The sequence below is a fragment of the Micromonospora sp. WMMB482 genome (assembly GCF_019038635.1).
In the GTDB taxonomy this organism is placed as follows: Bacteria; Actinomycetota; Actinomycetes; order Mycobacteriales; family Micromonosporaceae; genus Micromonospora; species Micromonospora marina.
In genome coordinates this window covers 920,838-974,139 of the sequence record NZ_JAHOPD010000020.1, presented here as the reverse complement: position 1 = coordinate 974,139, position 53,302 = coordinate 920,838, and the positions used below count along the sequence as shown (strand labels likewise).

Annotated in this window: 62 protein-coding genes, 1 tRNA gene and 1 pseudogene (2 of these 64 only partly in view); 37 read left to right on the top strand and 27 right to left on the bottom strand. The window is 73.5% G+C overall.

Features of this window, described 5'->3' with window-relative positions:
* The 3 genes from KSK32_RS05460 to KSK32_RS05450 form a co-directional block, all read left to right on the top strand.
* A protein-coding gene (locus KSK32_RS05460; RefSeq protein WP_216929104.1) for a MurR/RpiR family transcriptional regulator crosses the window boundary here: on the top strand, positions 1–715 show its 3' portion. The gene continues 200 nt to the left of window position 1, outside the view; the window shows 715 of its 915 coding nt (coding positions 201–915); its start codon lies beyond the left edge, outside the window; the stop codon is at positions 713–715.
* Positions 712–1,659, top strand: coding sequence for an N-acetylmuramic acid 6-phosphate etherase (murQ, locus tag KSK32_RS05455; protein WP_216929102.1), 948 nt, complete (start codon positions 712–714; stop codon positions 1,657–1,659). Before KSK32_RS05460 ends, murQ begins: the two co-directional genes overlap by 4 nt.
* A gap of 487 nt (positions 1,660–2,146) precedes the next feature.
* Complete coding sequence (locus tag KSK32_RS05450; RefSeq protein WP_030271317.1) at positions 2,147–3,136, top strand: RNA polymerase sigma factor RpoD/SigA; 990 nt, start codon at positions 2,147–2,149, stop codon at positions 3,134–3,136.
* 72 nt (positions 3,137–3,208) lie between these two features.
* On the opposite strand, the gene KSK32_RS05445 is transcribed toward KSK32_RS05450, so the two are convergent.
* Positions 3,209–4,174, bottom strand: a complete 966-nt coding sequence (locus tag KSK32_RS05445) for an NlpC/P60 family protein (RefSeq protein ID WP_216929100.1) — start codon at positions 4,172–4,174, stop codon at positions 3,209–3,211.
* Between the two features lie 415 nt (positions 4,175–4,589).
* On the opposite strand from KSK32_RS05445, the gene KSK32_RS05440 reads away from it, so the two are divergent.
* Positions 4,590–5,108, top strand: a complete 519-nt coding sequence (locus KSK32_RS05440) for a DUF6232 family protein (protein WP_216929098.1) — start codon at positions 4,590–4,592, stop codon at positions 5,106–5,108.
* A 7-nt stretch (positions 5,109–5,115) separates the two neighbouring features.
* Here the strand turns inward: KSK32_RS05440 and KSK32_RS05435 are convergent, their stop codons facing one another.
* Together KSK32_RS05435 and KSK32_RS05430 are read right to left on the bottom strand one after the other, a co-directional pair.
* Positions 5,116–5,445: a DUF3817 domain-containing protein gene (locus KSK32_RS05435; protein ID WP_216929090.1), complete on the bottom strand. Its 330-nt coding sequence runs from the start codon at positions 5,443–5,445 to the stop codon at positions 5,116–5,118.
* 25 nt (positions 5,446–5,470) lie between these two features.
* The gene (locus KSK32_RS05430) at positions 5,471–5,893 is read right to left on the bottom strand and encodes a hypothetical protein (RefSeq protein ID WP_216929088.1); all 423 of its coding nucleotides are present in this window, start codon (positions 5,891–5,893) and stop codon (positions 5,471–5,473) included.
* A gap of 122 nt (positions 5,894–6,015) precedes the next feature.
* Between KSK32_RS05430 and KSK32_RS05425 the strand changes: the two genes are divergently transcribed.
* Genes KSK32_RS05425 through KSK32_RS05415 form a run of 3 tightly spaced genes read left to right on the top strand, consistent with a single transcriptional unit; the run spans position 6,016 to position 7,206 of the window.
* Positions 6,016–6,315, top strand: coding sequence for a DUF6158 family protein (locus KSK32_RS05425; RefSeq protein WP_216929086.1), 300 nt, complete (start codon positions 6,016–6,018; stop codon positions 6,313–6,315).
* A complete protein-coding gene (locus tag KSK32_RS05420; protein WP_216929084.1) occupies positions 6,315–6,632 on the top strand; it encodes a hypothetical protein in 318 nt (105 codons plus the stop codon). Before KSK32_RS05425 ends, KSK32_RS05420 begins: the two co-directional genes overlap by 1 nt.
* Before the next feature lie 34 nt (positions 6,633–6,666).
* Positions 6,667–7,206 (top strand): DUF1360 domain-containing protein, encoded by a 540-nt coding sequence (locus KSK32_RS05415; protein ID WP_216929083.1) that lies wholly within the window; start codon positions 6,667–6,669, stop codon positions 7,204–7,206.
* A gap of 55 nt (positions 7,207–7,261) precedes the next feature.
* Here KSK32_RS05415 and KSK32_RS05410 read toward each other — a convergent pair whose 3' ends face one another.
* Genes KSK32_RS05410 through KSK32_RS05400 form a run of 3 tightly spaced genes read right to left on the bottom strand, consistent with a single transcriptional unit; the run spans position 7,262 to position 8,870 of the window.
* Complete coding sequence (locus KSK32_RS05410; RefSeq protein ID WP_216929081.1) at positions 7,262–7,471, bottom strand: hypothetical protein; 210 nt, start codon at positions 7,469–7,471, stop codon at positions 7,262–7,264.
* 27 nt (positions 7,472–7,498) lie between these two features.
* Entirely contained in the window at positions 7,499–7,732 is a 234-nt protein-coding gene (locus KSK32_RS05405; protein WP_018786980.1) for a hypothetical protein, read from the bottom strand.
* A 40-nt stretch (positions 7,733–7,772) separates the two neighbouring features.
* Complete coding sequence (locus KSK32_RS05400) at positions 7,773–8,870, bottom strand: 3-deoxy-7-phosphoheptulonate synthase (protein WP_216935827.1); 1,098 nt, start codon at positions 8,868–8,870, stop codon at positions 7,773–7,775.
* Positions 8,871–9,125: 255 nt separating this feature from the next.
* Here KSK32_RS05400 and KSK32_RS05395 point away from each other — a divergent pair, with 255 nt between their 5' ends.
* On the top strand, positions 9,126–9,341 hold the full coding sequence (locus tag KSK32_RS05395) for a hypothetical protein (protein WP_216929079.1): 216 nt from the start codon (positions 9,126–9,128) through the stop codon (positions 9,339–9,341).
* Here KSK32_RS05395 and KSK32_RS05390 read toward each other — a convergent pair.
* Positions 9,316–10,029, bottom strand: a complete 714-nt coding sequence (locus KSK32_RS05390; protein WP_216929077.1) for a phosphodiesterase — start codon at positions 10,027–10,029, stop codon at positions 9,316–9,318. The two genes, KSK32_RS05395 and KSK32_RS05390, sit on opposite strands and share 26 nt — an antisense overlap.
* Positions 10,030–10,114: 85 nt before the next feature.
* On the opposite strand from KSK32_RS05390, the gene KSK32_RS05385 reads away from it, so the two are divergent.
* From KSK32_RS05385 to KSK32_RS05355, 7 genes are all read left to right on the top strand, one after another.
* A complete protein-coding gene (locus KSK32_RS05385; protein ID WP_216929075.1) occupies positions 10,115–11,404 on the top strand; it encodes a pitrilysin family protein in 1,290 nt (429 codons plus the stop codon).
* Positions 11,404–12,747, top strand: a complete 1,344-nt coding sequence (locus KSK32_RS05380) for a pitrilysin family protein (RefSeq protein ID WP_216929073.1) — start codon at positions 11,404–11,406, stop codon at positions 12,745–12,747. Before KSK32_RS05385 ends, KSK32_RS05380 begins: the two co-directional genes overlap by 1 nt.
* 97 nt (positions 12,748–12,844) lie before the next feature.
* Entirely contained in the window at positions 12,845–13,867 is a 1,023-nt protein-coding gene (locus tag KSK32_RS05375; protein ID WP_216929071.1) for an aspartate-semialdehyde dehydrogenase, read from the top strand.
* Between the two features lie 99 nt (positions 13,868–13,966).
* Positions 13,967–14,635: a TMEM175 family protein gene (locus KSK32_RS05370; protein ID WP_216927948.1), complete on the top strand. Its 669-nt coding sequence runs from the start codon at positions 13,967–13,969 to the stop codon at positions 14,633–14,635.
* A gap of 64 nt (positions 14,636–14,699) precedes the next feature.
* A complete protein-coding gene (locus KSK32_RS05365) occupies positions 14,700–15,116 on the top strand; it encodes a CBS domain-containing protein (RefSeq protein WP_216927949.1) in 417 nt (138 codons plus the stop codon).
* Between the two features lie 157 nt (positions 15,117–15,273).
* Positions 15,274–15,645 carry an SCP2 sterol-binding domain-containing protein gene (locus tag KSK32_RS05360; protein ID WP_216929064.1) on the top strand — a complete coding sequence of 124 codons (372 nt, stop codon included), beginning with the start codon at positions 15,274–15,276 and terminating at the stop codon, positions 15,643–15,645.
* On the top strand, positions 15,645–17,705 hold the full coding sequence (locus tag KSK32_RS05355) for a glycogen debranching N-terminal domain-containing protein (protein ID WP_216929062.1): 2,061 nt from the start codon (positions 15,645–15,647) through the stop codon (positions 17,703–17,705). Before KSK32_RS05360 ends, KSK32_RS05355 begins: the two co-directional genes overlap by 1 nt.
* A 6-nt stretch (positions 17,706–17,711) precedes the next feature.
* Here the strand turns inward: KSK32_RS05355 and KSK32_RS05350 are convergent, their stop codons facing one another.
* Positions 17,712–18,101 (bottom strand): VOC family protein, encoded by a 390-nt coding sequence (locus KSK32_RS05350; protein ID WP_216929060.1) that lies wholly within the window; start codon positions 18,099–18,101, stop codon positions 17,712–17,714.
* 9 nt (positions 18,102–18,110) lie between these two features.
* On the bottom strand, positions 18,111–18,770 hold the full coding sequence (locus KSK32_RS05345) for an alpha/beta hydrolase (protein WP_216929058.1): 660 nt from the start codon (positions 18,768–18,770) through the stop codon (positions 18,111–18,113).
* 99 nt (positions 18,771–18,869) lie between these two features.
* Here KSK32_RS05345 and KSK32_RS05340 point away from each other — a divergent pair, with 99 nt between their 5' ends.
* Positions 18,870–19,622 carry a 1-acyl-sn-glycerol-3-phosphate acyltransferase gene (locus KSK32_RS05340; protein WP_216929055.1) on the top strand — a complete coding sequence of 251 codons (753 nt, stop codon included), beginning with the start codon at positions 18,870–18,872 and terminating at the stop codon, positions 19,620–19,622.
* Positions 19,623–19,984: 362 nt separating this feature from the next.
* Here the strand turns inward: KSK32_RS05340 and KSK32_RS05335 are convergent, their stop codons facing one another.
* The 5 genes from KSK32_RS05335 to KSK32_RS05315 form a co-directional block, all read right to left on the bottom strand.
* On the bottom strand, positions 19,985–20,728 hold the full coding sequence (locus tag KSK32_RS05335; protein WP_216929054.1) for a hypothetical protein: 744 nt from the start codon (positions 20,726–20,728) through the stop codon (positions 19,985–19,987).
* A 74-nt stretch (positions 20,729–20,802) separates the two neighbouring features.
* Positions 20,803–21,519: a response regulator transcription factor gene (locus KSK32_RS05330; protein WP_216929052.1), complete on the bottom strand. Its 717-nt coding sequence runs from the start codon at positions 21,517–21,519 to the stop codon at positions 20,803–20,805.
* The gene (locus tag KSK32_RS05325) at positions 21,489–22,685 is read right to left on the bottom strand and encodes a hypothetical protein (protein ID WP_216929050.1); all 1,197 of its coding nucleotides are present in this window, start codon (positions 22,683–22,685) and stop codon (positions 21,489–21,491) included. The genes KSK32_RS05330 and KSK32_RS05325 overlap by 31 nt, the downstream gene beginning before the upstream one ends.
* Positions 22,675–23,850: an ATP-binding protein gene (locus KSK32_RS05320; protein WP_216929049.1), complete on the bottom strand. Its 1,176-nt coding sequence runs from the start codon at positions 23,848–23,850 to the stop codon at positions 22,675–22,677. Before KSK32_RS05320 ends, KSK32_RS05325 begins: the two co-directional genes overlap by 11 nt.
* A gap of 140 nt (positions 23,851–23,990) precedes the next feature.
* A complete protein-coding gene (locus KSK32_RS05315) occupies positions 23,991–24,791 on the bottom strand; it encodes a class I SAM-dependent methyltransferase (RefSeq protein WP_216929047.1) in 801 nt (266 codons plus the stop codon).
* 74 nt (positions 24,792–24,865) lie between these two features.
* Between KSK32_RS05315 and KSK32_RS05310 the strand changes: the two genes are divergently transcribed.
* Both KSK32_RS05310 and KSK32_RS05305 read left to right on the top strand, forming a co-directional pair.
* Positions 24,866–25,306: a hypothetical protein gene (locus tag KSK32_RS05310; protein ID WP_216929044.1), complete on the top strand. Its 441-nt coding sequence runs from the start codon at positions 24,866–24,868 to the stop codon at positions 25,304–25,306.
* A gap of 41 nt (positions 25,307–25,347) precedes the next feature.
* Positions 25,348–25,758 carry a TIGR03618 family F420-dependent PPOX class oxidoreductase gene (locus tag KSK32_RS05305; RefSeq protein WP_216929042.1) on the top strand — a complete coding sequence of 137 codons (411 nt, stop codon included), beginning with the start codon at positions 25,348–25,350 and terminating at the stop codon, positions 25,756–25,758.
* Between the two features lie 2 nt (positions 25,759–25,760).
* On the opposite strand, the gene KSK32_RS05300 is transcribed toward KSK32_RS05305, so the two are convergent.
* Positions 25,761–26,204 carry a hypothetical protein gene (locus tag KSK32_RS05300; RefSeq protein WP_216929040.1) on the bottom strand — a complete coding sequence of 148 codons (444 nt, stop codon included), beginning with the start codon at positions 26,202–26,204 and terminating at the stop codon, positions 25,761–25,763.
* A gap of 123 nt (positions 26,205–26,327) precedes the next feature.
* Positions 26,328–26,687 carry a MerR family transcriptional regulator gene (locus tag KSK32_RS05295; protein WP_216929038.1) on the bottom strand — a complete coding sequence of 120 codons (360 nt, stop codon included), beginning with the start codon at positions 26,685–26,687 and terminating at the stop codon, positions 26,328–26,330.
* A 107-nt stretch (positions 26,688–26,794) separates the two neighbouring features.
* On the opposite strand from KSK32_RS05295, the gene KSK32_RS05290 reads away from it, so the two are divergent.
* Complete coding sequence (locus KSK32_RS05290; RefSeq protein ID WP_254186947.1) at positions 26,795–26,989, top strand: hypothetical protein; 195 nt, start codon at positions 26,795–26,797, stop codon at positions 26,987–26,989.
* A 205-nt stretch (positions 26,990–27,194) separates the two neighbouring features.
* Here KSK32_RS05290 and KSK32_RS05285 read toward each other — a convergent pair whose 3' ends face one another.
* Positions 27,195–27,662: an NUDIX domain-containing protein gene (locus KSK32_RS05285; protein ID WP_216929036.1), complete on the bottom strand. Its 468-nt coding sequence runs from the start codon at positions 27,660–27,662 to the stop codon at positions 27,195–27,197.
* Positions 27,663–27,749: 87 nt separating this feature from the next.
* On the opposite strand from KSK32_RS05285, the gene KSK32_RS05280 reads away from it, so the two are divergent.
* From KSK32_RS05280 to KSK32_RS05270, 3 genes are all read left to right on the top strand, one after another.
* On the top strand, positions 27,750–28,391 hold the full coding sequence (locus KSK32_RS05280) for a hypothetical protein (protein WP_216929028.1): 642 nt from the start codon (positions 27,750–27,752) through the stop codon (positions 28,389–28,391).
* Positions 28,392–28,466: 75 nt separating this feature from the next.
* A complete protein-coding gene (locus KSK32_RS05275) occupies positions 28,467–28,913 on the top strand; it encodes a hypothetical protein (RefSeq protein WP_216929026.1) in 447 nt (148 codons plus the stop codon).
* A gap of 158 nt (positions 28,914–29,071) precedes the next feature.
* The gene (locus tag KSK32_RS05270) at positions 29,072–29,377 is read left to right on the top strand and encodes a hypothetical protein (RefSeq protein WP_216929024.1); all 306 of its coding nucleotides are present in this window, start codon (positions 29,072–29,074) and stop codon (positions 29,375–29,377) included.
* A gap of 119 nt (positions 29,378–29,496) precedes the next feature.
* Here KSK32_RS05270 and KSK32_RS05265 read toward each other — a convergent pair whose 3' ends face one another.
* Complete coding sequence (locus KSK32_RS05265) at positions 29,497–29,949, bottom strand: hypothetical protein (protein ID WP_216929022.1); 453 nt, start codon at positions 29,947–29,949, stop codon at positions 29,497–29,499.
* Between the two features lie 269 nt (positions 29,950–30,218).
* Between KSK32_RS05265 and KSK32_RS05260 the strand changes: the two genes are divergently transcribed.
* A complete protein-coding gene (locus KSK32_RS05260; protein WP_216929013.1) occupies positions 30,219–30,857 on the top strand; it encodes a class I SAM-dependent methyltransferase family protein in 639 nt (212 codons plus the stop codon).
* 191 nt (positions 30,858–31,048) lie between these two features.
* On the opposite strand, the gene KSK32_RS05255 is transcribed toward KSK32_RS05260, so the two are convergent.
* Positions 31,049–31,189 (bottom strand): hypothetical protein, encoded by a 141-nt coding sequence (locus KSK32_RS05255; RefSeq protein ID WP_216929011.1) that lies wholly within the window; start codon positions 31,187–31,189, stop codon positions 31,049–31,051.
* A gap of 146 nt (positions 31,190–31,335) precedes the next feature.
* Between KSK32_RS05255 and KSK32_RS05250 the strand changes: the two genes are divergently transcribed.
* Positions 31,336–31,746 carry a tyrosine-type recombinase/integrase gene (locus tag KSK32_RS05250; protein ID WP_289256636.1) on the top strand — a complete coding sequence of 137 codons (411 nt, stop codon included), beginning with the start codon at positions 31,336–31,338 and terminating at the stop codon, positions 31,744–31,746.
* Positions 31,747–31,828: 82 nt separating this feature from the next.
* On the opposite strand, the gene KSK32_RS05245 is transcribed toward KSK32_RS05250, so the two are convergent.
* A tRNA-Arg gene (locus tag KSK32_RS05245) sits at positions 31,829–31,901 on the bottom strand.
* Positions 31,902–32,069: 168 nt separating this feature from the next.
* Here KSK32_RS05245 and KSK32_RS05240 point away from each other — a divergent pair.
* On the top strand, positions 32,070–32,804 hold the full coding sequence (locus tag KSK32_RS05240; protein WP_216929007.1) for a hypothetical protein: 735 nt from the start codon (positions 32,070–32,072) through the stop codon (positions 32,802–32,804).
* A gap of 64 nt (positions 32,805–32,868) precedes the next feature.
* Here KSK32_RS05240 and KSK32_RS05235 read toward each other — a convergent pair whose 3' ends face one another.
* Together KSK32_RS05235 and KSK32_RS05230 are read right to left on the bottom strand one after the other, a co-directional pair.
* Complete coding sequence (locus KSK32_RS05235; protein ID WP_216929005.1) at positions 32,869–33,885, bottom strand: alpha/beta hydrolase; 1,017 nt, start codon at positions 33,883–33,885, stop codon at positions 32,869–32,871.
* Positions 33,886–34,034: 149 nt separating this feature from the next.
* Positions 34,035–34,445, bottom strand: coding sequence for an HPF/RaiA family ribosome-associated protein (locus KSK32_RS05230; RefSeq protein ID WP_216929003.1), 411 nt, complete (start codon positions 34,443–34,445; stop codon positions 34,035–34,037).
* 285 nt (positions 34,446–34,730) lie between these two features.
* Between KSK32_RS05230 and ssb the strand changes: the two genes are divergently transcribed.
* The 3 genes and pseudogenes from ssb (at position 34,731) to KSK32_RS05215 (ending at position 38,377) form a co-directional block, all read left to right on the top strand.
* Positions 34,731–35,615 carry a single-stranded DNA-binding protein gene (gene ssb, locus KSK32_RS05225; protein WP_216929001.1) on the top strand — a complete coding sequence of 295 codons (885 nt, stop codon included), beginning with the start codon at positions 34,731–34,733 and terminating at the stop codon, positions 35,613–35,615.
* An 87-nt stretch (positions 35,616–35,702) separates the two neighbouring features.
* Positions 35,703–36,713 (top strand): annotated as a pseudogene (locus KSK32_RS05220) (cobalamin biosynthesis protein); the annotation flags it as partial.
* 122 nt (positions 36,714–36,835) lie between these two features.
* Positions 36,836–38,377: a cobyric acid synthase gene (locus KSK32_RS05215; RefSeq protein ID WP_216929000.1), complete on the top strand. Its 1,542-nt coding sequence runs from the start codon at positions 36,836–36,838 to the stop codon at positions 38,375–38,377.
* A 71-nt stretch (positions 38,378–38,448) separates the two neighbouring features.
* Here KSK32_RS05215 and KSK32_RS05210 read toward each other — a convergent pair whose 3' ends face one another.
* Positions 38,449–38,850 carry a rhodanese-like domain-containing protein gene (locus KSK32_RS05210; protein ID WP_216927899.1) on the bottom strand — a complete coding sequence of 134 codons (402 nt, stop codon included), beginning with the start codon at positions 38,848–38,850 and terminating at the stop codon, positions 38,449–38,451.
* A gap of 111 nt (positions 38,851–38,961) precedes the next feature.
* Between KSK32_RS05210 and KSK32_RS05205 the strand changes: the two genes are divergently transcribed.
* The 4 genes from KSK32_RS05205 to KSK32_RS05190 all read left to right on the top strand — a co-directional run bounded on the left by KSK32_RS05205 (position 38,962) and on the right by KSK32_RS05190 (position 42,950).
* Positions 38,962–39,615, top strand: coding sequence for a uridine kinase (locus tag KSK32_RS05205; protein WP_289256500.1), 654 nt, complete (start codon positions 38,962–38,964; stop codon positions 39,613–39,615).
* Positions 39,616–39,636: 21 nt separating this feature from the next.
* Complete coding sequence (locus KSK32_RS05200; protein WP_216928999.1) at positions 39,637–41,001, top strand: dipeptidase; 1,365 nt, start codon at positions 39,637–39,639, stop codon at positions 40,999–41,001.
* 78 nt (positions 41,002–41,079) lie between these two features.
* Entirely contained in the window at positions 41,080–41,286 is a 207-nt protein-coding gene (locus tag KSK32_RS05195) for a hypothetical protein (RefSeq protein WP_030273275.1), read from the top strand.
* Positions 41,287–41,366: 80 nt separating this feature from the next.
* A complete protein-coding gene (locus KSK32_RS05190; RefSeq protein WP_216928997.1) occupies positions 41,367–42,950 on the top strand; it encodes an ATP-dependent DNA ligase in 1,584 nt (527 codons plus the stop codon).
* 4 nt (positions 42,951–42,954) lie between these two features.
* Here KSK32_RS05190 and KSK32_RS05185 read toward each other — a convergent pair whose 3' ends face one another.
* Together KSK32_RS05185 and KSK32_RS05180 are read right to left on the bottom strand one after the other, a co-directional pair.
* Positions 42,955–43,449, bottom strand: coding sequence for a hypothetical protein (locus tag KSK32_RS05185; RefSeq protein ID WP_216928995.1), 495 nt, complete (start codon positions 43,447–43,449; stop codon positions 42,955–42,957).
* A 245-nt stretch (positions 43,450–43,694) separates the two neighbouring features.
* Positions 43,695–44,513 carry an SURF1 family protein gene (locus tag KSK32_RS05180; protein WP_216928993.1) on the bottom strand — a complete coding sequence of 273 codons (819 nt, stop codon included), beginning with the start codon at positions 44,511–44,513 and terminating at the stop codon, positions 43,695–43,697.
* Between the two features lie 135 nt (positions 44,514–44,648).
* Between KSK32_RS05180 and KSK32_RS05175 the strand changes: the two genes are divergently transcribed.
* Both KSK32_RS05175 and KSK32_RS05170 read left to right on the top strand, forming a co-directional pair.
* The gene (locus KSK32_RS05175) at positions 44,649–46,019 is read left to right on the top strand and encodes a cobyrinate a,c-diamide synthase (RefSeq protein WP_216928991.1); all 1,371 of its coding nucleotides are present in this window, start codon (positions 44,649–44,651) and stop codon (positions 46,017–46,019) included.
* Positions 46,016–46,378 (top strand): GNAT family N-acetyltransferase, encoded by a 363-nt coding sequence (locus KSK32_RS05170; RefSeq protein WP_216928983.1) that lies wholly within the window; start codon positions 46,016–46,018, stop codon positions 46,376–46,378. The genes KSK32_RS05175 and KSK32_RS05170 overlap by 4 nt, the downstream gene beginning before the upstream one ends.
* A gap of 111 nt (positions 46,379–46,489) precedes the next feature.
* Here the strand turns inward: KSK32_RS05170 and KSK32_RS05165 are convergent, their stop codons facing one another.
* Positions 46,490–48,622: a transglycosylase domain-containing protein gene (locus KSK32_RS05165; protein WP_216928981.1), complete on the bottom strand. Its 2,133-nt coding sequence runs from the start codon at positions 48,620–48,622 to the stop codon at positions 46,490–46,492.
* Positions 48,623–48,743: 121 nt separating this feature from the next.
* On the opposite strand from KSK32_RS05165, the gene cobC reads away from it, so the two are divergent.
* Genes cobC through cobA form a run of 3 tightly spaced genes read left to right on the top strand, consistent with a single transcriptional unit; the run spans position 48,744 to position 52,155 of the window.
* Positions 48,744–49,826 carry an Rv2231c family pyridoxal phosphate-dependent protein CobC gene (gene cobC / locus KSK32_RS05160; RefSeq protein ID WP_216928979.1) on the top strand — a complete coding sequence of 361 codons (1,083 nt, stop codon included), beginning with the start codon at positions 48,744–48,746 and terminating at the stop codon, positions 49,824–49,826.
* Positions 49,826–50,899 (top strand): nicotinate-nucleotide--dimethylbenzimidazole phosphoribosyltransferase, encoded by a 1,074-nt coding sequence (gene cobT / locus KSK32_RS05155; protein WP_216935825.1) that lies wholly within the window; start codon positions 49,826–49,828, stop codon positions 50,897–50,899. Before cobC ends, cobT begins: the two co-directional genes overlap by 1 nt.
* Entirely contained in the window at positions 50,896–52,155 is a 1,260-nt protein-coding gene (gene cobA / locus KSK32_RS05150) for a uroporphyrinogen-III C-methyltransferase (RefSeq protein WP_216928977.1), read from the top strand. Before cobT ends, cobA begins: the two co-directional genes overlap by 4 nt.
* Before the next feature lie 208 nt (positions 52,156–52,363).
* Here cobA and otsB read toward each other — a convergent pair whose 3' ends face one another.
* Positions 52,364–53,302: the final stretch of a trehalose-phosphatase gene (gene otsB / locus KSK32_RS05145; RefSeq protein WP_216928975.1), read on the bottom strand. It continues 1,659 nt past the right edge of the window; the window shows 939 of its 2,598 coding nt (coding positions 1,660–2,598); its start codon lies off the right edge, out of view — the gene reads right to left on this strand; it ends in the stop codon at positions 52,364–52,366.

Sequence of the window (53,302 nt, the reverse complement as noted above, 5' to 3'; positions counted from 1 at the left end):
CTGCCGCTCCGTCGGCATGGACGGCTACCCCCAGCTGCGGATCCGGCTCGCCGCCGAGGCCGCCCGCCGGGTCGAGCCGCCGGACGCGCGGGTGGTCGGCGGCGACATCCCGCCGGGCGCGGACCTCGCCCAGATCATCGCCACGATCGCGTTCAACGACGCCCGGGCCGTGGAGCAGACCGCCGAGCAGCTCGACCCGGCGGTCTGCGAGCAGGTGGTCGAGGCGATCGGCACGGCCGGCCGGATCGACGTCTACGGCGCGGGCGCCAGCGGCTTCGTCGCCTCCGACTTCCAGCAGAAGCTGCACCGCATCGGCCGCATCGCGTTCTACTTCCCGGACGTGCACACCGCGCTCACCTCCGCCGCCCTGCTGGGCCGCGGCGACGTGGCGGTCGGCATCTCGCACACCGGCACCACGTCCGACGTCATCGAGGTGCTGGAGCAGGCCCGGGCGCGCGGCGCCACCACCGTGGCGCTGACCAACTTCCCGCGTTCGCCGATCACCGAGGTCGCGGACCACGTGCTCACCACCGCAGCCCGGGAGACGACGTACCGCTCCGGCGCGACCGCCAGCCGGCTGGCCCAGCTCACAGTGGTCGACTGCCTCTTCGTCGGGGTGGCCGCCCGCAGCCGGGCCCGGACGAAGAAGGCCCTGGAGGCCACCGCCGAGGCGGTCCAGTCGCACCGGGTCGGCCCCGGGCGGAGGCGGGGATGACGGCGGGCCGGGTGGAGCGGGACGGCGTGGCGGCGGTGCGACCTGCGGTGCGCGTGGGCGCGCCGACCGAGCGGCGCAACCCGCACAGCGTCGACCTCGACCTGATGTCCACCCGGGACGTGCTCACCGTCATCAACGAGGCCGACCGGCGGGTTCCGGCAGCGGTCGCCGCCGTGCTGGACGAGATCGCCGAGACTGTCGACCTGGCCGTGGCCGCGCTGCGCGACGGGCACCGTGTGCACTACTTCGGGGCCGGCACCTCCGGTCGCCTCGGCGTGCTGGACGCGGCCGAGTTGGCGCCCACGTTCAACTCGCCCCGGCACTGGTTCTGCTCGCACCTGGCGGGTGGCCCGGACGCGATGTGGCGTGCCGTCGAGGACGCCGAGGACGACGAGCGCGGTGGCGCCGCCGAGGCCGTCGAGTGCGTACGCCCCGGCGACCTCGTGGTGGGCCTGGCGGCCAGCGGGCGCACCCCGTACGTCCTCGGGGCGCTCGCCGCGTCCCGGGCGCAGGGGGCCGGTACGGTGCTGCTCTGCGCGAATCCGGAGGCCGAGGCCGCCGCGTCGGTGGACGTCTTCATCGGGGTGGACACCGGACCGGAGGTGGTCACCGGGTCGACCCGGATGAAGGCCGGCACCGCGCAGAAGCTGGTGCTCAACACGTTCTCCACGGCCGTGATGGTGCGTCTGGGCCGGGTCTACTCGAACTTGATGATCGACATGGTGGCCACCAACGCGAAACTGCGCGGCCGCATGATCTCGATTCTCATGGAGGCCACCGGCTGCGCCGAGGAGGTGTGCCGGGTCGCCCTGCGGGAGGCCGACGGCGACCTCAAGACGGCGCTCGTCGCGCTCGTCTCCGGCGCGGAGGTGCCCGCCGCCCGGGCCGCGCTGGCCCGCTCCGCCCACCAGGTGCGCGGCGCGCTCGAACTGCTCGCCTCCTGACCGTTCCGCCCCGCCCGCGGCGGGCCTGGCCCGTCCCGCCCGATCCACCCGCCCGGCGCATCCGCCAGGCGGGTGCGACGCGTATCACGTGCAGGGAGGGGACGACTCCTCCCGCACGGATTGTTCAACGAGGCGGAGGGTAATCCTTGAGCACGGCTGAACCGACCGGTCCGCAGGCGCGTATCTCGCAGTGACCAGGATCGCAACGACTCGGTGACGCGGCTCGCTGTGTTCATGGAACAGGCAATGGTGCCATTCCATGGGCGAACGGCGATTTCGCAGCTCCGGTGTGCGCCGAAAACGGCGCCCGCGAGCCGCCCGAACCGGGCCGGTAACAGGAAACATGGACCGGGCTCTCAGCTACTACTCAGGCATTCGTGACAGTTTCGACTCACGACATGGAATCCCCGACGCGTCACATCTGTTGTGTAGGTGTCAGCACCTACGGGCACAGCGGAGGTTACGGGGAGGGCTGATGAACGTGGGGATGGCAAGGAACCGGGCAACCGGCGCGAGCGAGGGGACCGTGGCAATCGTGGACAAGAACATCGGCATGCGTACCGACGAGGTCGCCGAGGAGCGGGACCTGGTCGGCGTCTACCTGCACGAGATCTCCCGGACGCCGCTGCTCGACGCCGCCCGGGAGGTCGACCTCTCCAAGGCGATCGAGGCGGGCCTCTACGCCGAGCACCTGCTCGACGAGGATCGGATTCCCGACGGCGTCGACCGGGAGGACCTGGAGCGGCTGGTCGTCGAGGGTGAGCGCGCGAAGGACCTGTTCATCCGCGCGAACCTGCGACTGGTCGTGTCGATCGCCCGGCGCTACGTGCGCTCCGGCATGCCCATGCTGGACCTGATCCAGGAGGGCAACACCGGCCTGGTCCGGGCGGTCGAGAAGTTCGACTACGAGCGCGGCTTCAAGTTCTCCACCTACGCGACCTGGTGGATCCGCCAGGCCATCAGCCGGGCGATCGCCCAGCAGGAGCGGACCGTACGGCTGCCCGTGCACCTGGTCGAGGACGTCAACCGGATGCGCAACGTGGCCCGGCAGCTCACCCGTGAGCTGGGCGGCGACCCGGAGCCGGAGCAGATCGCGACCGCGCTCGGCGTGACCGTCGAGCGGGTCAACGAGCTGGTCCGCTGGTCGCAGGACACCGTCTCGCTGGACACCCCGGTGGGCGACGACGGCGACACCAACCTCGGTGACCTGGTCGCCGACAGCGACGCGCCGTCGCCGGAGGAGATCGTGCTCACCGGCCTGGAGCGGCAGCGGATCGAGGGTCTGCTCAACCACCTCGACGACCGTTCCGCCGGCATCATGCGGGCGCGGTACGGCCTGGAGGACGGGCGCGAGCACTCGCTGACCGAGGTCGCGTCGCGGTTCTCGCTGTCCCGCGAGCGCATCCGCCAGCTGGAGATCCAGGCCCTCGGCCGGCTGCGTGAGCTGGCTCGCGCGGAAGGTCTCCAGGCGGCCTGACCTGGTGACAACGAACGGCGAACGGCCGGCGTCCGACAGGGGGACGCCGGCCGTTCTCCGTTCTCGTGGTGCTCAGACCCGGCCGTAGCCGGCGATCGACATGATGTTCATGCCGCGCTTGCTGACGTTGCGTCCGGCGCTCGGCGCGTCGATGATCTGGCCGTTGCCGACGTAGAGCGCCACGTGCCCGAGCCCGGAGTAGAACACCAGGTCACCCGGTTGGAGCTGGCTGCGGCTGATCCGCGTGGTGGCGCCCCACTGCCGCGCCGCGCTGTGCGGCAGCGACTTCCCGGCGGCCCGCCACGCCGCGAGCGTCAGGCCGGAGCAGTCGTAGCTGCCGGGGCCGTCCTGGCCGTAGCCGTAGGGCTTGCCGACCGCGCCGTAGGCGAACCGCACGGCCGTGCCGGCGTCGCCGGAGACGGCCGGGGGCTTGCCCGCCGAGCTGGGGTTGCCGGGCGCCTCGTTGGCCCGCCCGTACGCCCTGCGCCGCATCTCGTAGAGGTCGGACAGGTCCGCCTCGATCCGCGTCTTCGCGGACTTGAGCTGCTTGGCCTGCGCCGCCTCCCGGGCGAGCGTGACGTCCAGCCGGGTCTTCTGGTCGATCAGCCGCTGCTGGTCGGCGGTGAAGCTGGTGATGGTGCGCTGCCGCTGGCGGGTGAGCTGGTCGAGCGTGCCCAGCCGCTCCGGCAGCGTGGCCTGGCCGCCCGGGTCCAGCAGGGCCGCCGCGGTGCGCATGCCACCGGTCTTGTACGCCGTCGCAGCCAGCACGCCCACGTCGGCGCGGCTGCGTTCGGCCTGTTCCTGCAACGGCCCGATCCGGGCCTCCAACGCGACCGCGGTGGCCTTGTTGGCCTTGATGTCCTCGTTGAGCTTGTTGTAGGACTCGACGATTCGCTCCAGCTCAGTCGAGGACTTCTCGATCTGCTTCGTCAGTTCGGCGGGGGTCGGCTCGGCCCGGGCCACCTGCGCCGGGGCGAGCAGCGCGGCCGAGAGGCCGGCCACCGCGAGTGAGCGGAGCAGCATCCGTAAGGACGACAAGAGCGGAAAGCTCCTCTCCCACCGGTCGCCGGGCGCGTTCGCGACCCGGCGACACCGGCCCGGGGCCGTCCGGGTGGACGGCTGTCGACCGGGCCGACCTGGACAACCTAACCCGTGATCGCAGAAGCCGGGAGTTCAAGCAGGGGCGAAAGTTGGCAAAGTGGCGGAAAGTGATGAGCGGGAGCCGGTGGGTGGATGAGGCGACTCGCCCGATTCGTCGTTCTGGGCGGATGTCGCCAGGCACCGCCAGGCAAAGTCATGACAAAGACGGAAATCGTTCTCTGTTTCGGGCGGACAGGTTCCGGGCCGTGACCCCCGCGACCACCGAAAGCTCGAAGTCAGGTGGCGCGAGGCCAACACAATGGAGCCCGGACGGGAAATCCCACCACGGGATCCCTGCTCCCGGGAGGCCGCCGTGCAGACCGACCGCTCCGCCACCCAGCCGCCCCGCTCGCCGCGACCGGCCGCACCCAGGCTGCTCTACGCCCGGCCCGGGATCGTCGTCACCGCCGAACGCTTCACCGTCGGCCGCAACAGCTGGCCGGTGGCCGAGATCACCCAGCTCCGGACCGACCGCGGGCCGCACGACCGGCTCGCGATCCGGGCCGTCGCCGTGTCCGCCGCGATGATCGCCGCGGTCGGCCTGCTGCTCGGCTTCACCGGCGGCCTGCACCGGCTCACCGCCGGGGCGTACCTCCTGCTCGGGTCGGTCGGGCTGGTGCCACTGTCGCTCGTGCTGATCGGCGACCGTGTGCGGCCCCCGGCGCACGAGCTGTGGGGACGGGTGCGGGGCACCGAGGTGCTGCTGTTCAGCAGCGACGACGAGCGGCAGTTCGGCCAGGTCGCCCGCGCACTGGGGCGGGCCAGAGAGGCGGCGCGGCTGGGCGGCTGGGCCGACCCGCCGGCGGCCGAGCCGTGGCGGCCCGCCCGGTGAGCGGCGGTCAGCCCGCGACCGGCTCCGGCGTACGCGGCCGGGCCTCGGCGGCCACCCATCGGCTCACCCGCCGCTCGGCGTAGAACGAGACGAACGGCACGGTGCCGGCGAGCATCACCAGCAGCATCCGCTTCAGCGGCCAGTTCGCCCGGCGGGACAGGTCGAAGGTGAGCGCCAGATAGAGCATGTACAGCCAGCCGTGCGCCACGCCGACCACGCCCACCACGCTCGGGTTGTCGAAGCCGTACTTCAGCGGCATGCCGATCAGGACCAGCACCACGAGCGCCACGCCCACGATCCAGGCGATCACGCGGTACCGGGTCAAGGCTCCGCTCACCGTCGTCCGTCCTTCCGCACCGGCCTCAGCCGGGATAGTCGCCGGGCCGGGCGCCCGGATTCGCGTTCAACCAGGATAGGTAGCGGTTGTACGCGGCCAGCTCGGCGTCGTCCGCCCCGTCGGCCGGTACGGCAGGCGCCCGCACCACGCGCACCGGCCGGCGTACCGCCGGGGTGGCGGGGACCGGCTCGGCGTCGGCGGTCACCGACGGTGTGGGACCGGCCGGCGGCGCCGGATCGGCGGCGCGCAGCGCCTGGCGGACCTCACGCCACCAGACGAAGAACACGAAACCGGCGAAGACCGGCCACTCGATCGCGTAACCGAAGCTGATCGCGTTGCCACCGGCGGCTCGGGTGACCTGCCACCAGCCCATTCCCAGGCAACCCGCCACCAGCACGACCATGGCCACGTGGCGGACGATCCACGCCGGTGTCCAGAGCCGCTCCATGCCCACGAGAGTACCGGGACCGCCGGGCGTCTCCGACGCGGCGTCGTAGTCCGGGCGGGTTTGGTGACACGCCCGGTGGGCATCCGAACAGTTGCCAACCCGAACGAGACGAGGGGGCGACGATGACCGAATCGGTACGCCGGGACGCGAGCCCGGAACAGCGGGTCGCGGAGTGGGACGGCGATCACGCCCGCACCGTCGACGTCGACGGCGAGCAGGTCGGGGTGGACCCCGCGGAGCTGGACGACGAGGACCTGGTCCGGGAGATGCAGAGCCTGCACCGCACCCGGCTGGACACGTTGCGGCACGCCACCGACTCGGCGCTCGCCAACCACCTGCGGCGCACCGCCGAACTGGAGACCGAGTACCTGGCCCGGCACCCCGGCCGGGAGGTCGACCCGAGCCGGTTGCGGGACGCCTGATGGCCAGCCACGCCGAGCGCGGCATGTCCGCGCCGCCGGAGGTGGTGTTCAACACCGCGACCGATCCGGACCGCTCCTCGGCCTGGCTGCCCGAGCGGCTGCGCAACTCCGGCGCCTGCCGGGTGGAGGTCGTCGACGCCGACGACATGCGGGCCCGGTGGAGCGCCGCCGACTGGTCCGCCGAGATCGACGTGGAGCCGGCCGACGCGGGCGGCGCCCGGGTGCGGCTGGACCTGGCCGGGCCGGACCACGACCTGGCCGACGAGATCCTGGCCAACCTCGACCGCGAGGTGGCCGAGAACCTGACCGCCGGTTGAGGCCGGCCCGCACGACGAGCACGAGGAGGCCGGGTTGACCGGGAGTGGCCTGAAGCAGAAGGTGGCGCGCCTGCGCCAGGCGTACGCGCCGCAAGAGCACCGGCCGCTGGAGGGCTACCTGAAGGCGATGGGCACGTACGCCGGTGTGACCGCCGCGCTCGTCGGCCTGGTCCGCGCCACCGGCCGGCCGGTGCCCGAGCGGCCCACGCCCGCGGACGTGGTGCTGCTGTCGATCGCCACGCACAAGCTCAGCCGGCTGCTGTCCAAGGACGCGATCACCAGTCCGCTGCGGGCGCCGTTCACCCGCTACGACCACCCGATCGGCAGCGGCGAGGTGATGGAGCAGGTCCGCGACGAGGGCAGCCCGACCCGGCACGCGCTCGGCGAGCTGGTCAGCTGCCCGTTCTGCCTGGCGGTCTGGGTGGCCACCGGGCTCACCGGCGGCCTGGTGCTGGCGCCCCGGCTGACCCGGCTGGTCGCCACCGCGCTGACCGCGGTGGCCGCCTCCGACTTCCTGCAGATGGGGTACGCGGTCGCCCAGCAGGCCGCCGAGGGCGGTCGCCACGAGGCGTGACCGTGGACACGAAAGGGGGCCGGCGCGTGCCGGCCCCCTTCGCATGCGTCCACCGTCAGGTGGGGGTGGTGCCGTGGTCCTCGCCGGCCCAGCCGCGCGACGCCTCCGGTTCCCGCTCGTCCTCGTCCTCGCCGGTGATGATCTCGCGGTCCACGGCGGTGCGGTCGTGCTCGTTGGCGAAGTCCGGCTCCGGCAGCGTGTCGACGCCCTCCGGGGGCTGGCCGAGGGCCGCCAGGTGCTCGTGGTCGGGGTTGCGGTCGGTCATGTCGCGTCCTCTCGGTCTTCCGGGGGCTCAGGCGACCGTGCCGCCCAGCAGATCCGCCGCCTCGTCCGCCGCGTACTCGCCCTGCGGGAGCGCGGCGATCCGGGTGAGCAGCTCCGCCGGGAGTTCGGCGGCCACCGCCCGGCGGTAGATGTCCGCCTGGGTGATCCGCTCCTGGCCGTGGTAGATGTCGTCGAGCAGGTCGTCGAGCGGCCTGGTGTCGGGCTGCTCCGTCACGGGCGCGTCATCGGTCACGCCGACCACCTACCCGGCACCGAACCGGTCAAACGCTGCCCAACCCCGCTCAGGCCGGTGCCGGGAGCGTGGCCCGGCGGGCCCGGACGGCCTGGGCCAGGTGGTCCAGGACCTCGGCGGTGGTGTCCCAGCCGATGCAGGCGTCGGTGACCGACTGGCCGTACGCCAGCTCCCGGGTCGGGTCCAGGTCCTGCCGGCCGGGCACGAGGAAGCTCTCCAGCATGATCCCGACGATCCCGCGCTGGCCGGCGGCGAGCTGCGCGGCCACGTCGGCGGCGACGAGCGGCTGGTTGCGGTGGTCCTTGCCGCTGTTGGCGTGGCTGGCGTCGACCACCACCCGCTCCGGCAGTCCCGCCGCCCGCAGCAGCTCCAGCGCCCCGGCCACCGACTCCGCGTCGTAGTTCGGCCGGCCGCCACCGCCGCGCAGCACCAGGTGCCCGTCCGCGTTGCCCCGGGTGTGCATGATCGCCGGGGTGCCGGAGACGTCGATGCCGGGGAAGACGTGCGGCACACCGGCGGCCCGGATCGCGTCCACGGCGGTGGCGATGCTGCCGTCCGGGCGGTTCTTCATGCCGATCGGCATGGACAATCCGGAGGCGAGCTGCCGGTGCACCTGGCTCTCCACCGTCCGCGCGCCGATCGCGCCCCAGGCCACCGTGTCCGCGATGTACTGCGGGGTGATCGGGTCGAGGAACTCGCAGCCCACCGGCAGGCCCAGCCGCAGCACGTCGAGCAGGAGCGCCCGCGCGGTACGCAGGCCCGTGTTCACGTCGCCGGAGCCGTCCAGCGCCGGGTCGTTGATCAGGCCCTTCCAGCCCACCGTCGAGCGCGGCTTCTCGAAGTAGACACGCATCACCACGAGCAGGTCGTCGGCGACCCGGGCGGCGGTCTCGCGCAGCCGGCCCGTGTACTCCAGGGCGGCGGCCGGGTCGTGCACGGAGCAGGGGCCGACGACGACGAGCAGCCGGTCGTCGGCGCGGTCCAGCACCCGGCCGACGGCCCGCCGGCCCGCCACGACGGCCTCGGCCAGCGGGGTGTCGAGCGGCAGGTGGTGGTGCAGCAGGGCCGGGGTGGTCAGCGGCACCACACGGTCGATGCGCTGGTCGATGACCCGATGGGCGTCCTGGGACGTGGTCACGGTGGGGATTCCTTCCGCCGACCGTGCCCCCCGTGCCGGGTCCGGGGGATCGAGCCGGCTGCTCGCATACGAAAGGGCAGGGAAAAGATCCCTGCCCGGCCGGCTCGAAGAGGTGGTGACGTCAGCTCATGGTCGAGTCACCGGCTCCTCCAGCCGGCTGCCTAAACCATCGATACGACCGCGTCACGTCGGCCAGCGTACCCGACGCGCGCCGGAAGTCCCGCTGTCGTTCCGAACACTGGAACGCGGGGTATGGGAACAGTCATGAGTCACCATCAGAGCGACCAGGAACGGATCGAGTCCCGAGCGCATCTGCTGCCGGAGGAGGCGGCGGCGGGCAGCGACGACGCCCAGGCGCAGGCCGACGCCATCCTCACCGAGTCCGACATCCGCGAGGCGGACCAGAACGCCGCCCCCGACACGGTGCTTGAGCACCGCACCTCCGAGCAGACCGTCACCCCCGTCGAGCCGCCCGACTGAGCGCCGCGCCCCGGCCCCGGCGGGAACCCCGGTAACTGTCGTCCCGCAGCCGGGCCAGCGGGCCGGTCAGGCGCAACCCCGGCGGCACGTTGCCGATCGGGTCGAACGCGAGCGCGGCGTCCTCGGCGGCGCCGCGCTCGTCGTCGAGGCGTACCTCGCCGAACGGCCGCCACCGGCCCACCGCCGACGCCACCGCCAGCACCAGCCGCGGCTCGTCGGCCGCGACCGCCGCGCCCGCCTCGGCCAGGCCGCGACCCAGGTCGGGTGACTCCGGGTCGGCCAGCACGGCCAGGAACAGCCGCCGTCCGTCGGCCCGGAACGGCATGATCGACGTGTACGTCCCGGTGAAGCGACGCCGGGGTACCGGTAGGTTCCGCAGCACCGGCGCGGCGCCGCTGGAACTCCACAGCAGGTCCACCGGCGGCTCCGGGTCGCGGTGCAGCCGGACCGCCACGCCCAGCACGTCCGGCCAGCGGCCCGGCGTCGGCACGCCCTTGGACAGGCGGATCGTGGCCGGCCACCGGCCCGGCAGGTCGAGCATCGGCACCCCGGTCGGCGGTCCCGGCGTACCCCAGATCCGGGCCTGGCCGGCGAACGTGCGCCCGGCGGGGTGCAGCAGCCGGGAATGCCGGAGCCGGGCCAGCGCGGCGGCGGCGCGCTCGACGGCGGAGGGTGTGGTGGCGGCCATGCCCGCACGGGTACCCCGGCGGGCACCGACGATGCTCCGGCGCGCGTGTCACCTTTCCGCCTCCGAGATCGGATAGCGTCGTCTCATGCCCGACAGCGGTTTCCCCTGGCCGATCGAGACGACCCGACTGGACAACGGCCTGCGTGTGGTGGTGAGCGAGGACCGCACCGCCCCGGCCGTGGCGGTCAACCTCTGGTACGACGTGGGCTCACGCCACGAGCCGGCGGGACAGACCGGCTTCGCCCACCTCTTCGAGCACCTCATGTTCGAGGGCTCGGTGAACGTGGCGAAGACCGAGCACATGAAGCTGATCCAGGGCGCGGGCGGCTCGCTCAACGCGACCACCAACCCGGATCGGACCAACTACTTCGAGACGGTCCCGGCCGAGCACCTGGAACTGGCGCTCTGGCTGGAGGCCGACCGGATGGGCGGGCTCGTTCCGGCGCTGACCCAGGAGACGCTGGACAACCAGCGCGACGTGGTGAAGAACGAGCGCCGGCAGCGCTACGAGAACGTGCCGTACGGCGACGCGTGGCTGCGCCTGCTGCCGCTGCTCTACCCGCCCGGCCACCCGTACCACCACGCGACGATCGGGTCGATGGCCGACCTGAACGCCGCCGACCTGGCCACCTTCCAGGAGTTCCACAGCACCTACTACGCGCCGAACAACGCCGTCCTCACAGTGGTCGGCGACACGGAGGCGGCGGAGGTGTTCGCGCTCGCCGACAAGTACTTCGGCGGCCTCGCCGCGCGCGCCGACATCCCGGCCGCGCCGGACGGCCGGACCGTGCCGGCCACCGGCCGCCCGGCGGTGGAGACGGTCACCGCCGACGTGCCCGCCCCCCGCGTCTACGTCGCGCACCGCACCCACCCGTTCGGCACCCAGGGGTACGACGTGACCACTGTGCTGGGCACCGTGCTCGGCAGCGGCCGGGGCAGCCGCCTCTACCAGCGGCTCGCCGACGGGGAGCGGATCGCCCAGCCGGACCTGGTCGGCGCGTACGGGGTGGACCTGGCGCACGCGCCCGCCCCGCTGATCGCCACCGCCACGGCTCGTCCCGGGGTGAGCGCCGAGCGGCTGCGCGACGGGCTGGCCGCCGTGGTCGACGAGTTGGCCACCGTGCCGGTGACCGCCGCCGAGCTGGACCGCGCCAAGGCGCTGCTGAGCACGATGTGGTGGCGGCAGATGTCCACTGTCGACGGCCGGGCCGACACGCTCGGCCGGTACGCCACCCAGTTCGGCGACCCGGCCCGTGCGGCCGACCGGCTGCCGGCCTGGCTCGCGGTGACCGCGGAGCAGATCGCCGAGCAGGCCGCCGAACTGCTCGGCGCCGCCGACCGGGTGATCCTGACCTACCTGCCCGAGGAGAACTGATGTCGCTGATCACCACCCGTCCCGGCCCCGGCGCCGCCCGCGCCTACCGGTTCCCGCAGGTGGTCCGGCGGTCGGCGGCCGGCGGCCAGGTGGTCGCCGCGCACCTGCCCGGGCAGAACCTCGCCGTCGCGTTGCTGCTGCTCGACGGCGGCGCGGGCCGGGAGCCGGTCGGCAAGGAGGGCCTCGGGGCGGTGCTGGCCAAGGCGCTGGAGGAGGGCACCGCGCAGCGGGACGCCACCGCGTACGCGCTGGCCATCGAGGCGCTCGGCACCGAGCTGGCGACCGGGCTGGACTGGGACTCGTTCCAGGTGAGCGTGCAGGTGCCGGTGGACCGGCTGACCGCCGCCGTGGAGCTGCTGGCCGAGGCGGTCCGTACGCCCCGGCTCGACCCGGCCGACGTGCTGCGCGTACGCGACGACGAGGCCACCGCGCTGCGGATGGACTGGGCCAACCCGGGCCCGCGTGCCGACGCGGTGTTGCGGGCCGAGCTGTTCGGCGCGCAGCACCGGTGGGGCCGCCCGCTCTACGGCGACCCGGACAGCGTCGCCGCGCTGGAGGTGGACGACGTCACCGTCTTCCACTCGGAGTGGTTCATCCGCCCCGGCACGCTCGTCGTCGCCGGTGACCTGGAGCGGATCGACCTGGACGCGCTCGCCGCGACGGCGTTCGCCGGCGCCGGCGGCGGTCCGGTGGAACGCGGCGGCCCGATCGACGTGCCGCTGGCCGGGCAGCGGCGGATCATCCTGGTGGACCGGCCCGGCTCGGTGCAGTCGACGCTGCGGCTGGGCCACCCGTCCCCGCACCGCGCCCACCCCGACCACGTGCCGATGACGCTCGCCGGCACCGTGCTCGGCGGCGCGTTCACGTCCCGGCTCAACCACCTGATCCGCGAGGTACGCGGCTACACGTACGGGATCCGGGGGGACTTCGCCTCGTCCCGACGGTTCGGCCGGTTCGCGGTCAGCTCCGGCGTGCAGACCGCGGTGACCGCGCCGGCGCTCGTCGAGTCGGTGGGCGAGATCTCACGCACCCAGCTGACCGGCGTCACCGAGGACGAGCTGGAGGTGGCGCGTTCCTGGCGGGCCGGGCAGCTCTCGGTCGAGTTGCAGAGCCCGCGGGCCATCGCCGCGGCCCTGAGCACGCTGGTCGTGCACGACCTGCCGGACGACTACCACGCGCGGCTGCGGGAGCAACTGCTCGCGGCGACCGTCGAGGACGTCTCCGCGGCGGCCGCGACCTACCTGCACCCCGAGTCGCTGACGTTGGTGATCGAGGGGGACGCGGCGGTCATCCGGGACGAGCTGGTCGCCAGCGGTCTCGGCGAGGTGGTCGACCACACGTGACCGGGCGGGGCGGCGGGCCTGTGATTCCCGTCGCCCCGCATCCGCGCGGTGGGAAACGTTTCCCACCCGCACCGCCCGGCTGGGTAGCCTCGCGGGCATGAGGATCGGCATTGTGGGAGCCACCGGTCAGGTCGGTGGCGTCATGCGGCAGGTGCTGGCGGAGCGCGAGTTCCCGGCGGAGCAGGTGCGCCTGTTCGCCTCGGTCCGGTCGGCCGGGCGCACGCTGCCCTGGCGCGACGGCGAGGTCACCGTGGAGGACGCGGCCACCGCGGACTACCGCGGCCTGGACATCGTGCTCTTCTCGGCGGGCAAGGGCACTGCGAAGGAGCTGGCTCCCCGGGTCGCCGAGGCCGGCGCCGTGGTGATCGACAACTCCTCGGCGTTCCGGATGGATCCGCAGGTGCCGCTGGTGGTGGCCGAGGTCAACCCGCACGCGATCGCGGACCGCCCGAAGGGCATCGTGGCCAACCCGAACTGCACCACGATGGCCGCCATGCCGGTGCTGCGCCCGCTGCACGACGAGGCCGGGCTGGTCAGCCTGGTCGTCGCCACCTACCAGGCGGTCTCCGGCGCCGGCCTGGCCGGTGTGGCGGAACTGGACGAGCAGGTCCGCAAGGTGGCCGGGGACGCCGCTTCGCTCGCCTTCGACGGCCGGGCGGTGGAGTTCCCGGCGCCGCGCTCGTTCGCCCGTCCGATCGCCTTCAACGTGCTCCCGCTGGCCGGTTCGATCGTCGACGACGGCTCCTTCGAGACGGACGAGGAGCAGAAGCTGCGCAACGAGAGCCGCAAGATCCTGGAGATCCCCGGGCTGAAGGTCTCCGGCACGTGCGTGCGGGTGCCGGTCTTCACCGGCCACTCGTTGCAGATCAACGCCCGGTTCGCCCGGCCGATCGACCCGGCCCGGGCCCGTGAGCTGCTCGACGGCGCGCCCGGCGTGGCGCTGCGGGACGTGCCGACGCCGCTGGAGGCGGCCGGCCAGGACCCGACGTACGTCGGCCGGATCCGGGCCGACGAGACCGTCGAGTACGGGCTCGCGCTGTTCTGCGCCAACGACAACCTGCGCAAGGGCGCGGCGCTGAACGCCGTGCAGCTCGCCGAGCTGGTCGCCGCCGAGCGCTGACCCGCCGGGCGTCCGTGCCCGGGCCACCCGGCACGGACGCCCGCACAGCGGGTATGCCGGGTCGCCGGCCGTTCCGCGCCGGCGAGGGCGGAGGTGCCGATGGCGGCCGAAGGAGACACCGGTGACGCCGGGATCCTCCCGGACACCGGCCGGGCGATCGGGTTCAGCGACGGGGTCTTCGCCATCGTCATCACGCTGCTGGTGCTGGACCTGCGGGTGCCCGAGACGGCACCGGGCGGGATGCTGCGCGCGCTGCTCGACCAGTGGCCGGTCTACCTCGCCTACGTCACGTCCTACCTGTACGTGGCGGTCAACTGGCTGAACCACAAGGGGACGTTCCACCGGGTCCGCTGCGCCGACCGGGGACTGCACTGGGCGAACCTCGGCGTGCTGTTCAGCGTGGCGCTGCTGCCGTTCGTCACTGCGCTCGTCTCCCGGGCCGTGGAAGAGGGCGACGTCTTCGACGAGCGGGTCGCGGTGTCCGCGTACGCGCTCGTCGGCGTGATCCTGTCCATCACCTGGCTGTGGCTCTACCACTACCTGAGCCGGCACCGGGAACTGCTGGAGCCGCACGTTCCCGCCCGGTTCTTCGCGGCCGAACGCGTCCGGGCGCTGCTCGGCGTGTTCGCGTACGCGATCGCCGGTCTGGTGGGCGTGCTGCTGAGCATCCCGGCGGCGCTCGTGGTGCTCCTGCTCCTGCCGGTCTTCTACGGGCTGTCCAGCAACGGCTTCTACGACCTGCGCCGGCGCCTGCGCCGCCGCCGGTGACACACGCGTTACCCCGCCCGCGGCGGCGGGTAGACCGCGGTGCCGACACCGAGAGGGGAGCACCATGACAACGGTCGGAGAGTTCATGACGACCCGGTTGGTGACGATGGACGGCAACGACACGCTCATGGCCGCCGCGCAGGAGATGCGCGACAGTGCCATCGGCGACGTGGTGGTGACCGACGGCGACGACGTGGTCGGCATCGTGACGGACCGGGACATCACGGTACGGGGCGTGGCCGAGAACATGGACCCCACCGCCACCCGGCTCAACCAGATCACCACCAAGGACGTGGTGACGGTCAGCCAGTACGACGACGCCGTGGCCGCCGCCGACCTGATGCGCACGTACGCGGTCCGCCGCCTCCCGGTGGTCGACGACGGGCGTCTGGTCGGCCTGATATCCATGGGTGACCTGGCGGTGGAGCGGGAACCCCAGTCGGTGCTCGCGGACATCAGCGCCGACGACCCCAACAACTAGGCCTGTTCGCCGCGATGACGCCGGCTCCCGGTTCGGGGGCCGGCGTCGCGCGTCGCGACGGTGCCGCGCTCACCCGATTCGGGCGAGGTTGGCCCCGGATCCGGTGGGGACACGGGCCTCGGACAGGTGGACCGCGGACGCGGGAGGAGTCGCTCGGATGGTGGACATGACCACGAGATTCTTCGAGGACCTGGATCGGCGGGGGTTCGAGCCCCTGCTGGCCAAGACATCCGGAACGCTCCGCTTCGACCTGCACGAGGGCCCGCACACCACGCACTGGGTGCTGGAGATCGATCACGGCAGGCTGCGGGTCCGGCAGGCGGACGGCGAGGCGGACACGGTGGTCGGCACCGAGCCGCGCCTGTTCGCCGAGCTGATCGGCGGTGAGGAGAACGCCATCGCGGCGCTGCTGCGCGGTGACATGACAGTCGTCGGTGACCTGCGGCTCGTGTTGCAGGTCGAGCGGGTCTTCCCCGGTCCGCCGGACTCCCGCGGACCGCACCACACGTTCAGCGGGAGGGGTGCCTGATGCCCGGGAACAACACCGTCCGGATCCTGGACGGCAACACGTTCGTGGTCAGCGAGGACACCGGCGACATCGAGGCCACACCGAACGAGCCGACCGGCCTGTTCTCGCTCGACACGCGGTACCTGTCGAAGTGGGTGCTCACCGTCAACGGCGAGCGGCTCAACGCGTTGTCCTACGACGACCTCCAGTACTACGAGGCCCGGTTCTTCCTGGTGCCCGGCATGGCCACGCACTACGTCGACGCGAAGCTGTCGATCATCCGGGAGCGGGCGGTCGGCGGCAGCTTCCGCGAGACGCTGACCATCCTCAACCACGACGAGAAGGCGGTCGACCTGCAGATCCGGATGGACGCGGGGTCCGACTTCGCCGACCTGTTCCAGGTCAAGGACGAGATTCTGAACAAGAAGGGCGAACAGTACGCCGAGGCCGAGTCGGACCGGCTGCGCCTGGGCTACCGGCGCGGCAACTTCCGGCGGGAGACGATCGTCTCCGCCGACCAGCCGGCCCGCTACGACCAGCGGGGCTTCGCCTGGAGCATCCGGCTGGAACCCAACGAGCAGTGGGACGCCGTCATCGACGTGCAGACGTTCGCGATCGGCCCCGCCGGCCGGGACCTGCGATTGGGACTGCGCGCGCACGGCACCGAGCGGCTCGCGCTCCAGCACGACCTGGAGGAGTGGATCAGCCGGGCCCCGAAGGTGAACAGCGAGCACGAGGAACTCGCCGCGACGTACCGGCGGAGCCTGGTCGACCTCGCGGCGCTGCGGTTCTCACCGCTGTCGCTCGGCGGGCAGACGCTGCCCGCAGCCGGCCTGCCCTGGTTCATGACCATGTTCGGCCGGGACAGCATCCTCACCTGCCTCCAGGTGCTGCCGTTCGCGCCGGACATGTCGAAGACCACGCTGCGCATCCTCGCCGCACTTCAGGGCACCCGGTTCGACGACTTCCGGGACGAGGATCCGGGCCGGATCCTGCACGAGATGCGGTACGGCGAGACCGCCGCGTTCGAGGAGCAGCCGCACTCGCCGTACTACGGCTCGGTGGACGCGACCCCGCTGTTCGTGGTGCTGCTCGACGAGTACGAGCGGTGGAGCGGCGACGGTGCGCTGGTCAAGGAGATGGAACAGGAGTGCCGGGCCGCGCTGAAGTGGATCGACGACTACGCCGACCTGCTCGGCAACGGCTACATCTGGTACGAGCGGCGCAACACCGACACCGGCCTGGAGAACCAGTGCTGGAAGGACTCGTGGGACTCCATCTCGTACGCCGACGGCACGCTGCCGCCGTTCCCGCGGGCCACCTGCGAGGTGCAGGGGTACGCGTACGACGCGAAGATGCGGGCCGCCCGGATGGCCCGGGAGTTCTGGGGCGACCCCGTGTACGCCGATCAACTGGAACGCGAGGCGGCGGAGCTGAAGCGGCGCTTCAACGCCGACTGGTGGGTCGCCGACCGCGGCTTCTACGCGCTGGCGCTGGACCCGGACGGACGCCAGTGCGACGTGCTCAGCTCCAACATCGGCCACCTCCTGTGGAGCGGGATCGTGGACGACGAGCGGGCGCCGAAGATCGCCGAGCATCTGGTCGGCCCCCGGCTCTGGTCCGGCTGGGGGGTGCGGACGCTGGCCGAGGGCGAGGTCCGCTACAACCCGATCGGCTACCACAACGGCACGATCTGGCCGTTCGACAACTCGTTCGTCGCCTGGGGCCTGCGCCGGTACGGCTTCGCCGAGGAGGCCGCCACCGTGGCCAACGGCATCCTCGACGCGGCCACCTACTTCGACGGCCGGCTGCCGGAGGCGTTCGGCGGCTACCAGCGCGAGCTGACCAAGTTCCCGGTGGAGTACCCGACCGCGTGCAGCCCGCAGGCCTGGTCCACGGGTGCGCCGTTGCTGCTCTTGCGCACGATGCTGGGTCTGGAGCCGCACGAACAGCACCTGGCGGTCGACCCGCGGCTGCCGGTGGGCATGGGACGGATCGAGGTGCTGGACATCCCGGGCCGCTGGGGCCGGGTGGACGCGTTCGCCCGTGGGCGCCTCGACCTCGACGAGCTGGCCGACTGAGCCGGGTCAGTGCCCGGGTGGCGACGCGGTGTGGGCCTCGTTCGGCGGGAGCAGGCAGAACTCGTTGCCCTCCGGGTCGGCCAGCACGGTCCAGCGCGGCAGCTCGCGGACGACCGTCGCGCCCGCCTCCAGGACCGCGGCCCGCTCCTCGGCGTCGCCGACCAGGTCGAGGTGGATCCGGCCGGGCGCGGGCAGCATGTCGGCGGGGCTGATCCACAGGTCCGGGCGCCGCCCGTGCGGATCGCGCAGCAGCACCGCCTCGGCCGGGGCGAGCGTGCCCTCGGTGAGCCTCACCCGGTCCGCCTCGACCACCGGCATCCCGGTGACCGCACTCCAGAACGGAGCCAGCAGGTAGGGATCACGGCAGTGGATGACGATCGCGGCGAGGTCGGGCATGCCTCGAACCTAGTCGCCGGCGGCGGTGGGCAGGACGTTGTCCAGGAACGCGGCGGCAGTCGCGCGCAGGTCGGGCCGGGCCAGGTCGAGCGCGTGACCGCCGTGCGTGAGCCACAGATGCGCCGGGTGCCCGGCGGCGAGCAGCCGGCCGGTCAACTCGACCGGCTGGGCGGCCGGCACCGCCTCGTCGTCGCGCCCCTGGACCAGCAGCACCGGCACGCCGGAGCCGCTGTGGGTGGCGACTGTCGCGTCGACGGTGGCCGGATCGCCCGCGGCCGGCGGATGACCCAGCAGGTCGGTCCACGGGTCGTCGCCAGGCGCGCGCCGGCGCCGCTGTTCCGGGTCGAGCGGGTCGACGGGGGCCCAGTACGCGAGTACGCCCGCCACGTCGCCGGGCCGGTCCACCCCGCGCAGGCCGAGATGGAGGGCCAGCATCCCGCCGGCCGAGTCGCCGCCCACCAGCAGCGGCAGGCCGCGCGCCCCGGCCCGGGCGGCCCGGGCCGCGGCGCGCACGTCGTCGAGCTGGGCCGGCCAGCGTGCCTGGTGGGAGAACCGGTACGCGGCCCCGACCACGCGCAGCCCGAGGGACGCGAGCGCGGCCCCGTCCTCCTCGGCGCGGGCGCGCCAGCCTCCGCCGTGGATCCAGAGCAGCACCGCGCGTTCGGTCATGGCGTCATCGTCGCCGCGCCCGGGCCGGCGCGCGACCCGGGTCTGCCGAGGGCAGATCGGCCCTACGGTCGCGTAACCTACCCGGGGTAAAGTTTCTACATGTCGGAACTCGTGTACCCCCCTGTGATCACCGCCGCGAAGACGATGTTCCGGCTCCTCGACCTGCGCCTGGACGTGTCCGGCAGCGAGCACGTGCCGCACACCGGCGGCGCCGTCCTCGCGTCCAACCACGTGAGCTACCTCGACTTCATCTTCTGCGGCTACGGCGCGCACCCGGCCAGGCGGCTGGTCCGGTTCATGGCCAAGGACAGCGTCTTCCGGCACCGCGTCTCCGGTCCGCTGATGCGCGGCATGAAGCACATCCCGGTCAACCGTGCCGCCGGCGCCGGCTCGTACGCCGCCGCGGTCGCCGCGCTGCGCCGGGGCGAGGTGGTCGGCGTCTTCCCGGAGGCGACGATCAGCCGCTCCTTCACGGTGAAGGACCTGAAGAACGGCGCGGCCCGGATGGCGCAGGAGGCGAACGTGCCGCTGCTGCCGGTAGCGCTCTGGGGCACCCAGCGGCTGTGGACCAAGGGCCGCCCGCGCACGCTGACCCGCCGGCACACGCCGATCACCATCGTCGTCGGCGAGCCGATGGACCCGGCCGCCTACCCGGACGCCTCGGTCATGACCGCCGACCTGCGTACCCGGCTGTCGGCGCTCGTCGACCGGGCCCAGCGGGAGTACCCGGACAAGCCGTCCGGCCCGGACGACGCCTGGTGGCAGCCGGCCCACCTGGGCGGCAGCGCGCCGACCCCGGAGGAGGCGGCCGAGCTGGACCGGTCCGAGCGCCGCACCCGCAGCGCCTCCTGACCGCGCCGCCCCCGGCGGGCGCGGGCTTGCCCTGCGCCCTCGGGAGATCTTGGTACGAAAGGGCCCCCATAGGGCCGTTTCCTACCAAGATCTACGGCGATCTCATAATTCAGGACGTTTGTCCCATCTAGTGGTGCACGATCGGTGCGCCATGGGCGCTGGAGCAGGAGTGCGGTCGAGTCAGCGACGTCGGCCGGCATCGGCTGGCCGGCGGGGGTGGCAGCGCCCGGACCGTGTGGGCCTGCCAGCTCGGTAGCAGGGTGGGCGGGCGGGCCGCCTCGTGTCGCGGTCGGCTTCAGCCGGCTCGAACAATCGTCGGGCGTCTCGCCCGCCGCCGTTCGCGCGACCGCGTACGGGGAGCTTCAGCAGGCGGAACCGGGCTGGTCGTGGGCGGGGAAGCCGGACCACGCCCACGGCGACGCCTCGGCCTCCGGCGGACGGTAGTAGTCGTCGCGGGACAGGAACTCCACCGGCAGCGAGCCCGGAAGCGTCACGGTGCCCAGCGTCGGGCCGGGGGAGGCGGCCACCCGGACGGCGAGGACGTCCCGTTCCGGCGGGGACAGATCCACAAGTTCGGCGTTGGCAAGCCGGAAATCGGCCACCGCGCGGCGTACCTGCCGGGCCAGCGCGGCGACCGGACCGACCGGGCCGGTCAGCGCCAGCGCCGGCTGCCGGATGGTGCGCAGCGCGTCGCACACGATGCGCAGCTCGCCGATGCCGTCGCCCACCTCGGCCAGCTCCAGCCGGGACGGCCACTGCCAGCGGATCTGGCCGCTGACCAGGCGGGACAGCCGGACCGGACGCCGGTGCCGGGCACCCGTCCGGCCGTCCCGCCCGGAGACCACAGACAGTTCGGATCCGGTGCAGACGTACGCCAGCCGGCGCTCGGTCACGGTGACAGTCGCCGGGGCGGGCAGCGACCAGCAGCGGACGTCCTCGCTCGGGCCGAGCAGGTGACCGGTGACACGCAGGCAGTGCTGCCCGAGCATGCGTTCGCCCGGCTCGGGCACCAACTCGTAGCGCCGGTCGAGCACGGGACGGGTGGGGTCGTCGTCGGCGTCGAACCGATGCGGTCCGACGAAGAAGGGTGTGGCGTCCTCCGGCACGGTACGACCTCCCGGTGACGGTTGGCGGTACCGGTGAGCCTGCCCGGTTCCCGGGGTGACTGTCATGACACCTGTTAGGGGGTCGGCCGGTCGGCCGACGCCTGCGACCGGTAGATGCCGATATCTTCCGGTCGGACGAGCCCGTCCTCGATCGCCCGGGCGAGCAGTGCCGCCTTCGTGGCGGCCGGACGCCCCGCTCGGGTGTACTTGATCCGCGCACGGTCGACGTACTGCTTCACCGTGTGCTCGCTGATCTGCATCCGGCGCGCCACCGACGCCTTCGACATCGACTGGAACCACAGCAGCAGCGCCTCGCGCTCCTTGTCCGACAGGGACGGACGATCCGGGCGGGCGTCACCGACCATCGCGCCGGCCAGCGCCGGCGGCACGTACGGCCGGTCGCTCGCCGCCGCCAGCACCGTGGCCACGCAGTGCTCGCGTCCCTCGTGCTTGGCCAGGAAGGCGACCGCCCCGGCGTCGAGCGCGGCGAGCATCGTCTGCGGGTCGCTGTGTTCGGAGTAGACCACCACCCGGCGCCCGTCCGCGCTCAGCTCGGCCAGCTTGTCCAGCACCATCCGGCCGTGCAGGCGAAGGTCGAGCAGCACCACCTCGGCGTCCGGTGCGGCCCGCAGCACCTCGTCCGGGTCGTCGCCGGTGGCCAGCACCCGCAACCGGGGTTCGCCGGCCAGCCAGGCGCGCACCCCGTCGATCACCACCGGATGGTCGTCCACGATCGCCACCCCGATCGGGGTTCCGGCGTTCACGTTCGCCGCCAGCGGGTCTGCGTCCATCTGATCTCCCCGTCCCGCTCGTGCAGGTGTTCCACCGGCCCGTCCGCGCCGGTCGTCGGCTCGTCCGGGCCGACGTGATCCGGTGTCACCAGGCTGACCACCACCTCGTCCGGGCCCGCGACCACGGTGAGCCGGGCCCAGCCCTCGGCGGCGGCGAGCGACCCGGTGAGCGGGTCGGCCAGCCCGCGCCGGATCTCCACCGGCAGTTCCGGTGGCGTGCCTACCGACACCAGGTCGATCGGCAGCCCGTTCCGCTCCGCCAGGTCGGCCGCCGCGCGCAGTTCGTGCAGCAGCGCGTCCGGCACGTCGTCCGACTCGGCGATGAGCCGGCGCAGCCGGGCCGCCGCCAGCACCGCGCGCCGCCGTACCGCCGGGTCGGCCGGGTCGGCGTCGCCCGCCGCGAGTTCGGCCAGCACCTCCTCGGCGGCGCCGCTGACCAGCGCCAGCCGTGCCTGCCGCTCGGTGCGGGCCCGCTCGGCCGCCGCCTGCTCCGCCGCCACGGCGAGCGTCGCCGCCGCGGTGGCCGCCCGGTCCCGGGCCTGCGCGGTGAGCGCCGCGGCGCCGACGAACACGGCCACCGGCAGGGTGGAGGTCCCGTAGAGGTACATCGCGGCCCGGCTCAGGTCGGCCGGGTCGGTCGCCCCGTACAGCACCACCGCCGCCAGCGCGATCGTGCCGTGCGCGGCGAGCATGACCAGCAGCCAGCGCACCGGCCGCCGCCAGAGCACCAGCAGGAAGAACCAGGCCAGGCCGCCCCACACCCAGTTGGCGGTGCTGAACAGGAACCGCTCGCCGGCCCCGGCGACCACCGCGGCGTCGATCACCAGCAGCGCCACGGCCAGCGGCCCGGCCGCCGGCAGTCCGCCGCGCAGCAGCCGTACACCGGCCCCGACCCCGACCAGAGCGGTCACCAGCCAGCCCGCCGCCACCACGGCCGGGACGGCCATCCCCGGTCCCGCCCGCAACACGGCCGGCAGCGTGACCGCCAGGTGCCAGGCCGCCGCGATGACGATCGCGGCGATCCGCGCGCCACCGTCTGACGCGTCGGCCACCGCGTGCGCCTCCGGCGGGGCGGTGGCCGCTCCGAAGCGCGTCGCCGCCCGCGGCCGGGGCAGCGGGCGCAGCGCGGGGCCGGCCGTCACCGCCGTACCCGACTCACTCGCCATCGGACCACTCCAGTCGAATCCGGGTGCCGGCGCCAGGGGCGGAAGTCACCAGCGCCCGGCCGCCCACAGTGCTCATCCGCCCGTGGATCGACTCGCGCAGCCCGTACCGGTGGGCCGGGACCGCGGACGGGTCGAAACCGGGACCGTCGTCGACCACCTCGACCACGACGGTGCCGCCCTCGCGGGCCAGGCGCAGCGACGCGGCCGCGCCCGGCGCGTGCCGCGCCACGTTCGCCAGCGCGGCGGCGGCACTGTCGGCGAGCGCCGTGGCGACCTCCACCGGCAGCCGGCACGGCGCAAGCGTCGCGGTCACCGCCGGCCCGGGCGTCCCGGCGAGCACCTCGCGCAGCCGTTCGTCCAGGTTGGTCTCGCCGGCCGTGGACGCGGTCCGCGCGCCCGCCAGGGCGGAGAGGGTACGCAGATCGTCCGCGCACCGCTCGCGCAACGTCGCCGAGTCGGGTACCGCGCCGAGGCCGACCATGGTGAGCGTGCCCAGCATGGTGTCGTGCAGGTCGCGGTTCTGCCGCCGTTCGGCCTCGCGGGCGGCGCGCGCCACCACCGCCTCGTGGGACAGACGCTGGTAGTCGGCGAACGCGGCGTCGGCGCGGGCGATCCGGCGGCGCATCACCGCTGTCATCACCGCCGCACTGCCGGTCTGCACCAGCAGCGTCCCGGCGTGCGCCCGTGCCTCGACCGGGTCACCGGCCAGCGTGGTGCCGGTGACGTACGCGGCGGTGACCAGCAGGGCGGCCGGCACGGACCAGCGGGCCGGGGCAGTGGCCTGCGCGTTGATGACGGTCGAGCTGGCCAGCACCGCGATCCAGCTCGCCTCGCCCGGCAGCACCTCCGGCGCGACGAGCCACGGGACGGCGAGCGCGGCGGCGGTGGTCAGCGCCACGTCACCGGCGACCAGCGCGCCGCCGATGCCGTGCCGGAACGCGCGGAACGCGTACCAGACCGACCAGGCGGTCAGCACGACGATCGCGGGGACCAGCAGCGCCACCCGCACCGGCGGCGTACGCACCGACAGCGCGACCACCGCGCCGACCAGGCCGCAGGTGAGCCGCAGCAGCGCCGGCAGGGTGGTGAAGATCAGGCTGAACGCGTCACCCGCCGGGCGGGCCAGCGGGGCCCGTGACAGGGGCATGGCGGCAGCGACCGGCATCGGGGAGATGTCCTTCCGGCAGCGACCCGGCCGGGTCCGCGCGGCAAAGATTGACGCTGGAGAATAACACGCTTTGTCGCAACTGGTCACCCTTGGTGCTTGACGAGTCTCGCTCCGGCGTCAAGCAGCCTGCGGTCCGGTCAGCGGCGCGCGGCGGCGAGCAGGTGGGCGCTGGCGCCGAGGATCGCGGCATCCCGCTCGAACGTCTCGGCGCAGGCCAGCGCGTCGGCGAACAACCGCTCGTGCGACCCGGTGCGGAGCGCGTTCAGCAACGGCCACAGTGGACCCTCCACCCCGTACACCTCGGGGGTGGGCAGCCCGGCCGCGACGAAGTCGGCGGCCAGTTCCTCCGGCCGATGGAAGAACGCGGTGGTGAAGCCGGTGCGCGGATCGTTCACGCCGGTCTCGTACTCGGCGCGCAGCAACCGCCGGTTGTGCTCGTCCACGCGGCCCTGCGCGCTCAGGTCGATCAGCGCGGCGTGGCGGCTGATCGCCGCCGCCACGATCGTCCCGCCCGGCCGGGTAACCCGCGCCGCCTCGCGTAGCGCCGCCACCCGGTCGGCCTGCCGCGGCAGGTGGTAGAGCGGGCCGAGCAGCAGCGTCGCGTCCGCCGCCGCGTCGGGCGACGGCAACGCGCGGGCGTCACCCACCGACGCGGTCACCAGCGGGTACGCGGACCGCGCCGCCGCCACGTGCGCGGGCACCAGGTCGACCAGGTGCACCCGGTAACCGGCCGCCGCGAGCGGGCCCGCGTACGCCCCGGGACCGCCGCCGACGTCCAGCACGTTCGCCGGTGCGGCGGGCAGCAGCCGGGCGAGCAGACCCCGGGTACGCCGTGCCTCCAACCGGCCCTGCGGCGACCCGTCCAGCCGGTCGGCCTCGGCGTAGACCTCGGTGTAGTAGCGACTGATGTCCGGTTCGGCCGGGCGGTGTGCGGGCATCGACCGATGGTCGCCGAGAATCGGAGGACGGGCATCCGGTTTTGCTGTTGCCGGGCCCGCATACCCTGCCGGGCATGGCATACCAGCCGGCCATGGTGCCGCCGAAGAAGTCCAAGCGGACCCTGTTCGTCGTGCTCGGCGTGGTGCTGGCGATCTGCTGCTCAGGCGGTGTGCTCGGCGGCTTCCTTCTGTTCCGGGCCGTGCAGGACGCCACCGGCCCGGCACGGTCCGCTGTCGAGACCTTCTCCGGGGCGATCGTCGACCGCGACTATCCGGCCGCGTACCGGCAGCTCTGCTCCCGCGTGCGCGACCGGGTCAGCGAGGCGGACTTCACCCGGCAGCAGTCCTCCCAGCCGGACTTCACCGGCTACGACATCGTCGGACTGAACGTGTCGAACAACAACGGCCGGGTCAGCGGGTCGGCGACCGTACGCTTCACCCCGGCGGTCGGCACCAACGTGACGCAGGCGTTCCCGCTGGTCAAGGAGGACGGGGATTGGCGCATCTGCGAGTGAGCCGGTAGCGCGCGTCCGCGCGTACCTGATCCACTTGTCGCATGGCCTCGTCTCCCACCCCACCGCTTCCGCCGGCCGTCGCGGACCGGCTGGCCCGCGAGCACAACGTCTGGCTCTGCACGCTGCGCCGGGACGGCTCCCCGCACGTCACGCCGGTGTGGTTCGTCTACGCCGACGACGTCTGGTGGATCGGCTGCGAGGGGCGCAGCGTCAAGGCCCGCAACGTGGCGGCCGACCCGCGCGTCTCACTCGCCCTGGAGGACGGCGTGCACCCGGTCGTGGCGGAGGGCGTCGCCCGCCTGCACCGTGCCGGCTTCCCGCCCGCCGTCGTCGCGGCGTTCGCGGAGAAGTACGGCGGATGGGACATCCGGCAGCCGGTCACGCCGGACGGTGAGCGGGTGCTGCTGGAGGTGTCCGTCCGGCGGTGGCTGCTCGCCGGAACGGCGCGCTGACCCTAGTCGCCGGAGAACCCCCAGAAGTAGATCTCAGTCGGGGCGCCAGTGTCGTCGTGCAGTACGGCGTACCTGCCGAACCAGCGCTGCTCGGCCAGCGGCGCGAGCGCCTCGACGTGCGCGCGGGTCGGCCTGGCGACGCCCGCTCGGGTCAGCGCCTCCGCCTCGGTCACCCGCTGGAACGTCCCGAAGCCGGGCTCCTCGCCGTCGGTCAGCACCCGCGTCATGTCCAGGACGGAGTGCGTGCCGGACTCCTGGACCCGCTCGTCCGCCCACAGTTCCTCCTCGCTGCGGGGGCGGTCCGGGAAGTCGGCGGCGGACGTGAACTCGCCCGGCACCGCCCACCAGTAGTCGCCGGCCGCGAAGACCTGTCGGCGCAGGTCGTTCAACGCGGCCTGCGGATCGGGCCGATACGCCACGAAGTAGTTCCAGCCCGATGCGCCCACGCTGCCTCCCGGTGATCCCGCTCGTCGCCGCCACCGTCCGGCGGCGCACACGATCATGCCCGGGACCACCGACGAAACCGGCGGGTCACGGGTCGTCGCGGCTCGCCGGTGGCCGGGCCGCGCCTACGGGTGGGTGTCGGTGATCGCGATGACCTCGTCGAGGCGGTCCAGCGCGGCCCGGAGGTCGTCGACCTTGGCCTGGATGCGCTCGCGCTCGGCGCGCAGCATGGCCCGCTGTGCGGGGTCGGTGTGCCCGGCGTCCCAGCACGGCAGGAGTTCCGCGATCCGGCTGCTGGTCAGGCCCGCCGCGTACATCTGCTGGATGAACCGCACCAGCGTGACCGTGTCCGGCCGGTAGAGGCGCTGGCCGGACGCGCTTCGCCGAGGGAAGAGAAGACCCTGCTGCTCGTAGTAGCGCACGGCGCGCACCGACACACCGGCGTCGCGCGCCACCTCGCCGATGCGGATCAGCGGCTCGGTCACGGTGACCCCTCTCACCCCGGTCTCGGCGTTCAACACTTGCCTCTGACGTCAACGTCAGGTTTTAGCGTACCGGGCATGGACATCAACGACTCGATCGCCCTCGTCACATGTCAGCCGGCTGGCCCGTGGACAAGATCGCGCCGGCGGACCTGGCCGACGCGGCGCTCGACGGCGTCGAGGCGGGTGCCGCCGAGGTCCTCGCCGACCAGTGGAGCCGCGACGTCAAGTCCCGGCTGACGCTGACGCCGGAGGAGTTCAACGCCGCGATGGACCGGGCCCTGGCGGCGCTGGCGGCGGCCTGAGATGTTTCAGCCGGCCCGTCCGTCGCGTCATGCTCGCGGACGGGCCGGCGGTACTGTCCCGGCCGTGGCCGCGTTCGACGCGCAGCCGTCGGCCGCCCTTCGACGCGCAGCCGTCGGCCGCCCTTCGACGCGCAGCCGTCGGCCGCCCTTCGGCGCGGAGCCGCTGGCCGTCGTCGGCCGGAGTCGCTGCGCGAAGCGGTCGCCGTCACCCGGCGAGGTGGCCGGTGGCCCGCAGCAGGGCCCGTGAGAAGCGGTTGAGATCGGCACCGGCTAGCTGCGGTGGGGTGAACCAGTCCAGCTCGCTGATCTCCTCGTGGTCGGGGATCGGCTCTCCGTCGGCGATGGTCGCCTGGTAGACCGCGGTGACGTAGGCGACCCGGTCGCCGTTGGGGTAGGTCACCTCGTAATCGGGGCCACCGAGCACATCCAGCAGCTGCGGCCGGCTGATCCGCACGCCGACCTCCTCTCGGATCTCACGCACAGCCGCCTGGGCCGGGGACTCTCCGATGTCGACAGCGCCGCCGGGTACCGCCCACCCGTTCCCGTCCTCGGCATGACGTACGAGCAGGATCCGTGCGCGATCGTCGACGACGACGACCGAGACCGACGGCATCTGGATCAACTCGTGGCCGATCATCGTCCGGAGCCGGGCCAGGTGCGGGGAGATGACCATCAAGGCACGGTACGGTCCGCCGGGGCCGGCTGCAGCTGTCAATTCGGCGACCCTGAGATTCGGTGCTCGCGTGCTTCACTGTCGAGCATGAGGTGGCGGACGGGCCGGAGTGTCGCGACTGCCCTGGCGGCCATCGTGGCGATCGTCTCGGTCATCGCCTGGCAGCGGTGGCAGAACCAGCCGCCGTACGGCCCGGAGGCGCTGGCTCTCCGGTCCTCGCTCAGTTTCGTGACGAACGAGGAGGCCCAGGCCGCACTCGGTGAGAACGGATCCGCTCCGTTCGCCTCCGGACGTGACCAGTTGGTGCTCGGCCGGCTCTCCTGGCAGACCCCGCCCCGGCCTCTCGACGGCGGCTACCTCGCGGTCTTCCTCATCGACAAGCGCACCGACTCCAAGCCGGCGGTCTTCGGCGTGGCCGCTCCACAAGCGGCCGTCGGCATCGGCAGCGCGGGCATCGAGCACCGGATCGCCGAGCGCTACTCCTGGCTCCGTGGCGCTGGTGACGCCACCTTCGGGGATGACGAGTGGCGGAGCAACGGCAGCAGGCTGCATGTGGCAGACGAGAAGGCATCCCCGGTCACCTTCGTCGCGCTCTTCCCGTACGCCGAGGAGCGTGATCCGGGGACGTCGACGGCGACCGCTCCGGTCCAGATGTCCGACCTGCTGCTGGCCCTCGTCTACATGGGTTCGGACGGGCAGGTGTACTGGGCGCAGCGGCTCCAAGGCTAGGCCGATGGCCCGGGGGCGTGTCGAACCTGTGGCCTCGGGACGGAGGGAGATCGCGGAGCGTTTAGAGTCCGGGCTGTGGATCTCGTCGGCTGCGTGGAGCGGGTGCTCGACCTTCGGACGCTTGATCTCGCAACGCAACCCCTACCCGGTCCCGACACCGCCGCTTCGCGGGTCGTGGGACACGGCTACCTGGTCCTGTACTTGAGTGCCAGCGAAGAGTTCGATGACAACGGACACGTGGTCGAGGTCCTGGAGCGCTTCGAGCAGGACTGCGCCGGCCTCGAAGCGGCGGTGAGCGAGTTGTGGGGACCGGCAGTGGGCGTCGACCTCCGGCCGTTCATGGACAGCATGGTGCGCGGCGAGTCGGTGCCGGAACTTTCCGGGTTCCTCGCCGGAATCGTGTCGGAGGTGTCCGCCTGGCACCTTCTTGATCGGAGCATCTGTGTCGGCGTCGGCCTGTGCGACACCCACGGTCCGGTGGTTCTGATAGCCGCAGTGGGCGATCTGCGGCGGCATCTCTGAGGGCTGCCTTGTCTGCTGTCGCGTCACTGACCTTGATCCCCAGGAGCAGCGTCCCCGAGCTGGCTCGGTCGGCCCGCACCTCGTCCTCGTCACTTCGCTCGTACCTGGCCGAACACGGCCGCGAACTCCACGAAACGTACGACTGGTCGGGGCACTGCATGCTGCACGTCCTGAGCTATTTGGAGGACCGCGACGTAGACCTGGAGCAGTCGGAATTCGACGCCGAGTCAGCGGCCGTCAACAACGTCCATGACCTGACGGTGTTCATCACGCCGGCCCACAAGCGGTTCCTGGACCAGCTCGACCCCGCGGCGCACCGTGCGGAGGAGTTGGCCGCCCACTTCGACGAGATGGGGCTGAGTTTCGAGGAGAGCGGCACGGCCGGGTCGGACGGGCTGAGGCTGTTGCACGACAGCATCTCCGAACTCGGCGACGATCAGGTGTTGCTCCTGCACATCGGCTGACACCGAAGGAGTGCTGCTGGGCCGCGACCTGCCAGCATGAGCGGTGACGTAGGACGGCGGGTGAACTCCGCGGAGCCCGGAGCTGGCGGAGGAGTTCGATCTGAGCCGCGAGCGTCTGTCTAGAACAGGGGCTGATCGAGGTCGTCGTCGCTGTCCTGCTCGGCAGGGTCAGGCTCCACCGCCGAGGGGACCTCAACGAGGTCAATCCCTCGCGGGTCGTACAGCCAGTACAGCCGCCCCTCCTTCTCCTGCCGGCCAGACAGGCGCATCGCAAGCCCTTCTCGGAAAGCCTGGATTGCCTGGTCGTACAACTCTTCAGGTAGCCGGACCCGGAGCTTCTTGGCTTGCGAGCCCTCGATGACGTTCAGGCGAATCACGCCCGCAGTGCCCGGCCGGTCCAGCAGTGTCACCGTCCCGAGCGCCGTGACGCCGACGGAAGGCTCGGTCCGGGCGAACCTGGTACTGGCGTTCTCAAGAGCAACGACGTCCGATGGCTCAAACTGGACGTAGGTCGGCCCGGGTGCATCTTCCCGCCAGTCCCGCCACTCCGGCTGCTGCACGATCTGCGGCACGCCTGCGCGACGGGCCGCGCCGCTGACCTGCGGTGGTGAGGTGAGGTGCGCCCGGCAGGATTCGAACCTGCGGCCGTGGGACTAGAAGGAGATCGGGGATGGCAGGGCAGGCGACTCCACACCTGGTCAGCCTGTCGGCTGCTGTCGGGCAGCGTCGGCGTCGGCGGGTCGGCGTGGCTGTACGGATGGCTGTACAGCCACGCACTTCACGACCCCGCTGATATCGCGACGGGCGTCGGTGTCGACCTTGCTGTGGCAAGGTGAGCCAGATGACCACCCAGACTCACTGGCAGGCGTGGCATGAACCCTACGCCGACGAAAACTCCCCGCTGTCGCGTCGACTGCGGCTGGTACAGCAGCACATCGCCTCGTGGCTCGACCAGCGTCCCGACGAGCGGTTGAACGTGGTGAGCGCATGCGCGGGCCAGGGCCATGACCTCATCGGTGTCCTCGCCTCACGGCCTGACGTCCATCGGGTCCATGGGACTCTGCTTGAGTACGACGCGGGCAACGTGGCAGCCGCCCAAGCCGCCGTCCGCCAGGCTGGACTCTCAAACCTCGTGGTCAGGCAGGCAGACGCTGGGCGACTCTCGTCGTACGTCGGCGCGGTTCCGGCTGATCTCGTGCTCATGGTCGGGGTCTTCGGCAACATCTCCGACGCCGACGTACAGCGAACGATTGTCGCGCTTCCTCAGCTGTGCGCTGATGGCGCTACGGTGATCTGGACCAGGGCGCGGCGAGAACCGGACCTGACGCCAGCCATACGGGCGTGGCTCCGCGATGCCGGCTTCGCGGAGGAGGCATTCCACGCTCCGGACGACGTGCGATTCTCTGTAGGCGTTCATCGGTTCGACGGCGGCTCACGTCCACTGGACGCCACGGAAACGGTCTTCAAGTTCGTCCGCTGATGGAGTGGTAATCGCGGGTGATCCGCCCGGCATCTCTGAGGAGGGTCGGAGTCCGGGGCAGAGCTCCGAGGTCTTTAGCTCCTGGCGCCCCGAAAGTGTGGCCGGCCGGCTCGGCCGATTTGCTGGCCGAGAAGACGGACGCTGGTCTCTCGGCAACGACGGTTCGGCACATCCACGGGCTGATCCGGAACTCACTCGGTGACGCCGAGCGGGAAGAACTGGTGCACCGCAACGCCGCCAAGTCTGTCCGTCCGCCCGCCATGAGGCAGGTCGAGCGTCGCGCCCTGGGCGTGAACGAGGCCAAGCGGTTGCTCGACGTACTTCGGGGACACCGCCTGGAAGCCTTGTACGTCTGCGCCCTGACGGTCGGGCTTCGTCAGGGGGAGTCGCTCGGGCTCGCCTGGTCGGACATCGACTTCGACGCCGGCACTCTGACTGTTCGCAAACCGTCCAGCGGGCCGGTGGCCAGTTGCAGCTCGTGGCGCCCAAGACGGAGCGGGCCCGGCGGATGGTTCCGGTGCCCACGCAGACCCTCGCCCTCCTCCGCGCGCATCGTCGGCAGCACGCCGCGGATCGGTTGGCGGCGGGGGAGCGGTGGCAGGATCACGGCCTGGTCTTTCCGTCGAAGGTCGGCACGCCGCTGGACCCGGACCACATCGACCGGACGTGGCACAAGATCCGGGCGTCAGCCGGCCTCGACTGGCTGCGGCTGCACGACCTGCGGCACGCCTGCGCGACGTTCCTGCTCGTCTCCGGTGCCTCGCCTCGGACCGTGATGAAGGTGCTCGGGCACAGCCAGATCGGGCTGACGACGAACACCTACGCCCACGTCCTGCCGGAGATCGAGCGGGCCGCCGTGGACGAGGCCGCGAAGCAGCTCTTCGGCTGACGTGGCTGTACGAATGGCTGTACGGGGGCCGTGGTGATCGTCTCGACCGGAAGCGGGAAGCCGCTGACCTGCGGTGGTGAGGTGCGCCCGGCAGGATTCGAACCTGCGGCCTTGGGATTAGAAGTCCCCTGCTCTATCCGCTGAGCTACGGGCGCGCGCCGACGGTCGTCGCGCCAAGAGGGTACCGCCGCTCCCGGCGTGCCCGGGGGTACGGGTCGGCGCGTCCGTCCCGCCGCCCAGCGTCCCACGCCGGGGCCCGGACCGGCACCACAGTTCCGGCGGGTCCGTCGCGGGCCGGGCGACGTGATCCGTACCCTCGTCGGATGCTGCTCGACCAGGAAACCGAGAACGAGATCGTCTTCGAGCTGTGCCAGCTCCTCGGGCGGGCCATCCTGCCTGTCACCGGCTCGGATGCGCCGGGCGCGCCGGCGGGCGTCCTCGGTACGGCGTTCTTCTACAGCGAGCTGGTCGGCGCCACCGACGACGGCGAGATCGCGCACGAGTGGCTGCTCACCGCCGACGCGCTCACCGGCTGTGCGTACGGCGAGATCGGGTTGCGGCCGAGCGTCACCGACCCGGCGGAGGGAGCGGACGAGCCGATCGACCTGCCCGGTTTCGCGGACCACTGGCTGCACCTGCCGGAACTGGGGCTCGCCGCGATGCCGACCGGCGGCCTGCACGGCTACGCCGACGATCGGGGCTGGCGCTGGCGTACCCAGCAGGTCACCGAGGCGGTGGCCGCGCCGGCCGACTCGGTCGCCCGGATCGGCGCGGCGCCCGCCTCGGCGTTCGTGCTGGCCCTCGGTGTCGGCGACGGCGGGGCGCGCCCGCTGGAGGCGGTGGTCGAGCGGGTCGCCCGGGACGGCGGCGAGGTGCGGGTCACGACGGAGCTGCCCGCCGGGTATGTGGGCGCGCCGGTGTTCGCGGTCGAGGCCGGGCCGGACGGCGGGCCCGCGCTGCGCTGCCTCGGCGTGGTGCTGCCGCCGCAGGCCGGCGGTCACCCGATCGCCACGTTCGACCGGATCCGGGCCGCGCTCGCGGCGGTCGTCGCCGACTGAACCGGCCGTCCGGCGGCGGGACGGCCGACTGGGTCGGGCATCCCGGCGGCGGGACGGACCGGCCTCAGCCCTCGGCGTTCGCGTCGGCCGGTCGGCGCGGCGCCGGCGGCGTCACCGGCTCCGGTTCGGTCGGTCCGGCGCGGAGGAATCCCTCCGCCCACCGTCCGACCTCCGCGAAGACCTTCTCGCGCACGCCGGGACTGGACAGCGTGAGGTCGTGCAGTCCGCCGTCGAAGCGGGCGAGCGTGACGTGCCGGCCGAGACGGGGCGCCCAGCGCACCATGTGCTCGACGTCGAGCACCGCGTCGGCGCCGGTCGCGCTGTCGTGCCACTTCGTGCCCCGGAAGCTGCGCGTGGAGCAGGCGAGCAGCACCGGCACCGGGATGTCTAGCCCGGCCCGCAGGCGTCGCTGACCGGCGCGGATCGCGTTGATCCAGCCGGCCCGCACCGGGAACCCGGCGAGCGGTTTCCAGGCCAGGTCGTACCGCCACTCGCCCCGGTGGTCGGCGTGCAGACTCTCGCCGTACACGGTGCCCAGGCCGAACGGCAGCACACGCTGCGGCGCCCTGCGGCCCAGGCGCGAGACGGCGGCCGCGAGGGGTCGGCGGACCATCCAGGGTGCGTTGATGTCGAAGAAGGGGCTGTTGAGCACGATGCCGTCGACCAGGCCCGCGTCGCGGCGGTCGTGCGCCCAGAGCGAGACGATCAGGCCCCCGGTCGAGTGGCCCATGGCGAGCAGGGTGTCGTGGCCCTCCTCGGCACGGATGATCTCCGCGGCGGCGTCCAGCTCGGGGAAGTAGTCGCTCAGCTCACGGCAGAAGTTCGGGGTCTGGTGCGGAAGCAGGCTGCGGCCGTACTTGCGCAGGTCGAGCGCGTAGAAGTCCCACCCGCGCTCGGCGAAGAAGTCGGCCACGTGGGTCTGGAAGAAGTAGTCGACGAAGCCGTGCACGTAGAGCACAGCGCGGCCGGTCGGGCGGTCGGCCCGCCGCCGCACGAGGGTCGCGACCACCGGCCCCTCGTCGTCGGTGCCCAGCTCGATCGTCCGCCGCTCGTAGGGGGCGCCCAGCACGTCCGGTTCCACGACCGCGACGGTACGCCGCCGCGCTACCCGGCGGTAGGGGGTAAGGAGGGGGCCCTTGTTAACGCCTCCGGTAGCGGAAGGGCCCCTTGTTAACCAATCGACGCCGTCGGCCCGCCCGCCTGCACCGCGCGGGCGGGCCGTGCCGGACTTCAGGCGGTTTCGGCGTCCTCGCGCTCGGCGTCCTGCAACGGGGCGACCTCGGGCTGGTCGACGGCGCGCAGGTGCTTGTTGTGGCGCGGCTCCTGCCGGGTCTTCGCGTCGTTGAGCTTGCGGCGCAGGTCGTCCCGGACGTCGTTGAGCGCGGCGTGCAGATCCTCCTCGGTCGAGGTGGTGACGATCTTCTGCCGCCCGGCGATCCAGCACTCCAGGGTCACCTTCTGGCCCCGGGCTTCGCGATCCTTGACGGTCACCTCCAGCTCGGTGGCGTCGGCGTGGAAGCCGGCGAGCCGGGCGTCCAGGGTCGCGAACTGCTCGGCGATCCAGTTGCGGTCGCCCTGGGAGAACCCGGCGCCGACCCGCAGGCACTCGGCCACGGTCGCGGGGTTCGCCACGGCGCTCATCGCGCTGCCTCGCGGACGTCTCGGAGAAGCATGGGAGCTCCCTTTCTCTCGGTTGATCAAGTACTTACCCAACCGGCGTGATTCCGGAACGCCTGCTTGCCGGCTCCTCTCGATCATGTGTCGGCGCTGGTCAGGCCCGTAGGGTCGGTCGGCCTAGCAGATCGGGACCTTGATCAGGTGGTTGTCCACAGCCCGGCTCGTCGTCCACAGGTCCGGGCCGGCGGGTGGTCCGGGCCGGGCGTTCGGCCGACGCTCACCGGGACAAGTCGATCCCTGGGAGGGGCGATGTTCGATACGTACGTGACGATCGTCGGCAACGTGCTGACCGCGCCGGAGTGGCGCCGGACCACGCAGAGCGGAACGCTGGTGGCTAACTTCAAGGTCGCCTCGACGGCCCGCCGGCTCGACCGCGACAGCGGCCGCTGGGTCGACGGCAACAGCCTTCGGGTACGCGTCAACTGCTGGCGCCGCCTCGCCGAGGGGGTGGCCGCCTCGGTGGCTGTCGGTGACCCGGTGATCGTCGCCGGGCGCCTCTACACGCGGGACTGGACCGACGAGGCGGGCACCCACCGCACGCTCTACGAGCTGGAGGCGGTCGCGGTCGGGCACGACCTGTCCCGGGGGCGCGCCCGGTTCCTGCGCAACCAGCCCCGCGCGGCGACCAGCACGGTCGAGGACGCGGAGGCCGAGCAGCGGGTGCACGGCGAGGCGACCGAGCCGGTGCCGGACGCCCAGGCCCCGGCGACGTTCGACGGCCGGCCCTTCGACGACGACTTCCCGCCGCCGGAGTACGGGGGCGGCCGGGTCGGGCCGGTCGGCACCGTCGAGCGGGTGGGCGAGCCCGACCCGTTCGACACCCGGCCCGGCGAGCCCGTTTCCGGCAGGGACGCCCGGTTCGGCGGCCCGCCCGGAGGTCTGCCGGGCAACCCGTCGGGCGTGCGGGCGGACGGTCCGTCCGGCGCCGGCGCAGGCCTGCCGGCCGAGGACGACGAGCTGTCCCCCGAGGAGGGCGACGAGCCGGTCCCGGTCGGGGACGACGAGCTGGGTGAGGTCACCGCACCGGTTGTCGGCGGACCGGATGAGGGCGATCCGGGCGGCGCGAGTCCGGGCGGCACCGCCGGGACCGCCTCCGGGCGCCGTGGCCGGCGGCGGACCCCGGTGCCCGCCTGACCGTTCGTCGGACGGGGGCGCGGGGTGGTGACACCGACGTCACCACCCCGCGGTACGACTAGGCTGGCCGGCCGGAGGTGGTGACGGGTGCGGCAGGCGACCGCCATGGCGAACGCGACCGGGTTGGTGGCGGGCTACGTGCTCGACGCCCTGCTCGGTGACCCCCGCCGGTGGCATCCGGTGGCCGGCTTCGGCACGGCGGCCGCCGCGCTGGAACGGCGGGTCTACCGCCCCGACCGGAGGGCCGGGACCGTGTTCACCGCGCTCGCAGTCGGCGCGCCGGTCCTGCTCGGTGCCGGGGCCGCGCTGGCGACCCGCCGTCATCCGGTGGCCCGGGCCGCGCTGGTGGCCGCCGGCACCTGGACGGTGCTGGGTGGGCGGACGCTGCGGCGCGAATCCCGGGTGATGGCACGGGCGCTGGGCCGGGCCGACCTGCCCGCCGCCCGGGCCCGCCTGGGCAACCTCTGCGGACGCGACCCGTCCGCCCTCGACGAGCCCGAACTCGCCCGCGCCACTGTCGAGTCGGTCGCCGAGAACACCTCGGACGCCGTGGTCGCCCCACTGGTCTGGGGCGCGGTCGCGGGACTGCCCGGCCTGCTCGGCTACCGGGCGGCGAACACGCTCGACGCGATGGTCGGCCACCGCTCGCCCCGGTACGCCCGCTTCGGCACCCCGGCCGCCCGGCTGGACGACGCGCTGAACCTCGTGCCGTCCCGGCTCACCGGGCTGCTCACTGTGGCCGTCGCGCCGGTCGCGCACGGGGACCGCGACGCCGCCTGGCACGTGTGGCGGCGGGACCGGGCCGACCACCCGAGCCCGAACGCCGGTCAGTGCGAGGCGGCCATGGCGGGCGCGCTCGGCGTCCGGCTCGGCGGGCGCAACGTCTACTTCGGCCGCGCCGAGACCCGGCCGTTCCTCGGTGACGGCCCCCGCCCCGAGGCGCGGCACCTCAAGCGGGCCGCCCGGATCTCCGGCGCGGTGGGTGGGACCGCGCTCGGCCTGGCCGCGCTCTACCCGGTAACGGTCGGTCGCGTGGCCGGGGCCGCCGGACGGGCCGCGCTGGCCGCCCTCACCCGGGCGGCCGGTGGCTCGGGCCGGGCGGCTCATGGCTCGGGCGGGGAGGCTCGTGGCTCGGGGCGGTTGGTTCGCGGTTCGGGCCGGGCGGCTCGCGACGCGGGCGGCGCAACTGAGGCGGGCGGCGGGCGCCGGGGGAGCGGGCGGTGAGCGGCGGGCTGCTGGTCGCCGGCACCACCTCCGACGCCGGCAAGAGCGTGCTCACCGCCGGCATCTGCCGCTGGCTGCGCCGCCGGGGCGTCCGGGTCGCCCCGTTCAAGGCGCAGAACATGTCGAACAACTCCGCCGTGGTGGTCGGGCCGGACGGTCGGGGCGGCGAGCTGGGCCGGGCCCAGGCGATGCAGGCCGCCGCCTGCGGGCTGGACGCGGACCTGCGCTTCAACCCGGTGCTGCTCAAGCCGGGCAGCGACCACGCCAGCCAGGTGGTGCTGCTCGGCGACGCGGTGGACACGGTCACCGCCGGCAACTACCACGAGGTACGGGCCCGGCTCGCCACCACGGCGTACGCGGCACTGGCCGAGCTGCGATCCGAGTACGACGTGGTGATCTGCGAGGGCGCGGGCAGCCCCGCCGAGATCAACCTGCGCGACGGCGACTACGTCAACATGGGCCTGGCGCGGCGGGCCGGGCTGCCCACGATCGTGGTCGGCGACATCGACCGGGGTGGCGTGTTCGCCTCGATGTTCGGCACCGTCGCCCTGCTCGACGCCGCCGACCAGGCGCTCGTGGCCGGTTTCGTGGTCAACAAGTTCCGGGGCGACCGCGGCCTGCTCCAGCCGGGGCTGGACATGCTGCGCCGGGTCACCGGCCGCCCGACGTACGGGGTGGTGCCCTGGGCGCTGGACCTGTGGCTGGACGCGGAGGACTCGCTCGCGTACGGGCGGGTGCTCGGCCGCCCGGCCGCGCCACGGGGCACCGACTGGCTCGACGTCGCAGTGGTCCGGCTGCCCCGGATCAGCAACGCCACCGACGTGGAGGCGCTGGCGACCGAGCCGGGTGTGCGGGTACGCCTCACCGTCGAGCCGGCCGAACTGGCCGCCGCCGATCTGGTGGTGCTCCCCGGCACCAAGTCGACAGTCGCCGACCTCGCCTGGCTGCGGGAGACCGGCCTCGCCGACGCGGTCCGGGCGCACGCCGCCGCCGGACGGCCGCTGCTCGGCATCTGCGGCGGCTTCCAGATGCTGGGCCGGGCGATCCACGATGCGGTGGAGAGCCGCCGGGGCACCGTACCCGGCCTCGGGCTGCTGCCCGTCGAGATCACGTTCGAGCCGGGCAAGACGGTCCGCCGGGCCGAGGGCACCGCCGCCGGCGACGTGCCGGTCCACGGCTACGAGATCCACCACGGCCGGGTCTCGGCCGCCGACCCGGGCCTCGCGCCGCTGCTGCGCTACACCGACGGCACCGGCGAGGGCGCGCGTCTCGGCAGCGTGTACGGCACGCACTGGCACGGCGCCTTCTCCTCGGACGCGTTCCGCCGCCGGTTCCTGACCGAGGTCGCGGAGACGGCCGGGCGGACCGGCTTCAAGGTCGCGCCGGACACGTCCTTCGCGGCGGCCCGGGAGCGGACGCTGGACCTGCTGGGCGACCTGGTGGAGGAGCACCTCGACACGGACGCGCTGTGGCGGCTCATCGAGTCCGGCCCGCCGCCGGGACTTCCCTTCGTGCCGCCCGGCGCGCCACCGGCGTAGCGGGCCGCTCCACCGGCACTCGCCGGCGGTGACCGGCTCGGACCGCGAGCCTCAGCGCCGGCCGCGAGGGCTCAGTAGCGCACGTCGGCCGGGCGGTCGGACATCGGCAGCCCGGCCTCCCGCCAGCCCTGCACCCCGCCGACCATGTCGGTGGCCTGCCGCAGCCCCAGCGTCTGGAGGCTGGCGGCGGCGAGGCTGGAGCTGTACCCCTCCCGGCACACCACGATGACCTCGCGGTCGTACCCGGTGGCCTCGGGGATGCGCCATTCGCTGGCCGGGTCGAGCCGCCACTCCAGCACCGTGCGGTCGATGACGATCGCGCCGGGCAGCTCACCCTCCTCGCGGCGCTGCGCCTCGGTACGCGTGTCGATCAGCAGCGCGCCGCCACGGACCGCCTCGACGGTCTCGTGCGGGGTGAGCCGGCGGAGACCGGCGCGGGCCTGTTCCAGGAGGGCGTCGACGCCCGGACACATCACGTCATGGAGCACCCCCCGATGATGCCCAGCGCGCCGCGCCGCCGCTCGGCGAAACGGTCCGCCCGGGTCGCAGTTTCCAGCGGACGGGGGAACGTTAGCGTCGGTCGGGTGAACGTCGCGGTGATCGAGACGTACGCCGGGTTGGCCCGCCGGGTGCTGGCCGGTCCGGCGCGGTTGGGGCGTACCCGGCTGGTCGCCGTCGACGGACCCAGCGGCGCGGGCAAGAGCCGGTTCGCGGCGCGCCTCGCGGACGCCCTCGCGGCGCGGGCGGGCGGCGTCCGCCCGCCGCTCGTGCACACCGACGACCTGCTCGACGGCTGGGACGACCAGTTCACGTTCTGGACCCGGCTGGAGGAGCAGGTGCTCGGCCCGCTGCGGGCCGGCCGGACGGGCGGCTACCGCCGGTACAGCTGGGTGCGCCGGCGCTTCCTGGACCGGGTGGTGCCGGTGCCGCCCGGTCTGGTGCTGATCGTCGAGGGGGTGAGCGCCGCCCGCGCGGCGGTACGCCCCGAGCTGACGCTGTCGGTGCTCGTCACCGCGCCGGCCGAACTGCGGTTGCGCCGGGCGCTGGACCGCGACGGTGCGCAGATCCTGCCGGAGCTGCGCCGCTGGCACGCGGGGGAGCGGGCGCACTTCGCCGCCGACGGCACCGAGGCGGCGGTGGACCTGGTGGTCGACGGCGCCCCGGACCTGCCGCACGACGGCGACCGCTACTACGTGCGCGTGGGGCCGCGGCCGGGCTCGGGCGACGGGGCAGGGTAAGGCCAGCATACGATTCCGGTCATGACCACTCCGATCCTCTCCGAGTCCGAGGTGCGGGCCGCCGTCGAGCGGGAACTCCCCGGCGTCCGTGCCGATCTCGAGCGACTCGTCCGCATCCCGGGCATCGCCTTCGAGGGCTTCGACCACTCGCACGTGGAGCGTTCCGCCGAGGCGGTGGCGGAGCTGCTGCGCGGCTGCGGCCTCGACACGCGGATCGTCCGGTCCGGCGGCCAGCCCGCAGTGATCGGCACGAAGGCGGCCCCGCCCGGCGCGCCCACAGTGCTCCTGTACGCGCACCACGACGTGCAGCCGGTCGGCGACCTGTCGCTGTGGGAGTCGGACCCGTTCGAGCCGGTGGAGCGCGACGGCCGCCTGTACGGCCGGGGCGCCGCCGACGACAAGGCCGGCATCATGGCGCACGTCGCCGCGCTGCGCGCGTTCGGCGACCGGCTCCCGGTCGGCGTGGTGCTGTTCATCGAGGGCGAGGAGGAGTACGGCTCGGACTCGCTGGAGCGGCTGCTCGCCGAGCACCGCGACGACCTGTCCTCGGACGTCATCGTGATCGCCGACTCCACCAACTGGGACGTCGGCGTGCCGGCGCTGACCACCTCGCTGCGCGGCATCGTCAACTGCTTCGTGGAGGTGCGCACGCTCGACCACGCGGTGCACAGCGGCATGTTCGGCGGTGCCGTGCCGGATGCGCTCACCGCGCTGGTGAAGCTGCTCGGCACGCTGCACGACGAGGCCGGTGACGTCGCGGTGGACGGGCTGGTCGGCCGCGAGGGCGCCAGCGTCGACTACCCGGAGGACCGGTTCCGCGCCGAGGCCGGCCTGGTCGACGGCGCGACGCTGTTCGGTACCGGGCGGATCACCGACCGGCTCTGGACCAAGCCGGCGCTGGCGATCCTGGGCGTGGACGCGCCGGCCACCGGCGAGGCCCCGAACGCGCTGGTGCCGTCCGCGAAGGCGAAGCTGAGCGTACGGCTGGCGCCGGGCGACGACCCGAAGAAGGCGTACGCGGCGCTGACCGCGCACCTTCAGCGGCACGCGCCGTGGGGTGCGCAGGTGTCGGTGACGTTCGAGCACGACGGCGCGCCCTGCGTCATCGACGCCTCCGGGCCGATGTTCGACGCGGCCCGGTCGGCGTTCCGGACGGCCTGGGACGGCACCGACCCGGTCGACATCGGGGTGGGCGGGTCGATCCCGTTCATCGCCACGTTCCAGGAGATGTTCCCGCAGGCCGCGATCCTGGTGACCGGTGTGGAGGACCCGCACGCGCGGGCGCACGGGCCGAACGAGAGCCTGCACCTGGGCGAGTTCGCCCGGGTGTGCCTGGCCGAGGCGCTGCTGCTGGCCCGGGTGGCGGAGGCCGGAAACCGCGCCTGAGGTGTCGAAACCGTAACTTCGGGGCCGATGTCGGAGTTTGTGGTGTGTCGGCGGGCGGGGTGTTATAGCCTTTCGAACATGCGTACGAACGACGAGATGGAGCGGCTCCAGGCCGCCGTCCGTGCTCTGGGGGACGTCGACGTCTCCGCGTGGTCCGAGGACACGCTCAACGAACAGATCGGCGAGCTCTCCGCCGCCCTGGTCACGCTCGACGCGCTGCTCACCCGGGTCGCCGAGGGCGTGCGCGGGCGCGGCCTGCGCATCGAGGAACCCGTCTCGGCCTGACCGTCGGCCCGGCGCACCCGTGCGGTGTGCCGGGCCGACGGATCCACCCCGATGTCACATGCGGCTGGCAGGATGTGGGCGTGCGTTTCGCGGAGCTGGCGGCCACCTCGGCCGCGGTCGGGGCCACCAGTGGCCGACGGGCCAAGGTGGAGCTGCTGGCCGCCGCGCTGCGCGGGCTGGAGCCGGGCGAGATCCCGGCCGGCGCCGGCTACCTCGCCGGTGAGCTGCGCCAGCGTCAGACCGGCGTCGGCTGGGCGGGCCTGCGTGACCTGCCCCCGCCGGCCGCCGAGCCCACGCTGACAGTCGCCGCCGTCGACGCGGCGATCGAGGAGATCTCCCGCGTCGCCGGGGCCGGTTCGCAGGCCCGGCGACGGGAGCTGGTCGGCCGTCTCTTCGCCGCCGCCACCGCCGACGAGCAGCGCCTGCTGACCGGCCTGTTCCGGGGTGAGCTGCGCCAGGGCGCGCAGGCCGGGCTGCTGGCCGACGCGGTCGCGCGGGCCGCCGACGTCTCGGTCACGGCCGTTCGGCGGGCCCTGTTGCTCGCCGGTGACCTGCGGGCGGTGGCGGTCGCGGCGCTCACCGGCGGCGCCGCCGCGCTCGCCGGGTTCGGGCTCCAGGTGGGCCGGCCGCTCGCGCCGATGCTGGCGCAGAGCGCGCCTACGGTCGACGAGGCGCTCACCGCCACCGGCGTGCCGGCCGTGGTCGACGTCAAGCTCGACGGCATCCGCATCCAGGTGCACCGCTCCGGCCCGGACATCGCGGTCTTCACCCGCAGTCTGGACGAGATCACCGGCCGGCTGCCCCAGGTGGTGGCCGCCGTCCGTGCGCTGCCCGCCCGCGAGCTGGTGCTCGACGGCGAGGCGATCGGGCTCGACGCCGCCGGCCGGCCGCTGCCGTTCCAGGAGACGTCCAGCCGGGCGGCCCGGCGCACCACGCCCAGCACCACCGGGCAGGCGCCGGTCGCGCCCGCCGTGCTGGCCGCCGCCGAGCGCACCGGCGAACCGGTGCTCACGCCGTACTTCTTCGACCTGCTGCACCTCGACGGCACCGACCTGATCGACGCGCCCGGGCGGGAGCGGTGGTCGGCCCTGGCCGGTGCGGTCGACACGTCGCTGCTCGTCGACCGGGTCGAGGTGGACGACGTGGACCAGGCGGCCGCGGCGTTCGCCGCGGCGGTCGACGCCGGCCAGGAGGGCGTGGTGGTCAAGGATCCGGCCGCGCCCTACGACGCCGGCCGGCGCGGCTCGGCCTGGGTCAAGGTCAAGCCGCGGCACACGCTTGACCTGGTGGTCCTCGCGGTCGAGTGGGGCAGCGGCCGGCGGGAGGGCTGGCTGTCCAACCTGCACCTCGGCGCGCGCGATCCGCGCACCGGCCAATTCGTCATGCTCGGCAAGACGTTCAAGGGGCTCACCGACGAGCTGCTGCGCTGGCAGACCGAGCGGTTCCTGTCGCTCGCCGTGGAGAAGGGCGACTGGGTGGTGCGGGTCCGGCCGGAGCAGGTGGTCGAGATCGCGTTCGACGGGGTGCAGACCAGCAGCCGCTACCCGGGCGGCATGGCGCTGCGCTTCGCCCGCGTGCTGCGCTACCGCGACGACAAGACCGCCGCCGAGGCGGACACCATCGATGCGGTCCGCGCCATCCACGCCGGCCGGGTCACCGGCTGACGGCTCAGCCGGCCGACAGCGACCGGGCGTAGTTGACCTGGTTGTTGAGCTGCTGCACCTGGAACTGGTCGGTCACCGGGATCCGCGCGACGTACTGGTGCCCGCCGCTGCTCACCGTCACCTGCACGGTGCCGTAGTGCCGCGTCTCCTTGATCAGCAGGAACAGGAGGCTGAACACGGTCAGGCAGAAGAAGCCGAGGATCGCGGCGACGACGGCCCACGGCGCGATCTTCTCCTCCTTCTGCCAGCAGTCGGTCACGTACCAGGAGGCGCCGGCGAGCGGCAGGACACCGGCCGGGGTACGGATGACCGGCGGCGTCACCATGATCTCGGCGATCTGCACCGCCACCGCCGACTGCGCGGGCGGCACCGGCGGCGCGGCGAACTGCGGCGCGGCCGGGAACTGCTCGGTGGGCGGCGCGACGGCCGGGGGCATGGCGGACCAGGGGTCGTACGCGGGTGGCTCGGCGGCCGGGGGCGTCGTGGCGTCAGAGGTCACCGCGACCCCCACGATCGACGATCATCCGCGGCCCCTACCAACGTCCCCGCCGCCCGGTGTGCCGCCGGATCCACGGCCGGTTCCCGCACGGAACCTCATCGCGCAGAACCGATATGACTCAGAGGCATAATTATGCCGCTGAGTCATATCGGTCGTGAGGAGTTTCTTTCCCAACGGCGGCTACGGTGAGTAACGGGTGCCTGTGCCGAGGATCGACGAGGCGGACCGTGCCCGCTGCGGCTCACTCAGGCGGAGGTGGGGGCGGCCGGCTCGGCGGCGCGGTCCACCGGCTCGCCCGGGGCGTCCAGCCCGGCCCGGCGGCGGGCCTCCCGGCGCGCCACCCAGCCGTAGCCGAACAGGCTCATCACCGCGAAGATCCACCACTGCCACACGTAGCCGAAGTTCTGCCAGTTGTTGGTGTGCCCGATGTGGACGGCCTGGAAGGCCGGGTCGGCGGCCGGCGTCTGTCCGTCGAGCAGCACGTAGCCGCCGGTGACCGGGTAGGGGAGCTGCTCGGCGAGGCGGGGGATGTCGATCCGCCGGGCCTCCAGCTTGCCGTCGCGCCGGCTGACCGCGCCGCCGCCGCTCTCGCTGCCGACCACCCGGCCGGTGACAGTCACCTCGCCGGTCGGCGCCGCCGGCACCTGCGGCTGGACGGTCGCGCCGGCGCCCGGCACGGGCGGGATCCAGCCGCGGTCGACGAGCACCGCGCTGCCGTCGGCCAGCACCAGCGGGGTGAGCACCTCGAACCCGACCGTCCGGTCGAGGGTCCGGCCGCGGATCAGGACGGTGTTCGCGCTGTCGTACCGGCCGGTGGCGGTGACCCGGCTCCAGGTGAGCTCCTCGGACGGCGGGGGGCCGACGTCGCCGCTGCTGGGCGCCGGGAGCGCGTCGCGCAGCGGCGCGGGCGTCATGGTGGCGCCGGCGTCGATGCGCTCGTTGACCGCCGTCCGGCCCCGGTAGCGGTCCAGCTGCCAGTTGCCCAGGAACACCATCACCGTGGCGGCGACGAGCGTGAGCGCGAGGTAGCCGAGCCAGCGCGGGGTCAGCAGGAACCGGTACACGTTGGCCAAGGCTACCCGTATGAGCGATGCCACTCGCCGCTGCCAGGGCGAAAACGGCGGTGTGCGCGCCCCTCGCGTGCCGGGCCGGACGGGTATGGTCACGCGGGCGGAAACCACCCACATCAGGAGTCGATGATGACCGACGTGCCGCGCGTCGTGCTGAGTGCGCCCTCCTCGGGGCACGGCACCGGCGCCGTCTCCCTCGGCCTGCTCGCGGCGCTCACCGACCGGGGGATCCCGGTGGCCGGGTTCAAGGTCGGGCCGGACCAGGTGGACGCGGCGTACCTGGGGCTCGCCGCGGGGCGCGCCGGGCGCACGCTGGACCCGAGACTGGCCGGCCCGGAGCGGATCGCCCCCCTTTTCACGTACGGCGCGGCCGACGCCGGGTTCGCGCTGGTGCAGGGCACGATGGGCCTCTACGACTCGGTCGCCGGGCGTCCGGAGAGCGAGTCCACGGCGGCCGTCGCCACCGCGCTGCGCAGCCCGGTGGTGCTGGTCGTGGACGTGGCCGCGATGGGCCAGTCGGTGGCCGCGCTGGTGCACGGCTTCCGGGCGTACGACGACGAGCTGTGGCTGGGCGGCGTGATCCTCAACCGGGTGGCCTCGCCCCGGCACGAGGCGCTGCTGCGCGAGGCGCTCGACGACGTCGGCGTGCGGGTCTACGGGGCACTGCGCCGGCACGAGCTGCCTCCGGTGCTGCCCGCCCGCCGGTACGGCACCGGGCCCGTGGTGCGTGCCGACGCCGACGCCGAACGTGGCGTACGCCGGCTCGGTGAGGCTGTGGCCGCCACCGTCGACCTCGACCGGCTGCTGGCGCTGGCCCGCTCCGCCCCCGCGCTCACCGTCGAGCCGTGGTCGCCGGAGCCGGCCGACGCCCCGCAGCCGTCGGGGGAGCGGCCGGTGGTGGCGCTGGCCGGCGGACCGGCCGGCGCCTACAGCCATCCCGAGACGGCCGAGCTGCTGCGCGCCGCCGGTGCCGAGGTGGTCACGCTCGACCCGCTGCGCGACGAGGCGCTGCCCGCCGGGGCCCGCGCGCTCGTCGTCGGCGGCGGGCTGCCCGAGACGTACGCGGAGCAGCTCTCCGCCAACCGCCGCCTCTGCATCGCGGTGGCCGAGCTGGCCCGTTCCGGCCGCCCGGTGATCGCCGAGGGGGCCGGCCTGCTCTGGCTGGCCCGGGAGCTGGACGGCCTGCCCATGTGCGGGGTGCTCGACGCGGTCGGCACGGTCAGGGACGGCCTGGTGGTCGGTTACCGCACGGCCACTGCGGTCACCGACAGCGTGGTGGCGGCGGCCGGCACCACGGTGACCGGGCACAAGCAGCACGCCGCAGTGCTCACGCCGCGCGCCGGTGACCGTCCGGCCTGGCGGTGGGAGGGCGGCAACCCGGAGGGCTTCGTCCGGCAGGCGGTGCACGCCTCGCAGCTCGTGCCGCACTGGGCCGCGCATCCGGACATCGCGGCCCGGCTGGTGGCCGCCGCGCTGGCGCCGGTGGGGGCACCGGCGTGATCGGGCAGGTGGCGGTACGCCGGTTCCCGGCGCTCACCGTCTCAACCCCCCGCATCGAGGTGCGGCATCTCGTCGCCGCCGACGCGGAGGCGGTGGACGAGGTGTTCGCCGACCGGCAGACGCAGCGCTGGCTGCCGCTGGCCGACGCGTCCGGGCAGATCGACGGGCGGGCGTGGTGCACCGAGCTGGCCCGGCAGCGACGCGACAGCGGCGACGGTGACCACTGGGCGGTGGTCCGCCGGGAGGACCAGCGGGTCGTCGGCTTCAGCTACGAGGGCCTGTTGCGCAACGCCGGTTTCGTCCGCGGCGCCCGGGTCGACCTGGAACTGTGGTCCTTCGTCGCCGCCGACCTCCGCTGACCGCCCTCGGCCCCAACGTCGATCAAGGAGTTCGCGTCGGCGGATCGGGCGATCCCTGACGCAAACTCCTTGATCAACTACCCGGGCGCACCCCCGGGCGGAACAGAGGGGTCAGCCGACTATCTGGTCCGAGGGTGGGGTGAACTGGCGGGTGGGCTGGCCCTTCAGGGAATCCCGCAAGGTCTGCGCCACCGCGTTTACCGGAATCTGGGCCTGCCCGTCACCCACCGCGTTGAACGGGTTGTCCGGATCGGCGATGAAGCTCGCCGCCGCCAGTTCCGGCGTGTAGCCGACGAACCACGCCGACCGGGTGCTGTCGGTCGTACCCGTCTTGCCGGCGACCGGGCGGCCGACCGTACCCCGCACGCTGTCGGCGGTCGACCAGCCGCCGCAGCTCCCCTTGGCCGGGGTGTCGCCGGTCGGGCAGCGCGCCGCGTCGGTGGCGGCCCGGGCCGCGTCGGCGTTCACCACCTGCCGGCACCGGGGCTTGGCGACCTCCCGTTGCACCCCGCCCGCCGTGGTGTACGTGGCGGGCGTGCCGTCCCGGTTCATGATCGCGTTGACCGGGATGGCCTCGCAGTAGCGGCCGTCGGCGGCGATGGCGGCGTACGCGTTCGCCATCTCCAGCGGGGTGGCGTCGGAGACGCCGAGCGTGAACGCGCCCCACTTCTTCGCCTTCCCCGGCGACGCCTGCTCCTTGTCCACGTCGGTACGCCAGCGCAGCCCCAACTGCTCGGCCAGGCGCACGCCGGCATCCGCGCCGATCTTCTCCTCCAGCTGGACGAAGTAGGTGTTCACCGACTTGCCGAACCCGGACCACATGGTCTGCCGGCCGGTCATCGCGCCGCTGGCGTTCGACGGCGCCCACCCGTCGTATACGGCCGACTTGTACGTGTGCGGCGAGTCGTACGCGGTGGACAGCGGCATCCCGGCGTTGAGCGCGGCGAGCATCGGGAACATCTTGAACGTCGAACCGGCCTGGTAGCCAGGGAGCGTCCCGCCGCCGAGCAGCGGCGCCACCGTGTTCGGATAGTTCGCCTTGACCTTCGGGCCGGCCTCCGGGTTCGAGCTGTTCGGGTTCTCGGCCAGGTCCAGCGAATAGTTGCGGTTCACCGCCATCGCCTTGATCCGCCCGGTGCCGGGCTCGGCGACCACGATCCCGTTGGCGAACGGGCTGCCGGTGTTGTCCTTGGCCCCGACGTTCTTCTCCGCCGCCGCCTGGGTCTTCGGGTCGAGCGCGAGCACGATCCGGTAGCCGCCGCGGCGCAGCTCGTCCATCCGTTCCAGCCGGTTCTCGCCGAACGCGGGTTGCGAGCTCCACCAGTTCTTCAGGTAGTCGCAGTAGAAGCCCCAGCTGCGGTGCCCACCGTCGATCGCGGCGCAGTCGTTGGGCGGGGTGGTCAGCTTCAGCTTGATCGGCTGGCCCTTGGCCGCGGCGGCCGCGTCCGGCGACAGGTAGCCGAGGCGGGCCATGTTGTCCAGCACGTAGTTGCGCCGGCCGGTGGCGTCCTTCTGGTCCGAGGTGATCGGGTCGTACTCCGACGGCGACTTCACCAGCCCGGCCAGCGTGGCCGCCTCGACCGGGGTGAGCGTGGCCGGGGTCTTGGAGAAGAAGATCTGCGAGGCGGCGTAGATCCCGTACGCGCGGTGACCGAAGTAGGCCGAGTTGAGGTAGCGCTCCAGGATCTGGTCCTTGCTCAGGTGTTTCTCGATGTCCAGCGCCATGCGCATCTCCCTGACCTTGCGCAGGCTGGTCTGCTGGGTCGCCTCCTGGACCTCCCTGGGTGTGGTCGCGCTGTCCCGCAGCGCCATCCGCACGTACTGCATGGTGATCGTCGAGGCGCCCTGGGAGACGCCGCCGGATCGGGCGTTCGACACGAAAGCACGCGCCACGCCCTTCGGGTCGACGCCGCGGTGCTGGTAGAAGCGGTTGTCCTCGGCGGCGACGATCGCCTGCTGGATGTTCGGCGACATTTTCTCGATCTTGGTGTACTGCCGGTACTCCTCGTAGAACATCGTCAGCACGGTCTTGCCGTCCGGCGCGTAGACGTACGAGGTCTCGGCCGGCAGCGCGGTCTTGAGGATGTTCGTCTTCTGTTCGATCGCGTGCGCGGTGGCCTTGGCCCCGATGCCGGTGACGGCGACCAGCGGGTACAGGGCGGCGGCGACCACGATGCCGGCGATCAGCCCGGCACGGAGAAGGGGAACGAGACGGCCAGCGGAAGCAAGGGGACGACTGCTCACGGGGTCAAGCTATGACATTTCCGATTCGGAAATGAGAAGAACTCATAAACTGGCGGACCGTGACGCGACCCACGCCGGGATGCGCTGTCCCGGGCGGCGGCTACCCGGCAGGATCGCGGACATGCCCGCAGCACCGACCGGGAGCGCCGCCGCGCTCGACGAGCCCGACCTGGGCCACCACGGGGACGCCGAGGCCACTCCCGGCCTGGTGGACCTGGCGGTGAACGTGCGCCGCGCCCCGATGCCGGACTGGCTGGCCGACCCGATCACCGCCGCGCTGGGCGACCTGGCCGCGTACCCGGACCCGGCGCCGGCCCGCGCCGCCGTCGCTCACCGGTACGGGCGTCCCCCGGAGGAGGTACTCCTCACCGCCGGCGCCGCCGAGGGTTTCGTCCTGATCGCCCGCGCGCTGTCCGGCGTCCGCCACCCCGTGGTGGTGCACCCGCAGTTCACCGAGCCGGAGGCCGCGCTGTGCGCCGCCGGGCACCGGGTGGACCGCGTTCTGCTCGACCCGGCCGACGGCTTCCGCCTCGACCCGGCCCGCGTCCCGGACGACGCCGACCTGGTCATGATCGGCAACCCCACGAACCCCACCTCGGTCCTGCACCCGGCGGACACGATCGCCGCACTGGCCCGGCCCGGCCGGGTGCTCGTGGTCGACGAGGCGTTCGCCGACACCACCGCCACACCCGGCGTCGACGGCGAGCCCGAGTCGCTCGCCGCCCGCCGCGACCTGCCCGGCCTCGTGGTGGTGCGCAGCCTCACCAAGACCTGGGGCCTGGCCGGACTGCGGATCGGCTACCTGCTCGGCGACGCCGCGCTGCTGGCCCGGTTCGCCGCCGCGCAGCCGCTCTGGGCGGTCTCCACCCCGGCGCTCGCCGCCGCCACCGCCTGCGCCGCGCCGGCCGCCGTCGCCGCCGAACGCGCCATCGCCGCCGAACTCGCCGCCGACCGCGACCACCTGGTGGCCCGCCTGTCCGGCCTGCCGGGGGTACGCGTGGCGGGCCGCCCGGCCGCCGCCTTCGTCCTGATCCACACCGCGGGCGCCGCCGAGGTACGCGAGCGGCTGCGCGCGCACGGCTGGGCGGTACGCCGGGGCGACACGTTCCCCGGGCTCGGCCCGGACTGGCTCCGGATCGCCGTACGCGACCGGGGCACCACCGACGCGTTCATCGAGACGCTGGCACGGATCCTGGAGGCATGATGCTGGAGTCCACAGTCGCGGCGATCCGGCCGCTGGACGAGGCCGCCATGGCGGCGGCCCGCGAGTTGCAGGGGCGGCTGACCAAGCCCGCCGGCTCGCTCGGCGCCCTGGAGCCGCTCTCGGTACGCCTCGCCGGACTGGCCGGCGCCTGCCCGCCGCCGCTGCCCGAGCCGGCCGCGGTGGCGATCTTCGCCGGTGACCACGGCGTGCACGCCCAGGGTGTGACCCCGTGGCCGCAGGAGGTCACCGCCCAGATGATCGCCAACTTCCTCGCCGGCGGCGCGGTGGTCAACGCGTTCGCCCGCCAGGCCGGCGCCTCGGTCACCGTGGTGGACGTCGGCGTGGCCACCCCGATCCCCGGCGCCGAGGAGCCCGGTGACCCGGCCGGGCCGCGCCTGGTGGCCGCCAACGTACGCCCCGGCACCCGCGACATGACGGTCACCGCCGCGCTGACCCGGGACGAGGCCCGCGTGGCCGTCGAGACCGGCATCCGGGTCGCCGGCGAACTGATCGACGCCGGGGCGGGCATCCTGCTCACCGGCGACATGGGCATCGGCAACACCACCCCGTCCGCCACGCTCGTCGCCGCGTTCTCCGGCGTGGACGCGGAGGCGGCCACCGGCCGGGGCACCGGGGTCGACGACGAGACGTACACCCGCAAGGTGGCGGTGGTGCGGGCCGCGCTGGCCCGGCACGAGCCCGACCCGGCCGACCCGCTGGGCGTGCTGGCCACAGTCGGCGGGCTGGAGCACGCCGCGTTGACCGGCCTGATCCTCGGCGCCGCCGCCCGCCGGGTGCCGGTGCTGCTCGACGGCGTGATCGCGGTGAGCGCCGCACTCGCCGCCGCCGCGTTCGCGCCGGACGCGGTGGGCGCCATGGTCGCCGGGCACCGCAGCGCCGAGCCGGGCGCCACGGCGGCGCTGCGGCACCTCGGCCTGGAGCCGCTGATCGACCTGGGACTGCGGCTCGGCGAGGGCACCGGGGCACTGCTCGCCCTGCCCGTGGTCACCGGTGCGGTCCGGGTACTGCACGAGGTGGCGACGTTCGACTCCGCCGGGGTGGCGGAGAAGTGACCGAGCCGGCCGGGCCGACGCCGCCGAGCCCGTACCCCCTGGGGTTGCGGCTGGGCGGGCGGCGCGTGGTGGTCGTGGGCGGGGGAGCGGTCGCCACCCGGCGGGTGCCCGCGCTGCTCGACGCCGGCGCGGACGTGCTGCTGGTGTCACCCGAACTGACCCCGGCGCTGCGCGCGCACGTCGACGCCGGGCGGCTGCGCTGGGAGCCACGCCGGTTCGTCCCCGGCGACCTGGACGGCGCGTGGCTGGTCCAGGTGGCGGTGGACGACCGGGCCGCCGCCGCTGCCGTGAGTGCCGCCGCGGCCGAGCGGCGGATCTTCTGCGTCCGCGCCGACGACCGGACGGCTGCCAGCGCGTGGACCCCGGCGGTGACCCGGCACGGCCCGGTCACCGTGGCGGTCCTCGGCGGCGGCGACCCCCGCCGAGCGATGGCGACCCGCGACGCCATCCGCGCCCTGCTCGGAAGGAAGGGCCCCCTATTAACGCCTCAGGTAGAGGAAGGGGCCCCTCTTAACACCGGCGGGCGCGTCGCGCTCGTCGGCGCCGGGCCGGGCGACCCGGAGCTGATCACCGTGAAGGGGTGGCGGCTGCTCACCGAGGCCGAGGTGGTCGTCGCCGACCGGCTCGTGCCCGGCCTGCTCCTGGACGAGCTGCGCCCGGACGTCGAGCTGGTCGACGCCTCCAAGATCCCGTACGGGCCGTCGCGCGCCCAGGAGGAGATCAACCGGATCCTGGTCGACCGGGCCCGGGCCGGCAAGATGGTGGTGCGGCTCAAGGGCGGCGACCCGTACGTCTTCGGGCGTGGCGGCGAGGAACTGCTGGCCTGCGCCGAGGCGGGCGTGCCGGTGACCGTCGTGCCCGGCGTGACGAGCGCGATCGCGGTGCCGGAGGTGGCCGGCGTGCCGGTGACCCACCGGGGCGTGGCGCACGAGTTCACTGTGGTGTCTGGGCACCTCGCGCCCGACGCGCCCGCGTCGCTCGTCCGCTGGGACGCCCTGGCCGGGCTGCGCGGCACGCTGGTGATCCTGATGGGCCTGAAGAACCTCGCCGCGATCAGCGCCACCCTGATCGCGCACGGCAGACCGGCTGACACTCCCGCGGCGGTCGTCCAGGAGGGCACCACAGCCGCCCAGCGCACTCTGCGCTCCACCCTGGGCACTGTGGCCGCCGACGTGGAAACCGCCGCGCTGCGCCCACCCGCGATCGTGGTGGTCGGCGACGTCGTCCACGCCCTGACCCCCGCCACCCTCGCCTGACCCGCCCGCGCGCCCTCGCTCGACCCCGCCGATCTTGCACTTGGTGGCCGCTCGATGCCCGTTATGGCCCTTTCGCCCGGGCGGCAAGTGCAAGATCGCCGGGGCGGGGCGGGGCGGGGCGGGGCGGGGCGGGGCGGGGCGGGGTGGGACGCGGACGGCGGCGGGGGACCGGGAGGTCTCCCGCCGCCGTCCGGGGCGTCGCGTCGGGTCACTGCTTGAGCATGTTCTCCAGCAGCAGGGCGCAGCGGATCAGGCCGAGGTGGCTGTACGCCTGCGGGTGGTTGCCCAGCCCGCGCTCGGCCAGCGGGTCGTACTGCTCCGGCAGCAGCCCGGTCGGCCCGGCCGTGTCGACCATCTGGGTGAACAGCTCCTCGGCATCGCTGCGGCGGCCGGTGCGCAGGTACGCCTCGATCAGCCACGACGTGCAGATGTGGAAGCCGCCCTCCCGGCCGGGCAGGCCGTCGTCCCAGTGGTACCGGTAGACGACCGGACCGCTGCGCAGCTCCGCCTCGATCTTGAGGACGGTGGAGAGGAAGCGCGGGTCGTCCCCGGCGAGCAGCCCGGAGATGCCGATCCACAGCGACGAGGCGTCCATCTCCTCGTAGCCGTAGGCGACGCTGTACGCCTCGGCCTCCGGGTGCCAGCCGTGCTCCAGCACGTTCGAGGCGATCCGGTCACGCAGCTCGACCCACTCCGGCCGGTCCTCGCCGCCGTGCCGGCGTACGACGTGCAGCGCCCGGTCCACAGTCATCCAGAGCATGACCTTGGAGAAGACGTGGTGCCGCGGGGGGAGACGGGCCTCCCAGATGCCGTGGTCGGGCTCGTGCCAGCGGCGGCGTACCGCCTCGACCATGTTCTCCAGCACCCGCCACTCGTCGTCGCGGATCGAGCCACGGGCGTCGGCCACCGCCGCGATCAGGTCCGCGACCGGGCCGAAGACGTCGAGCTGGAGCTGGTGGTTGGCGAGGTTGCCGACCCGTACCGGCCGGGAGCCGGCGTAGCCGGGCAGCGTGTCGATGACCGCCTCGGCGCCCAGCTCGAAGCCGTCCACCGTGTAGAGCGGGTGCAGCCGTTCCGGGTGCCCGCCGGTGCGCTCGACCACGCCGTCGATCCAGCGCAGCAGCCCTTCGGCCTCCTCGGTCGAGCC

Excerpts from the sequence above, each read along its gene's own strand:
- KSK32_RS05375 (WP_216929071.1), top strand. The coding sequence starts at position 12,845 with ATGAGGATCGGCATTGTGGGAGCCACCGGTCAGGTCGGTGGCGTCATG.
- cobT (WP_216935825.1), top strand. The coding sequence starts at position 49,826 with ATGCTGGAGTCCACAGTCGCGGCGATCCGGCCGCTGGACGAGGCCGCC.
- KSK32_RS05410 (WP_216929081.1), bottom strand. The coding sequence starts at position 7,471 with ATGACCGACCGCAACCCCGACCACGAGCACCTGGCGGCCCTCGGCCAG.
- KSK32_RS05210 (WP_216927899.1), bottom strand. The coding sequence starts at position 38,850 with ATGTGTCCGGGCGTCGACGCCCTCCTGGAACAGGCCCGCGCCGGTCTC.
- KSK32_RS05450 (WP_030271317.1), top strand. The coding sequence starts at position 2,147 with ATGGCAAGGAACCGGGCAACCGGCGCGAGCGAGGGGACCGTGGCAATC.
- KSK32_RS05365 (WP_216927949.1), top strand. The coding sequence starts at position 14,700 with ATGACAACGGTCGGAGAGTTCATGACGACCCGGTTGGTGACGATGGAC.
- KSK32_RS05425 (WP_216929086.1), top strand. The coding sequence starts at position 6,016 with ATGACCGAATCGGTACGCCGGGACGCGAGCCCGGAACAGCGGGTCGCG.
- KSK32_RS05290 (WP_254186947.1), top strand. The coding sequence starts at position 26,795 with ATGTCAGCCGGCTGGCCCGTGGACAAGATCGCGCCGGCGGACCTGGCC.
- KSK32_RS05320 (WP_216929049.1), bottom strand. The coding sequence starts at position 23,850 with ATGCCGGTCGCTGCCGCCATGCCCCTGTCACGGGCCCCGCTGGCCCGC.
- KSK32_RS05285 (WP_216929036.1), bottom strand. The coding sequence starts at position 27,662 with ATGGTCATCTCCCCGCACCTGGCCCGGCTCCGGACGATGATCGGCCAC.
- KSK32_RS05200 (WP_216928999.1), top strand. The coding sequence starts at position 39,637 with ATGACCACTCCGATCCTCTCCGAGTCCGAGGTGCGGGCCGCCGTCGAG.
- KSK32_RS05430 (WP_216929088.1), bottom strand. The coding sequence starts at position 5,893 with ATGGAGCGGCTCTGGACACCGGCGTGGATCGTCCGCCACGTGGCCATG.
- KSK32_RS05350 (WP_216929060.1), bottom strand. The coding sequence starts at position 18,101 with ATGCCCGACCTCGCCGCGATCGTCATCCACTGCCGTGATCCCTACCTG.
- KSK32_RS05270 (WP_216929024.1), top strand. The coding sequence starts at position 29,072 with ATGCTGCACGTCCTGAGCTATTTGGAGGACCGCGACGTAGACCTGGAG.
- KSK32_RS05420 (WP_216929084.1), top strand. The coding sequence starts at position 6,315 with ATGGCCAGCCACGCCGAGCGCGGCATGTCCGCGCCGCCGGAGGTGGTG.
- KSK32_RS05330 (WP_216929052.1), bottom strand. The coding sequence starts at position 21,519 with ATGGACGCAGACCCGCTGGCGGCGAACGTGAACGCCGGAACCCCGATC.
- KSK32_RS05360 (WP_216929064.1), top strand. The coding sequence starts at position 15,274 with ATGGTGGACATGACCACGAGATTCTTCGAGGACCTGGATCGGCGGGGG.
- KSK32_RS05380 (WP_216929073.1), top strand. The coding sequence starts at position 11,404 with ATGTCGCTGATCACCACCCGTCCCGGCCCCGGCGCCGCCCGCGCCTAC.
- KSK32_RS05370 (WP_216927948.1), top strand. The coding sequence starts at position 13,967 with ATGGCGGCCGAAGGAGACACCGGTGACGCCGGGATCCTCCCGGACACC.
- KSK32_RS05315 (WP_216929047.1), bottom strand. The coding sequence starts at position 24,791 with ATGCCCGCACACCGCCCGGCCGAACCGGACATCAGTCGCTACTACACC.
- KSK32_RS05230 (WP_216929003.1), bottom strand. The coding sequence starts at position 34,445 with ATGAGCGCCGTGGCGAACCCCGCGACCGTGGCCGAGTGCCTGCGGGTC.
- cobC (WP_216928979.1), top strand. The coding sequence starts at position 48,744 with ATGCCCGCAGCACCGACCGGGAGCGCCGCCGCGCTCGACGAGCCCGAC.
- KSK32_RS05340 (WP_216929055.1), top strand. The coding sequence starts at position 18,870 with ATGTCGGAACTCGTGTACCCCCCTGTGATCACCGCCGCGAAGACGATG.
- KSK32_RS05385 (WP_216929075.1), top strand. The coding sequence starts at position 10,115 with ATGCCCGACAGCGGTTTCCCCTGGCCGATCGAGACGACCCGACTGGAC.
- ssb (WP_216929001.1), top strand. The coding sequence starts at position 34,731 with ATGTTCGATACGTACGTGACGATCGTCGGCAACGTGCTGACCGCGCCG.
- KSK32_RS05260 (WP_216929013.1), top strand. The coding sequence starts at position 30,219 with ATGACCACCCAGACTCACTGGCAGGCGTGGCATGAACCCTACGCCGAC.
- KSK32_RS05345 (WP_216929058.1), bottom strand. The coding sequence starts at position 18,770 with ATGACCGAACGCGCGGTGCTGCTCTGGATCCACGGCGGAGGCTGGCGC.
- KSK32_RS05390 (WP_216929077.1), bottom strand. The coding sequence starts at position 10,029 with ATGGCCGCCACCACACCCTCCGCCGTCGAGCGCGCCGCCGCCGCGCTG.
- KSK32_RS05240 (WP_216929007.1), top strand. The coding sequence starts at position 32,070 with ATGCTGCTCGACCAGGAAACCGAGAACGAGATCGTCTTCGAGCTGTGC.
- KSK32_RS05355 (WP_216929062.1), top strand. The coding sequence starts at position 15,645 with ATGCCCGGGAACAACACCGTCCGGATCCTGGACGGCAACACGTTCGTG.
- KSK32_RS05175 (WP_216928991.1), top strand. The coding sequence starts at position 44,649 with ATGACCGACGTGCCGCGCGTCGTGCTGAGTGCGCCCTCCTCGGGGCAC.
- KSK32_RS05280 (WP_216929028.1), top strand. The coding sequence starts at position 27,750 with ATGAGGTGGCGGACGGGCCGGAGTGTCGCGACTGCCCTGGCGGCCATC.
- KSK32_RS05325 (WP_216929050.1), bottom strand. The coding sequence starts at position 22,685 with ATGGCGAGTGAGTCGGGTACGGCGGTGACGGCCGGCCCCGCGCTGCGC.
- KSK32_RS05305 (WP_216929042.1), top strand. The coding sequence starts at position 25,348 with ATGGCCTCGTCTCCCACCCCACCGCTTCCGCCGGCCGTCGCGGACCGG.
- KSK32_RS05395 (WP_216929079.1), top strand. The coding sequence starts at position 9,126 with ATGAGTCACCATCAGAGCGACCAGGAACGGATCGAGTCCCGAGCGCAT.
- KSK32_RS05310 (WP_216929044.1), top strand. The coding sequence starts at position 24,866 with ATGGCATACCAGCCGGCCATGGTGCCGCCGAAGAAGTCCAAGCGGACC.
- KSK32_RS05195 (WP_030273275.1), top strand. The coding sequence starts at position 41,080 with ATGCGTACGAACGACGAGATGGAGCGGCTCCAGGCCGCCGTCCGTGCT.
- murQ (WP_216929102.1), top strand. The coding sequence starts at position 712 with ATGACGGCGGGCCGGGTGGAGCGGGACGGCGTGGCGGCGGTGCGACCT.